Below are 57,671 nucleotides of genomic sequence, written 5' to 3' on the forward strand. Positions count from 1 at the left end.
TTTTGTTTTATAAATGTTTTGGGTTTAGCGCAGAAGATCATTTGGATGTGGATCTATTAATTTTTTTTAAGCCCGAAAAGTTCTTTAAACCCTGATGAGTCAGGGATGGAAGCGGCATCCTTTTGTTTTTTCCTTTAAAAAACAAAAGATACAGCGTACAGCCCGGCCCGGAGGGAGACGCTGTTATATTTACTATTCTGATTGTTAGTTGTTTGCGAATTTATATTTTTTGATTGTCGACATCATTTATGAATTGAATTACTCCATTCATGTAAGTCTTCTGATCATCCCACATGGCTAAATGACTTCCGTTGGGGCAGTGTAAATAGCGCCCTTTTTTAACTAATTTGCTTTGTTCTTCCATCGCTTTTGGATCCATGGTATCGTATTTGGCTCCAATCATAAGGGTTGGAACTGTGATTTCATGCAGTCGGTTTTTAATATTCCATTTAGCTAATCTTCCTCCTATTCCAAATTCACTAGGGCCCTGCATTAGAGTATATATTTCCATATTTGCATGTTTACTGGCACGATTGAAACCATCTGGCCATTCTTTTAATCGGCATACGTGTTCTTTGTAGAAATTAGGAATCAATAATTCCATATATCTTGGATTGTTGAAATCTTTTTTAGCTTCCAAAGTTCTTATTTCTGATAGAATTTCGGGTTTCATTTGCTTTGCTAGAACTTCATCGGCGTATTTTCCATATTCTGGTGCACTTGCCATCATATTTGAAATTAATAATCCTTTCAGGTTTTGCTGATATTTTAATGCATATTCCATTGCTAATATTCCTCCCCAAGAGTTTCCGAGTACATAAAAATTATCGTGATCTACATTAATGGCTTTTCTAACTTGTTCTACTTCGTCTACAAATCTCTCGATAGTCCATAAACTGCTATCTTTTGGCTGGTCGCTGTAATAAGAGCCTAATTGGTCGTATTCATAAAATTCGAATCCTTCACGTTGAAAAAAAGTTTCAAAGCATTCCATATATTCATGCGTCATTGCTGGTCCTCCATGTAATAGGAGTATTTTTATTTTTGGATTGTTTCCAAATCGTTTTGTCCAAACTTTAAATTCTCCTGCGGCTGTTTTTATAGGTATCATTTTTACCCCTGCGGCTTCAGGATTGCTTTGATCGTACGTAAAATAATTCGAAAGATTATTTGTGTTTTCCTTTTTGCAAGATGTGATAAATAGGAGAATTGTAAAAGCTAGAATATAACGCATATGGTTAGAATTTAATGGTTTAGGCTAAGTTACAAATTAAAGATTACGCATTTTAAAAGCTTTAAAAATTTCTTAAATAGATTTGAAGCCAAATTTTCTTGTAGTAAATTAGTAATACTATACTTAAAATAATCAAATTATGAAAGCGAAGATATTTTTAGCCATAGCATTGTTAATCTTGACAATCTCCGCCAGTGCACAGAAGAAAATTGAAGTGACCGAACTGCCAAAACCAGCGCAGGAATTTTTAAAGAAACATTTTAGCGATACTGCGGTAGTAAGTGCTAAAAAAGACGCAGAACACGGAGAAAAAGGTTTTGAAGTAAAGTTAAAAGACGGTACAGAAGTCGAGTTCTGGAAAGACGGATCTTACCGTGAAGTTGACGGTGGTGACAATCCAATCCCAACAGCTTTTATTCCAGATAATATTAAAGCTTACGTTGCCAAAAATCATCCAAATGAAAAAATAACACATATTGATTATGGACACAAGGATCTGGATGTTGATTTGACCAATAAAATTGATTTAGAATTTACCAAAGACGGTAAAATTTTAAAAGACAAAAAGAATGATGTCAAAAAATAGATGAATTTAGAATATAGTTATTTTTAAAGCCAGTTTTTTCGAAAGAACATCTTGAGAGAAAATAGTTTATATTTACATTTCTATTTTTTATTTCATGGAAGAAAATAAACATGTAACGATTTATGATATTGCTGAGCGTTTAAATTTGGCGACATCAACTATTTCACGAGCTTTAAAAGATCATCATACTATAAGTGACAAGACGATTAAAAAAGTAAAAAAAACTGCCGAAGAAATGGGATTTGTTCCCAATACTTTAGCCGCAGGTTTGCGTGGCAACAAAACCAGAACGATTGGTGTTTTAATTCCTACTGTTACACAGCCCTTTTTGTCATCCTTAATTAGCGGAATCGAAATTACGGCTCAAAAATCTGATTATACCGTTATTATTATGCAATCGCATGATTCTTATGAAGAAGAGGTAAATATGGCTAAATCTTTATACAGCAATCGAGTGAGTGGTGTAATTTGTTCGTTGGCAATGGAAACTCGAGATACGGCGCATTTTCATCAGTTTTCGAACAACAATATTCCGTTGGTTTTTGTCGATAGGGTTCCTAAAGATTATAATACTTTCAGGGTTGTTATTGACAATTATACAGCAGGTTATAAGGCAACGAAACATCTAATTGAACAAGGTTGTATTCGAATAGCTCATTTAACAGCAGGATCAGAATTAGGGAATCTTTACAATGAAAGGAAAAGAGGTTATATTGAGGCTTTAAAAGATCACAATATAGAAGTAGAAGAAGAATTGATTATTAGTTTAAATTCTGTTACCTACGAAGATGGAGTAAAAGCAAGCAATGCGTTATTCGATTTAAATCCAATTCCAGACGGATTATTCGCTCCTGGAGATATTCTTGCTGTAAGTGCAGTACAGACTGCTAAAAAGCGTGGAATTAAAGTGCCTGAAGAATTTAAAGTAATTGGGTTTAACAATGATCCTATTTCGCAGATTATAGATCCTAATTTATCTACAATTACACATCCCGCCGAAAAAATGGGAAAGGCGGCGGCAGATATTATTATCAAAAACCTGAAATCATCTAAAAATGATGATGCTAAAGAAATTACATTTTTAAACACCGAAGTATTAGCAAGAGAATCATCTCAAAAATAAAGTCAAAATAGGATTTTTAGATATAGAATCCAACCCCGTTAAAGCAGGATAGTTTTTATAATTATCCTGCTTTTATTTGTTGTAGAAATTATTTTTTCAAAAAAAAGAGCGCTAAAATTTTTTTCTTAAATAACAATCCTATATTTTTACGCAACCGATTGCAATTGTTGTTTTGTTTGGAATAATGTATTTTTTAAATTAAAACTTTGCTAAATACTTTTAAAAGGAAATAAAATAGTGATGCTGTAAAAATGAGATTGTAAAGAATAAATTATAACCATGACTTCATTTAGATTTGTTTTCTTGTTTCTTCTAATTTCTTTTTCGGCTTCGGCACAAAAGGATTATAAATTGTGGCTTCAATATAATTCAGTTGCTAATTCTGCAATAGCTTCGGAATACAAAAACAATCTTAAAGGAATTGTCATTTTGGGAAATTCTGAAACTCTTAAAATCGCTGAGAAAGAACTCAAAACAGGATTTTTAGATATGCTCGGAAATATTCCTGAAACCAAACAAGATATAAAAGAAGAAAACAATCTTATTGTTGGTTCAGAATCGAATTTGAATACTGAAATCCAAAATGAATTGCGATCTGATTTTGATAAAATCAATACTGAAGGTTTTATCATTAAATCCATTTCTTTTAAAAATAAAAAACAAATTATTATTGCAGGAAAAAACGATGTTGCTGTTTTATACGGAGTTTTTAATTTTCTGAGAATATTGCAAACCAATAAATCAGTTAAAAATTTAAATATTGTCGATTCTCCGAAAACCAATATTAGAATCCTGAATCATTGGGACAATTTAGATCGAACAGTAGAACGTGGTTACGCCGGGTTTTCTCTTTGGAACTGGCAAAAACTTCCTGATTTTATTGATCAACGCTATATTGATTATGCTAGAGCAAATGCTTCAATTGGAATTAACGGAACAGTTTTGACCAACGTAAATGCAAACGCTTTAATTCTGACGCCACAATACTTAGAAAAAGTAGAAGCATTAGCTAATGTTTTTAGACCTTACGGAATAAAAGTCTATTTAACAGCAAGATTTTCGGCACCAATCGAAATTGGAAATTTAAAAACCGCCGATCCAAAAGATCCAGAAGTGATTAATTGGTGGAGAAATAAATCGGCTGAAATTTATAAACGAATCCCTGATTTTGGTGGATTTTTGGTAAAAGCCAATTCAGAAGGTCAGCCAGGTCCGCAAAATTATGGAAGAGACCACGTTGACGGAGCGAATATGCTTGCTGATGCTGTTGCGCCTTTTGGCGGAGTAATTATGTGGAGAGCGTTTGTATATTCAGAACACGATGCAAACGATCGTGCGAAACAGGCTTACGCCGAATTTCAGCCGTATGATGGAAAATTCAGAAAAAATGTAATCGTTCAGGTCAAAAACGGAGCAATCGATTTTCAGCCAAGAGAACCGTTTCATCCGTTATTTGGAGCGATGCCGAAAACGCCATTAATGATGGAGTTTCAAATCACGCAGGAATATTTAGGTTTCAGTACACATTTGGTTTTTCTGCCTAAATTATTTCAAGAAGTTTTGGAATCCGATACCTATCAAAAAGGAAAAGGTTCAACCGTTGCTAAAGTAGTTGATGGTACTTTATATCAAAATAAACTAACCGGAATTGCCGGCGTTGCGAATATCGGTAACGACTTAAATTGGACAGGACATCCTTTTGCGCAAGCCAATTGGTACGGTTTCGGAAGACTGGCTTGGAATCCGTATTTAGACTCTGAAACGATTGCTGATGAATGGTTGAGAAGTACTTTTTCAAATGATGAAAATTTCATTAAACCTGTAAAAAGTATGATGATCGAATCGCGTGAAGCCGTTGTTAATTATATGACTCCACTTGGTTTGCATCATATTATGGATACGGGACATCATTATGGGCCAGGACCTTGGGTTTCGAATTTATCAAGACCAGAATGGAATCCCAATTATTATCATAAAGCAGATAAAAACGGAATTGGTTTTGACAGATCAAAATCGGGAACGAATGCTGTTTCGCAATATGCACCAGAAGTCGCCAATATTTTTGATAATTTAGAAACTTGCCCTGAAAAAGATCTTTTATGGTTCCATCATGTTTCGTGGGATTATAAACTAAAAAATAGACAAACTCTTTGGAATGGACTTTCGCTTAAATATCAGGAAGGTGTAGATCAAGTAAAAGAAATGCAGAACGTCTGGAATCGTGCAGGAAAATATGTTGATAATGAACGTTTCAACGAAGTAAAAATGTTATTAGAAATTCAGTACAAAGAAGCAAAATGGTGGCGAGATGCTTGTTTGCTATATTTTCAACAGTTTTCGGGTAAAGAACTTCCAAACGGAGTTGAAAAACCAACACAGACATTAGAGTATTTCAAATCATTAAAATTCCCTTTTGCACCGGGAAATGGATAAATAAAAAATAGAATAAACACATAGAAACATAGATTTATATTTAACTCAAAAAAGATTAAAGAAAGAAACTAGTTTCTCACACATAGTTATGTGTATTAATGCAAGTGAAACGCCTTTGTAGACAAAGAAAAACTATGTTTCTATGTGTTTAAAAATAGCATTAAAAATATTTTAATAAATTATGAGCAAGAAAACGGCAATTGTAACCGGAGGAAATTCGGGTTTAGGATTTGCAACAGCAAAAAAACTTTGTGATAACGGTATTACAACTTATATCATTGGAAGATCAAAAGAAAAAACAGAAGATGCCTGCAGAGAAATTGGAGAAAACGCCATTCCGGTAATCTTCGATTTAAACGATTTGAAGGGAATTCCTGCGATGATTGAAAGTATTACAAAAAATAGTCCGATTGATATTTTGGTTAACAACGCTGGAGTCAATATGAAAAAAGAATTTGCAGATGTGACCGATGAAGAATTTTTATCAATCATTCACACCAATCTTTTGAGTGTTTTTGCTGTAAGCCGAGAAGTAGTAAAAAACATGAAAGAACATGGAGGTGGAAGTATTATCAATATAAGTTCGATGGCATCGCAATACGGAATCCCAAAAGTAATTGCGTATTCATCTAGCAAAGGCGCAATTGAAGCCATGACACGTGCTATGGCTGTTGAGTTGGCTCAGTTTGGTATTCGTGTGAACTGTATTGCTCCGGGATTTATCAAAACAAAAATGTCATCAACAGCTTTGGATAACGATCCTGAAAGAAAAAATAAGGTGTTAGGAAGAACGCCAATGGGTTATTTGGGGGAACCATCAGACATTGCAGACGCCGTTTATTATTTCGCTTTAAGCGAATCAAAATATACAACAGGAACTGTTTTACCAGTTGATGGCGGAAACAGTATTGGGTTTTAATTTAAAGTTTCTAAGGTTCAGAGGTTCAAAGGCTCAAAGGTTTTTTGAAGCCACAGATTAAAGGATTAAATAGCTTAAAATCAGCTCAATCTGCAAAATCTGCGGGAAACAAAACTTTGCGACTCTGCGACTTTGCGAGATTAAAAAAAGTCAATATGATAAAAATGCAGCAAACCATGAGATGGTTCGGACCAACCGACAATGTCAAACTAATTGACATTCGACAAGCTGGCGCAACAGGAATTGTAACCGCATTACATCAAATTCCGGTTGGTGATGTCTGGACGATTGAAGCGATAAAAGAAAGACAGGAAATCATTCGCAATTTCGGATTGGAATGGACCGTGGTTGAAAGTCTTCCCGTTCATGAAGAAATCAAAAGAGCTTCAGGGAATTATCTGCAATACATTGAAAAATATAAAATTAGTTTACAAAATCTGGCAGAATGCGGAATCAAAATTATAACCTATAATTTCATGCCGATTCTGGATTGGGTGAGAACCCATCATAGTTTTATTAACGAAGACGGAAGTAAATCTCTTTTATACAATCAGGACGCTTTTACCTATTTTGATGTTTTTCTTTTGAAAAGACCAAATTCTGAAAATGATTATTCAGAGAGCGAAAAAGAAAAAGCTTTGCGGTTTGGAAATCAATTGCCTGAAGATGAAAAAGCACTTTTGTTTAAAAATGTTTTGCTAGGACTTCCGGGAAGTACAATCCATTTTACGGCAGAACAGATTTTATCGCTTTTAGAAAATTACGCTGAAATTGACAATCAAAAACTAAGAGAAAATCTGATTTATTTTTTATCAGAAGTAACTCCGATTGCAGAGAAAAACGGACAAAAATTAGCGATTCATCCCGATGATCCGCCGTTTTCGGTTTTAGGACTTCCAAGAATTGTATCTACTGAAGCCGATTTGAAAGCAATTTTCAACGCCGTTACATCAAAAGCAAACGGATTGTGTTATTGTACAGGTTCTTTAAGCGCTGATCCGAAAAACAATCTGGAAAAAATAATAGACGATTTTGGAGACAGAATTCACTTTTTACACCTGAGAAATACCATTCGCGAAAGCGAAACCATTTTTAGGGAATCAGAACACTTAAATGGTGATGTTAAAATGGAAGTCATCGTTGAGAAATTATTGTTATTAATGAACAAAACCAAAATAAGTCTCCCAATGCGTCCCGATCATGGTTTTCTTCATAAAGTTGATGAAGCTACAGAAACGTATCCAGGTTATTCTTTAACAGGAAGATTAAAAGGTTTGGCTGAGTTAAGAGGTTTAGAAATAGGAATAGCTTATAAATTGAATTTGTAATAGTATTGAAATAATACGTCTTGTTTGTCATTCCGAGGAACGAGGAATCTTCGTAAGAGGCTCTACAAAGCTTGGCGATATTCTGTGCGGAGTTACTTGTGGAGATTCCTCGTTCCTCGGAATGACAAAACTATACGAAAAAGCTGAGGAGTGAAAAAATTATGATTCTATGTGTTTAAAAATGAAAATATCGCATCTGATTTTATTGTTTTTCCTAATCGGATTAAGCACAAATTTGTATGCCATAAATCCAGAAAAATATTTAGTCAATTGGGCCTCTAATGAAAATTTTCCTTTGGTTTCAAAAGGAAAAACAGCTTCAATTTTTGTAGACGATAAAGATTATGGAGGAGTTTTAAAAGTAACAGGACATTTAGAAAATGATCTTTTTAAAGTTTCAGATTTGCATCTGAAAAGAATAAAAAAGATTTCTGAAGCAGAAGATTTTGTCCTTATTATTGGAACACTTGGAAAAAGTAAAATTATCGATCAATTAGCCAAAGAAGGAAAAATAGATGGCAATCAACTTCAAGGGAAATGGGAAAAATTTACCACACAAATTGTCGAAAATCCGTTTAAAGGAATTAAAAAAGCATTGGTAATTGCAGGTTCCGATAAACGGGGAACTATTTATGGAATCTACGATTTGTCGAATCAAATTGGCGTTTCGCCTTGGTATTATTGGGCAGATGTTCCAGTCAAAAAACAATCGGAACTGCATGTTCTGCCGGGAATTCAATCGCAAGGAGAACCAAAAGTAAAATACAGAGGAATTTTTATAAACGACGAAGCCCCAGCTTTGTCGGGTTGGGCATTTGAGAAATTTGGCGGATTTAATTCGAAATTCTATGATAAAGTTTTTGAATTGATTCTGCGAATGAAAGGCAACTATTTATGGCCGGCAATGTGGGGCAGAATGTTTTATGTCGAAGATCCGCAAAATGCTGTTTTGGCCGATGAATACGGAATTGTCATGGGAACTTCGCATCATGAACCGTTAACGAGAGCACACGCCGAATGGGGAAAAGCAAACGGGAAATGGGATTTTAACACCAATTCTGAAGCTCTGATTCAATTTTGGAAAGACGGAATTAAACGAATGGGAAATAAAGAAACTATCGTTACAATCGGAATGCGTGGCGACGGCGATGAACCCATGACGGAAGGAACTGCAATTGAGTTATTAGAAAATATCGTAAAAACCCAAAGAAATATAATTGCAGAAGTTACGAAAAAACCTGTCGAAGAAACTCCGCAAATGTGGGCGCTTTATAAAGAAGTTCAGGATTATTACGACAAAGGAATGACCGTTCCCGATGATGTTACGCTTTTGCTTTGTGATGACAATTGGGGAAATATCCGCAAACTGCCAGAATTAGAGGCAAAACCAAGAAAAGGCGGTTACGGAATTTATTATCATTATGATTACGTAGGCGGGCCACGAAATTACAAATGGATTAATACTAATCAGATTGAACGTGTTTGGGAACAAATGGATTTGGCGTATCAATATGGAGTCGATAAAATCTGGATTGTAAATGTAGGCGATATCAAACCAATGGAATTTCCAATGGAATTTTTCTTAGATATGGCGTGGAATCCTGAAAAGTTTAATCCTGGAAATTTAGAGCAATATTATTTAAATTGGGCAAAAGAGAATTTTGATAATCAGTTTTCAGGAGAAATTGCTGAAATTTTGAAATTATATACAAAATATAATTCACGAAGAAAACCAGAACTTTTGGATGCCAAAACATACAGTATTACCAATTATAATGAAGGAGATAGAGTTGTAGCAGATTACCAAAAATTGGTTGAGAAAGCCAATTCAATAAATGAAAAATTAAAACCAGAATATAAAGATGCCTTTTATCAGCTAGTTTTATTTCCTGTTTTGGCAAGCGCTAATTTAAATGAAATGTATGTTGCAACGGCTAAAAATCATTTGTATGCAGAACAAGGAAATGTCATGGCAAATACTTATGCTGAAAAAGTAAAAGAGTTATTTAAAAAAGATGCTGAGCTCACAAATTACTATCACACTCAATTAGCAAATGGTAAGTGGAATCATATGATGTCGCAAACACATATTGGTTATGATAATTGGCAACAGCCTGAAAAAAATGTGATTCCGAAAACAAAAACAATCGAAATTTCAAACAAAATTCAAGAGGGAGTTTCTATAGAAAATTTTCCAAAGGCTAGAACTTCCATTAATAAAAATAGAGATTTAGATCATGTTAGAGGTTTTGTTGGGGACAACGGATGTATTTCAATAGAAAGTAAAAATTATTCTAAAGCAATCAATTCAGATACAGTAAAATGGACTATAATTCCAAATCTTGGTAAAACAGATTCAGGAATAACAATAAAACCTTCTAATATCAAATCAATTGAAATTTCAGAAAGATCGCCAAGATTAGAATACAACGTTCATTTTTTCAGTAAAGGAAAGATAAAAGTAAATGCCTATTTTTCACCAACAATCAATTTTAAAATCGGTGACGGCTTAAAATACGGAATTGGCTTTAATGATGAAAAATCACAAATAATGAACCTCAACAACGATTCTTCAGAAAAAGCTTGGGCAGAATCGGTTGCAAATACTATTAAAATTATAACCTCAACGCATGAAATTGAAAAAGCAGGAAATCATGTTTTGAAAATTTATGCGATTGATCCGGCTTTGGTACTTCAGAAAATTGTAATTGAAACGGAAGAAGGAAAAGTTTTGGAGTCGTATTTGGGGCCGCCAGAGAGTTTTAGGAAGGAATGATTTCATAACGTAACACATTCTGTCTGTCATTTCGACGTAAGGAGAAATCTTCGCGAGAAACTCTACAAAGTTGATCCAGCATACGGAGCTACTTACGAAGATTTGCTTTGCCTGTTCGCTATCACTCAAGTCTCCTTACGTCGAAATGACAAGATTGAAGGGAAGCGTTACGGATTTAGACCTGATAAGTTTTTAAAACCTGTCAGGTCTACGTTGAGAAGCAAAAAATGATTAACTATTTAAACCAAAAGATATGAAATTTATTAAACCTTGCTTAATTGCCGTCACGACTTTGCTGGCTGTGAGCTGTACGTCGCAAAAAGAAACCGCTTCATTAAAAGACGCTTACAAAGATGATTTTTACATCGGAACTGCTTTGAGCGCTGACCAAATCTTAGAAAAAGATAAAAAAGAAGATTCGCTGATTCGAAAAGAATTTAATGCAATTACAGCAGAAAATATCATGAAATCGATGTACATGCATCCGCAAAAAGACAAATATGATTTTGCTTTATCGGATAAATTTGTAGCGTATGGAGAGAAAAACAAAATGTTTGTTCATGGTCATACTTTGATTTGGCACAGCCAATTGGCGCCTTGGATGGAAAAGATTGCCGACAGTACAGAAATGAAGACCTTTATGAAAGATCATATCACGACAATAGTTTCAAAATATAAGGGAAGAATCAATTCGTGGGACGTTGTTAACGAAGCGTTGAACGAGGATGGAACGTTAAGACAATCTGTTTTTTTGAAAACACTAGGGGAAAAATATCTGGTCGATGCTTTCAAACTGGCTGAAAAAGCCGATCCAAAAGCCGAGTTATATTACAACGATTATAATATAGAAGAACCAGTAAAAAGAGCCGGAGCTATTGCTTTAATCAAAAAAATAAAAGCAGAAGGCGGAAAAGTTGACGGAGTTGGAATTCAAGGGCATTGGAGATTAAATAGTCCGTCATTAGAAGAAATTGAGAAAAGTATTTTAGAGTATTCAGCATTAGGAGTTAAAGTAGCTTTTACAGAATTGGATATTACTGTTTTACCAAATCCGTGGGATTTGAAAGGAGCAGAGATCAGTCAGAAATTTGAGGGAAGCGAGAAAATGAATCCATATCCAAAAGCATTGCCAGATTCTATCCAAAACAAACTTGCAGAACGTTACGAATCAATTTTTAAACTATTTTTAAAACATAAAGATAAAATCAGCCGTATTACTTTTTGGGGTGTTCATGATGGGCAATCTTGGCTGAACGACTGGCCGATAAAAGGAAGAACTAATTATCCTTTACCATTTGATGCCACTTTAAGACATAAAAAAGCTTACGAAAGTATTTTAAAGCTGAAAGAAACTAAAGAATAAATACTAAAAAAGCTTCAGCTTTAAGAAAATAACCAACAATCGGTTGTGAAATGAAAAATAACTTAAATAAAGTAAACTAAATTTGCATAATATGTTTTTTTGTCTAATTTTACACAACCGATTGTTTTAAATAAAAATAGCACAATCTTGTCATTTCGAGGAACGAGAAATCACACTAGAATCTCCGCACAGAATGTCGCCAATCTTTGCCGAATCCCGCGTGTGATTTCTTCTTCGTCGAAATGACAAAAAAGACAACTAACTAATCAAAAAAATGACCACAAACCCACGAATGACTGACATTTCACAAAAACTATCCATCAAAGAAAAAATTGGATACAGCTTAGGAGACTTAGCTGCTAATTTAGTTTTTCAGACTTTGATGACATATCTGGCGTATTTCTACACCGATATTTACGGATTATCACCAACTGATTCTTCGATCATCATGCTGATTGTTGGATTAATTGCCGCTTTTATTTTTAACCCGATCATTGGAGTTTTAGCAGATAGAACCAGTACAAAATGGGGAAAATTCAGACCTTGGATTTTAATAACTGCAATTCCGCTTGGAGTAGTGGCTTTATTAGCGTTTTCAACTCCCGATTTTTCGTATAAAGGAAAAGTAATTTACGCTGTTGTAACCTATAGTTTATTGTTGCTTTTTTACGCAGGAAACAATCTGCCATATTCTGCTTTAAGCGGCGTTATTACAGGCGATATGAAAGAACGAAATAGCATGTCGTCCTATCGTTTTGTGGCGGTGATGTTTGCCCAGTTTTTTGTTCAGGTTTTTATGCTTGGCATTATCAAAAGTGCTGGAAACGGAGATAAAGCCATCGGAATCGAAAAAGTAATGACTGCATTGGCGATTATTGGAACCATCATGCTTTTAATTACTTTTCTAACGACCAAAGAAAGAATTATTCCGAAACCAGAGCAAAAGTCAAGTGTAAAAGAAGATTTAAGCGATTTAATCAAAAACAGGCCTTGGGTTATTATGCTTTCGCTAACAACTTTAGTTTTTGTGACTTTGGCGATGAAAGGTGGTTCGTATGTGTATTATTTTGAAAATTACGTTGATAAGCAACAATTGGCCATTTTTATTCAGCCTATTTTGGATACTTTATCAAATATCGGATTGAATCATTTTGGCAATGACCCAGTTTCAGCAGGTTTCGGATTGTTTAATGCTGGCGGAATTATCTTTATGATTGTCGGAATTACATTATCGAAAAATCTTGCTGACAAATACGGTAAAAGAAATGTTTTTGGCTTGTTTTTATTCATTTCAACTTTGTTCATTATCGCTTTCTATTTCTATCCGCCAACATCAATAAGGTTGATATTTTTCTCCCAAATCCTGCATGGATTTTTCTACGGAATCACAATCCCAATTCTTTGGGCAATGATTGCCGATGTTGCCGATTATTCAGAATGGTTGAATAATCGCCGCGCAACGGCCATTATTTTTTCGGCAATGATGGTAGGTTTAAAAGCAGGATTAAGTATTGGAGGAGCTTTAACAACTTTATTTTTAGGTTATTTCAACTATGTTCCAAATGCTCCAGAACAATCCCAAACAGCCATAAACGGAATCAAATTATTAGTAAGTGTTTTTCCTGCAATCCCTTTTTTAATTGGAGCTGGATTGCTGTTTTTCTATAAAATAAACAAAGAAATGGAAGTGCAGATTGAAACAGAACTAAAAGAAAGAAGAACTTAATTATTTAAACAAAATAGTACTATGCCTGAAGATAGCATTGAACACATTAATTTTGAGGAAATTAATGACCTGGCGATTTCAAAGCCTTTAGTATCACACATGTACACGGCCGATCCTTCGGCGCATGTATTCAACGGAAAAATTTACATTTACCCATCTCACGATATTGATGCCGGAATTCCGTTTAACGATAATGGTGATCATTTCGGGATGGAAGATTATCATGTTTTTTCGATGGAAGACATTTCATCAGAAGTTGTTGATAATGGTGTTGCGTTGCATGTAGATGATGTGGCCTGGGCCGAAAAGCAAATGTGGGCACCAGATGCAGCGTATAAAAATGGAAAGTATTACTTGTATTTTCCTGCCAAACGTGCCAATGGAATTTTCCAAATTGGTGTTGCCATAGCAGATTCGCCTGTTGGACCTTTTGTTCCTGAAAAAGATGCCATAAAAGGAAGTTACAGCATTGATCCAGCAGTTTTTGAGGACGAGGACGGTAAACATTATATTTATTTTGGCGGAATTTGGGGCGGTCAGCTTCAGAAATACCGCAACAATATATACAATGAAAACAACGAAGAACCTTCAGCAAATGAAAAAGCTTTAGGAGGAGTCGTGGCTTTATTAAGAGACGATATGCTTGAATTTGCGGAAGAACCAAAAGAGATTAAAATTTTGGATGAAAACGGAAATGAAATTCTGGCAGGCGATAATGACCGTCGTTTTTTTGAAGCTTCATGGGTTCACAAATACAAGGAAAAATATTATTTCTCTTATTCAACAGGCGACACGCATTTTATCTGTTATGCGATTGGGGATAACCCTTATGGGCCGTTTACGTATCAGGGAAGAATTTTAAATCCTGTTGTTGGTTGGACATCGCATCATTCGATTTGTGAGGTAGAAGGCGAGTGGTATTTGTTTTATCACGATTCGAGTTTGTCAAAAGGAGTAACACATCTTCGAAGTATGAAAGTAACCAAAATCGATTATCTCGAAGACGGTTCCATTATTACGATCGATCCTTACGGAATAAGAAGATTATTAGATTAAGAAATGAAAAGAAGAAAAACAGGTTTAAAAATTGTTGCAGCAGTCATTTTGATGAGTGCTTTTTCTTCGTGTAAAAAAATTTCGCAAAAATCACAATCGGTTGTGTATTCCGATTATGCTTCTTTTGACTGGTTTGATTACCGAGGAAATGACGATGCGTATCAAAATCTAACAAAATCTGATGCCGATTATTTAAATCCTGTTTTGGCTGGTTTTTATCCAGATCCTACTATTTGCAGGGTTGAGAATAAGTTTTATCTCGTCAATTCTTCTTTTTGCTATTTCCCAGGATTACCTATTTTTGAAAGTACCGATTTGATAAATTGGAAACAAATAGGAAATATTATAAACCGTGCTGAACAAGCCGATTTTGGCAATTCTCGTTTGTCAGGCGGAATGTACGCACCGACGATTCGCTATAACAAAGGAACATTTTATTTGATTTGTACCAATGTAAGCGGAGTCGGTAACTTTATTGTTACAGCTAAAAATCCAGCTGGACCTTGGTCAAATCCAATTGCGTTTCCTGATGTAAACGGAATCGATCCAGATCTCTTTTTTGATGAAGATGGAAAAGTTTATATTACGCATAACGGGCCTCCGCCTAATAATGTTTCGCTTCATGATGGCCATCGCGCCATTTATATGCTGAAATATGATTTGGAAAAACAAAAAACCACAACAAGTCCCAAATTGGTTATTAACGGCGGAACCGATATGTCTAAAAAGCCCGTTTGGATCGAAGGCCCACATGTGATTAAAAAGCCCGGATTTTATTATATGATTTGCGCTCAAGGAGGAACAGGTTTCAATCATTCCGAAGTAGTTTTTAGAAGTAAAAACATTTATGGACCTTATGAAAGTTATGCTAATAATCCCATTTTAACGCAATCGCATTTAGATCCGAATCGTAAAAATTTGGTTTCAACAACGGGTCACGCGGATTTTGTGGAATTGCCAAACGGCGATTGGTGGTCAGTATTTTTAGGTTGCCGACCTTATGAAGGCGATTTATACAATACAGGAAGGGAAACTTTTATGATGCCTGTAGAATGGAAAAACGACTGGCCAGAAATTATAGGAGGAAATGAACCAATTCCGATGATTCATAAACGACCAAATCTTCCACTTTCTAAAGAAAAAACAGAACCATTAAATGGAAATTTTATTTCAAAAGACGATTTTGATTCGAATAAATTAGATTTTAAATGGAGTTTTATCAGAACGCCAAAAGAAAAATGGTACGAACTGATTAATGGAAAATTGCTGATAAAACCAAGACCAGAATCAATTCACACCGAAACGAATTTTTCTTTTATCGGAAGAAGACAACAGCATTTAAAATTTGAAGCCTCTATAAAGTTTGAATTTAATCCGAAGGTTAATTTACAGACGGCTGGTTTAACGGCTTTTCAAAACGAAAAACATTATTTTTTAATTGGAAAACGTCTGAACGCCGATCATAAATTGGAAGTTTTTGTTGAAAGAACTGCGGATAAAATTAATAACGGAAAATCGGAAATTATTGCAAAGAAAGAACTTTTGGATTCTGATAAGCCATTGTTTGTGAAGATTGAAGGAAATGGAAGATTCTATAGTTTTTATTATAAATCGACAGAAAAACAAGATTGGATTTTATTGATAAAAGATGTTGATGGCTCGATTTTGAGTACAAAAGAAGCAGGAGGTTTTGTGGGGACATATTTAGGAATGTATGCGTCGAGTGAGCATTTTGAGAGATAGTTTTCGCAACGTTTAGTCATTGTGAGGAACGAAACAATCTCACGCGGAATTCGCAAAAGTTATAACCGCAATATTTGTCATTTCGACGGAGGAGAAATCTCCACGAGTAGCTCGACAAAGATTGACGATATGCTTTTGCGGAGTTTCTAGTGTGATTTCTCCTTCGTCGAAATGACAAGATTGTCTCTTGAAACCGTTTTGCGTGAGGGATAGAAGTGGAAAGCCCGGAGCCTGACGAAGGAAGTGCGAGGACTTGCAACGGATAGCCCGACCCGCCTTTTTCGGCGGGGCACGCCCAAATTATTAGAATAAAAGAGCTTTAAAAAAATAACATAATTCATGTAAAAAATAATTTTTTATAAAAGTTTTTTAGCTACTTTAGCATAACAGAACGGAACAGAACGGTATGCTAAAAGAAGAAGAAAAATTTGAGTTTATAATGAATCACGAAAGTGACATTCCGAAGTACCAACAGTTAGTTGACGGAATCACAAATTCGATTGCGGAGAATATTTTGCAAAAGGGAGATTTGCTTCCGTCTGTGAATGTGATCTGCAAAACGTATCAGCTTTCGAGAGATACGGTTTTTAAGGCGTATTCGATTTTAAAAGAGCAGAAAGTAATTGATTCTGTACCTAACAAAGGCTATTATGTAGCTGGAGAAACCAGAAAAGTGCTTTTAGTTTTAGATACGTTTAAGGCTTATAAAGAGGTTTTGTATCATTCGTTTGTGAATAATTTACCGGATAATGTGATTACCGATGTGCAGTTTCATCATTATAATATTGATGTTTTTAAAACGATCATCAATAACGGAATCGGGAAGTATTACAAATACGTGGTGATGAATTTTGATCACAAAGAAATTGCTCCGGCTTTGTCGGCAATTTCGAAAGATAAATTGCTTTTGATTGACTGGAATATTCACACTGATAAAACGAATAATTATGTTTTTCAGGATTTCGGGAAAGCGTTTTATGAGTCTTTGACAGAAGCGACTGATTTGTTTAAAAAGTATAAAAAGATACAATTTGTGTATCCGGATTTTACAAATCACCCAAAAGAAACGGTTGAGTTTTTTAAGAAATTCTGTGCTGATTTCAACTTTGAATTTGAAATTATTACAGATCCTAAAAAGTTTAATATAGAAAAAGGAATGGCTTATATCAGTGTAAGCGACAGGATTTTGGGACACTTTTTAGAACAATGCAAAGAGAAAGATTTTGAACCGGGAAAAGACGTTGGATTTTTATCGTACAACGAAACCCCGATGAAGAAATTTATATACAAAGGAATTTCGGTTGTATCAACTGATTTTAAAGAAATAGGAACCAAAGCAGCGGCATTTATTACGCATGACGAAGATACTCAGTGTTATGTGCCGACAAAATTAATAATAAGAGAATCATTGTAAGTATGTATTATATTGGATATGATATTGGAAGTTCTTCTGTCAAGGCAGCCTTGGTAGAAGCAGAAACGGGTAAAAAAGTGATCGTTTTGAATGAACCGCAAAACGAAATGGAAATCCTTTCGATTCACCCAGACTGGGCAGAACAAGATCCTGAAATATGGTGGCAGCACATTTGTACGGCGACTAAAAGAGCCATTCGTGAATCAAATATCGATGCCTCGAAAATTCAGGGAATTGGTATTTCGTACCAAATGCATGGATTGGTAATTGTTGACAAAGATAACGCTCCGTTACGAAATTCAATTATCTGGTGCGACAGCCGTGCGGTTGAAATTGGAAATACCGCTTTCGCCGAAATTGGAGAAGAAAAATGCATGTCGCATTTATTGAATTCGCCAGGAAATTTTACCGCTTCTAAACTGAAATGGGTTAAAGAAAATGAACCTGCGATTTACAATAAAATCTCAAAATATATGCTTCCGGGAGATTATATCGCTTTGAAATTGACAGGCGAAGTAACGACAACTAAAAATGGTTTGTCTGAAGGAATGCTTTGGGATTATAAAGAAAATAAAGTAGCCGACTGGCTTTTAGAATATTACGGAATTGATACCGCATTGACTCCAAAAATTGTAGAAAATTTTACGAATCAAGGAGTTGTTACTGAAAAAGCTGCTGCAGAATCAGGTCTTCCTGCCGGAATTCCAATTGCGTATAGAGCGGGAGATCAGCCGAATAATGCTTTGTCATTAAATGTGCTTCGTCCGGGAGAAGTTGCAGCAACAGGTGGTACGTCGGGCGTTTTTTATGCTGTGACAGAAACAAATTCAGGAAAAAGTACTCGTGTAAACAACTTCGTTCATGTGAATTATGGGGAATCAAATCCGAGAGTTGGGAAATTGCTGAATATAAACGGAGCAGGAATCCAATACCGATGGATGCGAAACAATATCGGAAATGAATCCTATGAAGAAATGAATGAAAAAGCATCTCAGATAAATGTAGGTTCGCAAGGATTGGTTGTCATTCCGTTTGGAAATGGCGCTGAAAGAATGTTCAATAATAAAAATATTGGATCTCATATTTTAAACCTGAATTTTAATATTCATACCAACGCGCATTTATTCAGAGCATCTTTGGAAGCCATTGCATTTTCTTTTGTGTACGGAATGGAATGCTTGAAAGATGATAATGCAACGATTAATGTAATTAGAGCTGGAAATGATAATTTATTCCGTTCTGAAATTTTCTCTAATACAGTTGCCACATTAATTGGTCACGAAATAGAAATTTACAATACAACAGGAGCGGTAGGAGCAGCAAGAGCAGTTGGCTTGACAGATGGTGACTTTGAAAAATTTGGTTCAGGAATTACAACGAACGATCATGTAATGACCTTTTTGCCTCTAAAAAACAAAGAGGAATACGAAACGGCATATAAAAAATGGAAACAAGAATTAGAATTAATAATAACAACTAAATAAAAAAATCAAATGATAGTTTTAGGAGATAAAGAATACTACAAAGGTATTGGCCAAATTAAATTTGAAGGAAAAGAATCAGACAATCCGTTGGCATTTAAATATTACAATCCAGACCAGATTGTAGCTGGAAAAACAATGCGTGAGCACTTTAAGTTTGCTATTGCTTACTGGCATACTTTCTGCGGACAAGGAAGCGATCCATTCGGGCCAGGAACACAGCAATTTGCTTGGGATGCTTCATCAGATCCATATCAGGCAGCGAAAGATAAGGCAGATGCTGCTTTTGAATTCATCAGTAAAATGGGATTTGATTATTTCTGTTTCCACGATTATGATTTGATTGCTGAAGGACCAACTTTCGTAGAATCAGAAAAACGTTTGGCATTCATTACAGAATACTTAAAAGAGAAAAAAGCAGCATCTGGAATTAAATTGCTTTGGGGAACTTCAAACTGTTTCTCAAATCCAAGATTCATGAACGGAGCGGCTACAAATCCTGATTTTAATGTAGTAGCAAGAGCGGGTGGTCAAGTAAAATTAGCGCTTGATGCAACAATTGCTTTAGGTGGAGAAAACTACGTTTTCTGGGGTGGTAGAGAAGGTTATATGTCTTTACTAAACACAGATATGGGAAGAGAATTAGACCATATGGCACAATTCTTAGCAATGTCTAGAGACTATGCAAGATCTCAAGGTTTTAAAGGAACTTTCTTCATCGAGCCAAAACCAATGGAGCCATCTAAACACCAATACGATTTTGACTCAGCAACTGCAATTGGATTCTTGAAAAATTATGGTTTAGATAAAGATTTCAAAATCAATATCGAGGTAAACCACGCTACATTGGCACAGCATACTTTCCAACATGAATTAGAAGTAGCGGCAAAAGCAGGAATGTTAGGAAGTATCGACGCAAACAGAGGAGATTACCAAAATGGATGGGATACAGACCAGTTCCCAAATAACATTCAAGAAACTACTGAAGCGATGTTGGTTTTCTTAAAAGCGGGCGGATTACAAGGCGGTGGAGTTAACTTTGATGCTAAAATCAGAAGAAACTCTACAGATTTAGAAGATGTTTTCTTAGCGCACATTGGCGGAGCTGATACTTTTGCAAGAGCTTTACTGACAGCAGATAAAATCATCACTTCTTCTCCTTACGAAAAATTAAGAACGGAAAGATACAGCTCATTCGATTCTGGAAAAGGAAAAGATTTTGCAGATGGAAAATTAAACCTTAAAGATCTTTATACTATCGCTCACGAAAATGGAGAATTAAATCTTCAAAGCGGTAAACAAGAATTGTTTGAAAATATCATCAATCAATATATTTAATAATTTATTTAAACACATAGAAACATAGGTTTGAGTCTTATTAATTAAGGTTGTTTTAAAAAATCTAGATTTTAACACATAGTCTATGTTTGTTAAAACAAGTGAAACGCCTTTATAGACAAAGAAAACTATGTTTCTATGTGTTTAAAATTTATTAGTGAAAAATTATCTAAAAAATAAAACTACAATATGATAGCCGTATAAAGTAAAAATTATTCAGCAGTTATTTTTATAATTTTTTTAGATGTTAATAGAGAAAATGTGTATTAAGATTATGGCTTTTTTGCATTGAGATTTAAGAAAAACAGATTGAAGGTTTAGTTACTGTTTTTTGAAAATTGAAACGAATAAAAAGTCAGTTTGATAAAATAATAAGTGAGTTTTTTTTATTGAAGGTTTTTTGAAGAGCAGAATCAATCAAAATGCACATTTTTTACGCACTAGAATGTAGACGCACTAAAGTGCGCCTCTATTAATTTATTTACACAAAGAAATACTTACAGTTTTGTCATTTCGACGAAGGAGAAATCTCCACGAGAAGCTCCACAAAGATTGGACTCTCTATACGGAGTTACTTGCGGGGATTTCTCCTTCGTCGAAATGACAAATTATACGGTTATACTTCGTGATAAACCGTATTGAAACTCGATTATAACCAACCACAAACCAAAAAACTTATGAAATTTTTTATTGACACTGCCAATCTTCAGGACATTGAAGAAGCGCAGGCTTTAGGCGTTCTAGACGGCGTTACCACCAATCCGTCTTTAATGGCAAAAGAAGGCATTACAGGAAAAGAAAATATCCTGAAACACTATTTAGATATTTGTAATATCGTTGACGGCGATGTTTCGGCTGAGGTAATTTCGACTGAATTTGATGGAATGATCAAAGAAGGAGAAGAATTGGCGGCTTTGCATCCTCAGATCGTAGTGAAACTGCCAATGATTGGTGATGGTATAAAAGCCTGTAGATACTTTTCTTCAAAAGGAATCAAAACCAATGTAACTCTAGTGTTTTCTGCTGGTCAGGCTTTGCTTGCGGCTAAAGCTGGAGCGACATACGTTTCTCCATTTTTAGGACGTTTAGATGATGTTTCGACAGATGGAATGCATCTTATAGAAGAAATTAGAGAAATCTACGATAATTACAATTATCAAACGCAGATTCTATCAGCTTCAGTAAGACATACAATGCATATTGTAAATTGTGCTAAAGTAGGATCAGACGTTATGACAGGTCCACTTTCTGCGATTAAAGGATTATTGAAACATCCGTTAACAGATATTGGTTTAAAGCAATTTGTTGAAGATGCAAAAAAAATGAATCTGTAATATAATAGAATCCATTTTTTACTTTTTTTTGGGCTCCCCTCCAGCTATTCTGAGGGGAGTTTTTTATACAATAAAAGCAACCGATTGTTACTGTTTTATTTTTTGTAAGAAATGTATTGTTTAGAGGTTAATTGTTTGATGTGCAGTTTGTAATGTCTTTTAAGTCTTGTTTTATAAGGGATTGTTAAGGATTTAGTTTAGTTTGATTTTCAATAGAATATTGCGAAGCTTTAGTCGGTTTAAAAAAAATATAGAAATTTAACATTTTATACTTTTTTTAAGATTTAGAGCTAAACAATTTATTATCTCTAACGTTTTCGTTGTGATTAAGCCTGTTTTTGATGATTGTTTATTTATTTTTGATTATTTGTGTTTAAAACGTTTTTTTTTAATGGTATTTTTTTTAAATTGAGAAAAAAAATTAACGCAACCGATTGTGTGTTGTTGTTTTTTGCATATATTTGTTTTGACTATAAGCTGTTATTTGTCTGATTTTAAAAAAGGGAAAATGATAGTAAGTCTGTTAAAAAAAGAAAAACTAACTAAACCATACTATTAACTTATTAAACCAATTATTTATGACTAACTTTTTAATTACTAAAAGCAGATCAAAATACTTTAAGAATTTGGGATTCTTGATCCTGATACTGGTATTTTCTGCTGCAGTAAATGCGCAAATTACTGTATCAGGTACTGTATCTGATAGTAATGGACCAATACCAGGTGTTAATATTATTGTGAAAGGAACAAAGACAAGCACCGTTTCTAATTTTGATGGAACGTACACACTTCAATCTGTTCCTGCAAATAGTATTTTGGTCTTTAGCTTCATAGGATATAAAACACATGAAGTTTCGGTAAATAATAAAACTAAAATTGATGCTTTACTGGAAGAGAACTTAAATGATTTGAAAGAAGTTGTAGTTGTTGGATATGGAACTGTAAAAAGAGCAGATTTAACAGGAGCAGTTTCTACAGTCAGCAGTACAGCAATAACTCAATCTGTTGCAACAACAATCGATCAGGTTTTACAAGGACGTGCTGCTGGGGTGCAAATTCAACAGAATAGTGGTACGCCGGGAGGAAGTTCTTCGGTACGTATTCGTGGGATAAGTTCTATTACAGGTTCAAATGAACCTATTTATGTAATCGATGGTGTAATAATTGATGGAAACACAGGCTCTTTAAATTCAAATCCGCTTGCAGGAATCAACCCAAATGATATTGCTTCGATTGATATTTTGAAAGATGCCTCGGCAACAGCAATTTATGGTTCAAGAGCTGCAAATGGTGTTATTATGGTGACTACCAAAACGGGTAGAAAAGGAGATTTGACTTTAAACTTTGACAGTTACGTAGGATGGCAGCAAATGCCAAAAGAGTTACAAGTATTAAATCTTAGAGAATATGGTACTCTTAAAAATACTCGTGCTGATTTAGGAATCGTTCAAAGAGATCCTTATTTTATTCGCCCTGATTTATTAGGAGAAGGAACAAACTGGCAGGACGAATTATTTCAAACAGCTTTAATTCAAAATTATAATTTATCAGCTTCTGGCGGTTCTGATAACACTACTTATGCATTAGGGATGTCATATTTTGACCAGGAAGGGACTATAATTGGTTCTTCTTTTGATCGTATGACTCTTCGTGGAGTAATTGATTCTCAGGTAAAGAAATGGATGAAAGTTGGAGTGAATATGAATGTTTACAAAACTAATCAGGTTACAACAGTAAACGATGATTCAGTAATTCTAACTGCGCTGAAACAAACTCCAAATGTTGCTGCACGTAATGCCGATGGTACTTTTGATGGCCCAGATACGACAGAATTTGTTCAAACAAATCCATTAGGAATTGCTTTGTTGAAAGATAATCATGCTAAAAACTATGGAATTAGAGGAAATGCTTATGCTGAAATCAGTTTTACAAAAGATTTAAAATTCAAAACTCAATATTCGCTGGATTATGGTTTTGGAAATAACTACACTTTCAATCCATCTTATACTTTTGGTGCATTGTCTAATGAAGTGAGAGAAGGAAGCAGAACAAAATCGACAAGTGAAAACTGGATTTGGAATAATTTATTGACTTATAATAAAGTACTTGGAAAACACAGTATTAATTCTATGTTAGGTCAAGAATTACAGGAACAAAAATGGGAAAATCTTTATGGATATCGTTCTGGATATTTAACAAACGGAGCTACAGATTTAAATGCAGGTGACCCAACAACAGCAAGAAACTCAAACGCAAGTTCTACAAGATCACTTAGTTCTTATTTTGCAAGAGCTGCGTATTCATTTGATGATAGATACTTTTTAACAGGAACTATTAGAAGAGATGGATCTTCGCAATTTGCGGAAGATAACAAATGGGATTGGTTTCCGGCAGCAGGTTTAGCATGGAAAATATCAAGTGAAGGATTTTTAAAAGAGAATCAGACGATTAACAATTTGAAATTACGAGCAGGATGGGGAGTTACAGGTAATTCAACTGTACCAAATAATGCTTACACATCTGTATATGGCACATCTGCAACAAATTGGGGAAGTGGTCAAATTGCAACAAATACAGCTAATCCAGATTTAAAATGGGAAAAAACAAATCAAACTAATATTGGTTTAGATCTTGGACTTTTCAATAATAGAATCGAAGTTACAGCCGATGTTTATTACAAGAAGACAGATGATTTATTATTAAGATTATCACTTCCAGCTTATGTTGGTACAACAGGGCAGGGATCTACAGCGCCTCCTTATGCTAATATTGGATCATTAGAAAATAAAGGTATTGAGTTTACAATAAACACAATAAATATGCAGCGAGAAGATTTTCTTTGGAAATCAAATTTTAATATCTCGATGAATAGATTTAAAGTCTTGAAATTGAATTCAGAATCTGGAGTTTACGATCAGACTTTACAACAAGGTTCTGATGTAACAGTGGTTACTCGCAGCGCCGTAGGACAGACATTGGGTCAATTTTACGGATATAAAGTTATTGGGCGTTTTGAAAAAGCAACTGATTTTTATTATAAAGATGCAAGCGGAACAGTAAAACCAACAGCGCTCCCAGAAGGAATGCAGATTGGAGAAAACGGAGTTTGGATCGGTGATTATATGTTTGAAGATGTAAACAAAGACGGAGTGATCAATGAGAAAGACGCGGGTTACATTGGAAATCCTAATCCAGATTTTACTTTCGGATTTACCAACAGCTTTTCTTTCAAAGGATTTGATGTGAGTATAATGTTTACAGGATCTTACGGAAACGATGTTTTAAATTATCAAAGACGCTGGTTAGAAAATCCTCGTGAGAATACCAACTTATTGAAAACAGCTTTAGGATATGCACAATTAGAATTAATTGATCCAACTGGGCCAAACGATTATCGCAATGTACAAATTGTAGGCGGAGATCCATATATGCCAAGAATTGGAGCTTCATCAGCATCTTCGGCCTCTAATTATCGTTTGAGCAACAGATTTGTAGAAGACGGATCTTATGTTAGACTTAAAAATATTTCATTAGGCTATAATCTGCCTAAGAGTTTATATTCTAAATATGGAATTTCAAATATCAAAGTATATTCAAATATGCAGAATGTTTTGACTTTTACAAAGTATAAAGGATATGATCCAGAAGTTGGTGCAATAAATCAAAACCAACTTTTAAATGGCATTGATAACGGACGTTATCCTTCGCCGGTAACAACTACTCTTGGAATAAATGTTAATTTCTAAAAACTGCACAATGAAAACAAAGAAAATATTTTATACGGCTTTAATTATTGCATTGCCATTTGTTTGGACGAGTTGCAGCGACATTTTAGACGTTGAACCAAATGATGTAATTACTAAAGAGAATTTTTATAAAACGGAGTCTGATTTTCAGGCTGCAACAGGACCTTTATACAACAAAGTATGGTTCGATTTTAATGACAAATTTTATTATGGTTTAGGCGATGGACGTGCTGCAAATATGTATGCTCCTTTTTCAGATTACGTTTATCCATTTACAGATTTAACAGAAACTGGATTAACAGGGCCGTTGGTTTCAGCTTGGGCTTCGTTGTACAATGTAGTTCAACAATCTAATAATGTGATTATCGGAATTTCTGGAAGTCCGCTTAGCGATGCTGTCAAAAATAAATATATTGCCGAAGCTCGTTTTATGAGAGGAACAGCATACTGGTATTTGGCTTCGTTATGGGGAGACGTAATTATTTCAACAGATCCGAGAGAATTGGTAAAAAATCCAATCGTAAACAAAAATCCAATGAAAGATGTTTATGAGTTTTCTATGCGTGATTTAGAATTTGCGGCTAAATATCTTCCAGAAACTGCAGGTCAGGCAGGGCGTTTAACAAAATACAGCGCATTCGGAATGCTGTCTCGTGTTTACTTGTCATTTTCAGGAGTTAGTGATAATCCAAACAGTGGAACCCGCAATCAAACATATCTTGATTTAGCAAAAAAAGCAGCCGAAAAAGTGATTAGTTCTGGGCCATATAGTTTGATGACAAATTATGAAGATTTATTCATGATTGATAATAACAACAATACAGAATCCATGTTTGCTTTACAATGGGTGCCAAACGGTGATTATGGAGTAAACAATACACAGCAGGCTTATTTTGCATTAGGTTCTGATATTACTGGCGACGATGCAGCTTGGGGATATTGGACAAGAGCTTCTTATAATGTTTTGCAAGAATATGAGTCAAAAGATCTTCGCCGTAAAGCAACTTTTATGGGGAATAAAGATCATTATGCCGAAATCAACAAAGCAAATGGAGGTTACACGGTTGATCACGGAAATGATTTCCTTACCATAAAAAAAGGAGTTGTAGGTTCTACAAAAGACAATTCTAAAATCACCCGTATGAATTCGGCCTTAAATACTTATATGCTGCGTTTGGCAGAAGTTTATTTAAACTATGCCGAGGCTGCCTTAGGAAATAATGCAACAACGGCAGATGCAACGGCACTTATGGAAGTAAACAAATTACGTACACGTGCTGGTTTAGATCCAAAAACGACATTGACTTATGCCGATATTATTCATGAAAGACGAGTTGAATTGTGTATGGAAGGACAATATTGGTACGATTTAGTTCGCAGAGCTTACTACAAACAACAAGAAGTAATCAATTATGTTACAGCACAAAATAGAGGAACAATAACTCCAATTTTGTATGACACAGCAACTAATAAAGTTACAGTTGACGCTTCAAAAAGTACTAGTCCAAGAGCTATTGGTGTAATTGATGCAACAATATTCACGCTTCCTTATCCAGAATCTGAGTTAGTTCAGAATCCGTTATTGAGAGAAAATCCTGTTCCGTATCAGTTTACAGAAGAGAAAATTAAAGACTTATTCTAGTATTCAGAAATAAAAAATTAAAGCAATAGTAATATGAAATATATTTTAAATAAAAAGTATTGGGCGCCCATCGCACTTCTTACAATGATGGTTTTCGGCATGCTGTTTACCTCTTGTGATAACAACGATTCACAAGGCGGTGCGATCACAATTTCAAGAGTATTTTTAGAAGATGTCAATTCAACAGTGCCGGATAGAGAAGTTAGTTTTGCTCGTTTAGGCCAGTTGCTGCGTATTGAAGGTTCAGGATTTGAGGGGCTTAAGAAAGTATACATCAACGGATATTCTACCTATTTTAATGTAGTTTTTGTATCTAGCAATTCGATGCTTGTAAGCGTTTCGGCCGATACACCAATTTTAGAAGCAGATCCATCTGTGAGAAATACAATTCGTTTTGCAAATGATTCTAACGAAACCACTTTTAAATTTGAAATTCGCTCTGGAAAACCTGCTATAACTAATATTTCTAACACAATGCCAAATGCAGGAGAAACTATAACAGTTATAGGTACTGGATTAACCGAAGTAAGTAAAGTAGTTTTTCCTGGAAATGTTGAGGTAACAACAGGAATTACATCAACAGAAGATGGCGAATTATTTACAGTTAAAGTACCAAGCGGAATTTCAGATTTGGGAGGATCATTATTTGTTCAAACTTCAAATGGAGGTGTATATTCTCCAGCATATTTTAATTGTAAAAGAGGTGTTATTTTAGATTTTGACGGAAGAGGACAGCACAGTTTTTGGGGTACGCCTCCTGCCACAGGAATGATTTTGGGCACTGATATAGAATCGGCTTCGATAGGTGCAGGAAATCTTTCGCAAGGAAAATACGTACCGCATCGCCCGTCTCGTCTTGCTTCTATTGCTCCAGCAACAGGCAGAGCAACAGAAACATGGACAGCAGGAACTGGTGTTGATAACTGGAGAGCACAGTTAACTCCTTTTATTCCAGCCAGTACACCACTTGATAAAGTTGCATTTCAATTTGATATTTATGTACCAGATGCTTGGAAAGATTCAGGTTACTTGAAAATATGTACAGTCAATAATTTTAATGCAGGAACATGGTCTGGCGGAGTTTACAATTATATTCCTTGGCTTATTGATGGAAAATCAGTTGCTTTCCAAACTGCAGGATGGACAACGATTACTATTCCATTAAATAAATTTTATCAATGGTCTAAAGAACCTTTTACTTTCGAAGCTGTTTTAGCTTATCGAGAAGCCGCAACGTATCAAAACTTTGGAATTTGGTTCGAAAATGCAGATGTAAAAATGAAAGATGTTTTAGGAAATACCAGCGAAGTAGAATTTCCTTCAAAAGCAACTTCGGTAAAAGTATATACCGATAATTGGAGAATTGTACCATTAGACACACCAGTTTACAATGATTTTAACTAACAAAACTGCAAAATGAAATATAAATATATCTTACCAATAATTGCTTCATCATTAATGATTTTGTCATCATGCGATGATAATTTGATGGAGTGGGGAAAAGACCCAGAACATGGAGAAGTAACAGGAGCTGAACTTCCGTTAGCTTTAGTAGAAAAAATCAGCCGTTACGAACCTTTAAAAAACTATTCGGATTTTTCATTAGGAAACGGAATCGGAATAAGTTTGTACATGAGTGATGCCAATTATAGAAAGATTGTAAATGAAAATTTTGATGAGGTAACACCGGGTTACGAAATGAAACACGGCGCAATGGTAAATGCAAAAGGTGAAATTAATTTTACCAATGTAGATGCTTTTATCGCGGCAACAAAAAGTGCTGGACTAAAAGTTTTTGGACATACTTTAGTTTGGCATTCCAATCAAAATGCAAGTTATTTAAACGGTATTATTGCTCCAACCGTAATTCCGGGTTCAAGCGGAACTAATATTCTTGATGTTGCCGGTTTAAAAAACGGAACGTTTACAAACTGGTTAAGAAATAACCCAGGAAAAGGAATTTCTATTGCAGCAAATTCTGGTTTAGCAACAGGTTCACAAGCTATTAAAATGGAAGCAAGTGCAACCTCTTCGGCAGCACATCATTTACAATTAATATCTCCAAATATACCTATTGTGACAGGACATAACTACGAGATTTCATTTTATATAAAATCTGATGTTGCGGGTAAAGGACGTGTTGCATTTAATACCTCTTTAACCAATCAGTGGCCATATAAAGATTGGTTTGCAACGGGAGGAACTTGGACAGAGGCTTTTGCAACGACTTCTTCTTGGCAGCAAGTTAAAATTAAAGTAGCTCCTGGAGATTTTAAAGCAGGAAGTACCACATTCCAGTTTAATTTAGATTTAGGATATTTGCCAAATGTAACTTATTTAGTAGACGTAAACACTATTGCAGTTGTTGATCTTGATGCTTCTACTGGACCTGTTAATCTAGTTTCTAATGGAACTTTCAATTCAGGAATAACAGGATGGAGTAGAGCCAATGGAGCAGCCGATGCTTTAAGTGCAGGAACAGGAGCTTCAAATGTTTATGAGGGAAGCGGGTCAATGAAAGTAGTAAACGCGACATCGGATGCTGCAAACCAATGGAAAACCCAAATTCAAACTACTTTTACTTCTGCATTAGTAGCTGGAAAAAATTATACAATTTCTTATATGATTCGTTCGGAAGCAGCGGGTTCTGTAAGATGTTCAACGACACCATCATCAGTAGCAAATTATCAGCCAGATGAGTTAACTAGTACTACTTGGAAACAATTAGAATGGAAATTTATTGCAAAAGGAGGTGAGACTGGTTTTGGTTTTGATTTAGGAAGAGCTGCAGGAACTTATTATATCGATAATGTTTTAGTAACTGATGGATCGTCTTCGGGAACTGGACCAACAGCTCCAATAACAATTGACAAAACAGATGCCGAGAAAACCAAAATTATTGGCGATGCCATGACTAACTGGATTTCTAAAATGATGACGCATTATAAAACAGGAGTTTTTTCTTGGGATGTAGTAAATGAACCAATGAAAGAAGACGGAACTTTAAGAAATGGAACCGAAGGTGATACAGCGACAGATTATTTCTCATGGGTAAAATATCTAGGAAAAGATTATGCCGTTTCAGCATTCAAACTAGCACGTCAATATGGAAATGCAACCGATAAACTTTTCATAAATGATTACAATTTAGAATCGAGATTAGATAAATGTGACGGATTAATCGAATACGTAAAATATATTGAAAGCAAAGGAGCAACTGTTGACGGAATTGGAACGCAGATGCACATTGGTTTAACGACAGATAAAGATAAAATTGTTCAGATGTTTCAAAAATTAGCGGCTTCAGGAAAATTAATTAAAATTTCTGAGTTAGACGTAAGATTAGGAACTGCAACACCAACTGTAGTACAACAGGCTTCGCAAGCAGAAATGTATCAATATGTTATTGATATGTACAAAAAACACATTCCAGCAGCACAGCAATATGGAATCACGATTTGGGGAGTTTCTGATAATTCAAAAGAACATGAATATTGGCTTCCAAATGAATCTCCAAACCTTTGGGATGCTAATTATGTTCGTAAACATGCATACAAAGGCACTGCAGATGGTCTTGCAGGAAAAGATGTAAGTTTAGGATTTTCGGGTGAGTTAGTAAAACCGTAGTTTTTTTAAGTTGAGTATACGCGTAGTTTTGTCATTTCGAGGAACGAGAAATCTCTGCAAGAAACTCCTCAATCAGAATCAAAGCTGCTTTGTCAAAGTTTTAAGCTTTGACAAAGCTGCTTTGTTTTATTTTTAATATTAAAATAAAAAGTATGTTTCATATTTTAAAAAAAAAGTTCCTTCTGATAACTTTATTTATAATACATTTTGGATTTTGCCAAAATATACCCAGTCTTGAGAAAAAAGGAAATAAAACACAATTAATTGTAAACCAAAAACCATTCTTAATACGTGGAGGTGAATTAGGAAATTCCTCCGCAACAAGTATGGAAAGCATGGAAACTATTTGGTCGAAATTGGTTGACATGAATCTTAATACAGTCTTAACACCTGTTTATTGGGAACTTATCGAACAAGAAGAAGGTAAATTTGATTTTTCGTTAATTGATGATTTAATTCTTAGAGCACGAAAAGAGAATTTGAAACTCGTATTTTTATGGTTTGGATCTTGGAAAAACAGTATGTCAAGCCACGCTCCGGCTTGGGTAAAATTGAATCAGAAAAAATACCCAAGAGTGAAAGACGATCAAAATCGCAGTCATGAAATTTTAACGCCTTTTAGTGAAAACAATCTTCAAGCTGATTTAAATGCGTTCAAAAAATTGATGACGCACATTAAAGAATTGGATCAAAAGGAGCAAACTGTAATTATGATTCAAGTCGAAAATGAAATCGGAATGCTGCCAACCGCAAGAGATTATCATCCGTTAGCAAATGAAGCTTTTAAAAAAGAAGTTCCAAAAGAATTACTGCAATATCTTCAAAAAAATAAAGAAAAACTCGTTCCAGAGTTTTTAGAAATTTGGAAAAAAAACGGATTCAAAACTTCAGGGAATTGGGAAACGGTTTTTGGAAAAGGACTTCATACAGATGAAATTTTTATGGCTTGGTATTTTTCAAAATTTACCAATCAAATTGCAAAAGCAGGCAAAGACATTTATCCAATTCCGATGTTTGTTAATGCAGCTTTAAATGCACCCGAAAAAAAATCAGGTCAATATCCGAGTGCTGGACCGCTTCCGCATCTTATGGATGTTTGGAAAGCTGCGGGAAATTCGATTGACTTTTTGGCGCCCGATTTTTATAACCCATCTTTTAAACAATGGAATGATTTATTTACCCGTCAAGGTGATCCGTTATTTATTCCCGAACATCGTTTTGATGAAACGGCGCCTTTTAAAGGTTTATATGCAATTGGACATTATGAAGCAATTGGTTTTTCGCCATTTTCTATAGAATCTGTTGCCGATGCCAAAAAGGAACCTCTTGGAAAAATTTATGATTTGATAAAGCAGTTAACTCCAACTATTGAAACCAATAAAGGGCAAGGAAGAATTGACGGTGTTTTGTTAGACAAAGAAAATAATATACAGATTATTAAATTGGGAGATTATGAATTTACATTCAAACACGATTATACTCTAAATTGGTCTGATGGAGCAAAAGCTGAAGTTTGGCCAATGTCAAGTGCTATTATTATAGAAATTGCTAAGAACGAATTTTACATTGCGGGTTCAGGAATTGTTGTAACTTTTAAACCTTTAAAAGAAAATTTAAATGCAGGAATTTTAAAAACAGATCAAGGAAAATTTGAAGATGAAAAATGGAAAACCATAAGACATTTTAATGGAGATCAAACCCATCAAGGAAGACATTTAAGGATTTCTGTTGGCGATTTCGAAATCCAAAAAATAAAATTATATAGTTATGAATAGTTTTTTTTAGCCACGAATTTCTCGAATTGCCACTAATTTTTATTTTTTTAATTAAAAAATCCGTGTCATTGCAATATTATAGACAAAGTATGGATTAGTGTAATTTGCGAAATTCGTGGCAGACAAAAACACAGGAAGCTCTAAGAGAAAAACTTTAATAATAGATTAAAAGGTTTAGAAGGATTTTTTAATAATCTGTGTTAATCTTTTATCCCGATAGCTATCGGGAGTGGCAAAAAAAATAGATATCAAATGAAAAGCAAATTAACATTTTTAGCTATCCTTTTAAGCTTTGCAATTAATGCACAGATAAAACTTCCGCGATTGATAAGTGACGGAATGATTTTACAGAGGGATACAAAAGTCAACATTTGGGGCTGGGCATCGCCAAATGAAAAAATCGAACTCGAATTTAATCGTAAAGCTTACAAAACGACAACAGCTCAAGACGGAAAATGGTCGATAGAGCTTCCGTCACAAAAAGCAGGCGGTCCGTTCGAAATGACTTTAAAAGGTTCTAATACAATTGTGCTAAAAAATATTCTCTTTGGTGATGTCTGGCTTTGTTCGGGACAATCGAACATGGAACTTCCGATGGAAAGAATTAAAGATAAATACAAAGACGAAATTGCCAAATCTCAAAACTCAAACATCAGACAGTTTTTAGTTCCTGATGAATATTACTTCGAAAAAGAAAGAACCGATTTTTCTTCTGGTTCTTGGGTTGAAGCAAATCCAACAAGTGTTTTACAATTTACAGGAGTCGGCTATTTTTTTGCCAATGAAATCTACGAAAAATACAAAATTCCGATTGGCTTAATCAACAGTTCTTTGGGAGGTTCGCCTGCAGAATCTTGGATCAGTGAAGAAGGGATAAAAAAGTTCCCAGATTATTATGCAGAATATTTAAAATTTAAAGACGGAAAACTAGAAAAACAAATTGATGAAAGCGACCGAAAAGTAAGTTCAGATTGGTATAAATTATTAAATCAAACCGATCTTGGATTAAAGAATAAATGGGCAAATTCAGTCGATATTTCCGATTGGAAAACAATGAGTATTCCAGGTTATTGGGCCGATGGAGAACTAGGAAATATAAATGGTTCTGTTTGGTTTAAAAGAGAATTTACTTTAGACAAAATAAAGGAAAATCGAGCTAAATTAATTTTAGGACGAATTGTCGATGCGGATTCTGTTTTTGTAAACGGAAATTTTGTTGGAACAACGTCGTATCAATACCCGCCGAGAATTTATTCTTTTAATAGTACTATTTTAAAGGAAGGAAAAAATGAAATTACCATTCGTGTAATTAATAATTCTGGCAGAGGAGGTTTTGTAACCGATAAACCATATGAATTAACTATTGGCGATAAAACAATAGATTTAAAAGGGAATTGGAGCTATAAGTTAGGTTCAAAAATGCTTCCGCTGCCAGGGCAAACTTTTGTGAGATGGAAACCAGTCGGACTTTACAATGCCATGATTGCTCCATTGAAAAATTATCCTGTAAAAGGCGTTTTATGGTATCAGGGCGAAGCAAATACAAAAAAGCCATCCGAATATTTTTCGTTAATGGAAACTTTAATAAATAATTGGAGAACACTTTTTGATCAGGAAAAATTACCTTTTCTTTTGGTGCAGTTGCCCAATTTTATGGAACCAAAATCAGTGCCTTCAGAAAGTAATTGGGCTGCTTTGAGACAACAGCAGTTGAATACCTTGAAAGTTCCAAATACAGGATTGGCAGTTGCCATAGACTTAGGAGAATGGAATGATATTCATCCTTTAAATAAGTACGATGTTGGAAAAAGATTGTCACTTCAGGCTAGAAAATTGGTTTATAGTGAAAAAACTTTAGCCGCTTCAGGACCGCTTTACAAATCGATAATAAAAGAAGGAAACAAACTAATTTTAAGTTTTTCTAATGTTGGAACTGGATTGGTAATCAAAAATGGAGATGAATTGAAAGAGTTTGCGATAGCAGGAACTGATGGAAAGTTTGTTTGGGCAAAAGCTGAAATTAAAGGAGATAAAGTTATAGTTAGCAATGATTACGTCGCAGATCCAGTAAAAGTAAGATATGCTTGGGCAGATAATCCTACAGAAGCTAATTTGTTTAATAACGAAGGATTTCCGGCTTCGCCTTTTGAAGCGGGCTTGGATGATGAATGAATTTGTTGAGATTGGGATAGACAAAAAAGATTAGATTGTCTTCTTGTGCTGTCTAAAATAAATAAGAATATAAAAAGAAAAAACCGATTAGTTTCCTAATCGGTTTTCTTTTGCGGAGAAAGAGGGATTCGAACCCCCGGACCTGTTACAGTCAACAGTTTTCAAGACTGCCGCATTCGACCGCTCTGCCATTTCTCCAGTATGTTGCTCTCGTTTTCTGATTGCGAGTGCAAAGATAAGGTGTTTTTTGAATTGTGAAAATTTTTTTGGAACTATTTCTAAAAAAAAATATACTATATAAAAAGAAAACCCTTAACAAAGTTAAGGGTTTTCTTTTTCAGCGGAGAAAGAGGGATTCGAACCCCCGGACCTGTTACAGTCAACAGTTTTCAAGACTGCCGCATTCGACCGCTCTGCCATTTCTCCAGTATGTCGCTCTCATTATCTGATTGCGAGTGCAAATATAGTACGCTTTTCCGATTATAAAAACTTTTTTAGCGGTTTTTTTAAGTTATTTTTCAAGTGTCTAATTATCAGTATTTCCGAAAGTGAGGTTTTTGAAAAAATTACTCTAAGGCGTCTAAAATTGGTACTGGTTTTTTGTTTTCATCCACTGCAACAAACGAAAAAGTTCCTGAAACTACTGTTTCGCGAAGTTCTGAATACATTTGTTCCATAAAAATATCAACATGAATTTTACAGCTTGTTCTTCCAACGCTGACAACATTTGCTACTAATTCGATTAAAGTACCAGCTGGAATTGCTTTTTTAAAATCAATTTGACCAGTTGAAATCGTTACAACTTTCTTTCGGCTGAATCGCGTAGCGCAAATAAAAGCAACTTCGTCCATAAGATGAAGTGCTGTACCACCAAACAAAGTGTCGTAATGATTCGTTGTAATAGGAAAAACCGCTTTAAAAATATGAGTTTCCGATTTTGAAATTCTTTCTTCTAATGTCCCCATAAATTAATATGTTACGTATTCAGTAATTTCAAGACCATATCCAATCATTCCAACGCGTTTTGTTTGTTCTGTGTTAGAAACTAATCTAATTTTTGAAATATCAATATCATGGAGTATTTGAGCACCAATTCCGTAATCTTTACTATCAATGATTACTTTTGGAGCTTTCAAAGTTCCCTGTGATTGTAATACCTTAAGTTCAGAAATTCTGTTTAGTAAATTTACAGCCGTCATATCTTGGTTAATAAAGATTACAGCGCCTTTTCCATTTTCATTAATCACTTTAAACATATCGTCTAACTGCTGTTCAGCGTTGTTGGTTAATGTGCCTAATAAGTCGTTATTTACTTGTGAAGAGTGAATTCTCGTTAAGATTGGCTCACCAAGATTCCATGTTCCTTTAGTTAACGCAATATGAATTTGTTTATTTGTAGTTTGTTCGTATGCTCTTAAACGGAAAGTTCCAAAACGAGTTTCGATATCAAAATCTTCTTTTTTTATGATTAAGCTGTCGTGCTGCATTCTGTAGGCAACTAAATCTTCTATCGAAACTAATTTCAAATTGAATTTTTTAGCCACTTCAAAAAGTTCTGGTAAACGTGACATTGTTCCGTCTTCGTTTAAAATTTCGCAGATTACACCAGCAGGTTTAAAACCGGCTAGTCTTGCAAAATCAATAGCGGCTTCTGTATGGCCAGTTCTTCTTAAAACACCGCCTTGTTTAGCTATTAAAGGAAAAATGTGACCAGGACGCGCTAAATCATGAGGTTTTGTATTTGGATCAACTAATGATTGAACGGTTTTAGATCTATCTGCTGCCGAAATACCTGTTGTTACTCCATTGCCTTTCAAATCAATAGAAACAGTAAAAGCAGTTTCCATATGATCTGTATTGTTTGTAACCATTGCACGTAAATCAAGTTCCTTGCAACGGCTTTCTGTAAGAGGTGTACAGATTAATCCGCGTCCGTGAGTAGCCATGAAATTGATCATTTCCGGTGTTACTTTATCAGCAGCAGCCAAAAAATCACCTTCGTTTTCGCGATCTTCATCATCGACTACAATGATTACCTTACCTTGACGAATATCTTCTATGGCTTCTTCAATGGTATTCAGTTGAATTTTTGTTGACATAATTATTGTTTATTTTGAGCTGGTGAAAACCGCTCAGCAATTTTTTGAAATAGTTGTGAAATAGGAGTTGTTATCGCATCAAAATTAATTAATCCGTTGTCATTTGTAGCACGATAAGTAAGTAATACAGCTAATGGGAGTAATATAAACGAAGACATCCATGATCCCATAAAAGGAGACATTCCGCCTTCTTGCGATAATCTTTTTCCAAAAGTATTGATGAAGTGAAAAGAAATGAAAATTAAAACTGCAAAAACAATTGGTAATCCAAGTCCTCCTTTTCGGATAATAGCTCCTAATGGTGCACCAATAAAAAACATTAAAAAACAAGCAAAAGCAATTACGAATTTTTCATATAATGCTGTTAAGTGTTTGTTGATTTCGCGCTGTTTGTCTTTCAGATCTTTTTGAGTCGATTCAATTGAATATATGTTACTGGAAACATTACTGCTGGCCATTTTTAAAATGTCAGACTTTTGTTTGTTTGTGTATAAAGACAAAAGGTCGTTTGGTAAAGCTTTTTTCTTTTTGGCTTTATCTGTATTGATTGGAGCTATTGATTTTCTAATTCCAACACGCTGATTGATGTTTTCAGAAAATGAAATGATTTCGGTGTCTAGATTTTTGCTTAATGAGTCTAATGTATAGCGCAGTTCATTTACATTTAGCATTGCATTTGTTCCAGCAATGCTTTCTTTACTATCATCAACTTTATTTAATTCGGATAAATCAATGTTGATAATGTGTTTTTTAAAAGCCGCTTTTATAAATGGAAGCTTGGCACGATCCTCGTATTTTTTTGGAGTAACATCTTGATAGTAATAACCATTATTCAAAACCAGTTTTAAAATACTGGAATTTTCATTACTAATTAATTCTCCGTCTTTGGCTTTGATAACAGTTTTGTTTTCTCCAACGTTATTCGATTTTTCATGAATAGTAACGCCGGTTAGTATGTTTCCGTTTTCGCCAGATTTTTTATTTACTTTGATATTGTAAGTTCCAACATCGTTAAATTGTCCTTCGGCAATTGCCATCGCAGGTTTTGCCTGAGCAATATTTTTTCGGAAATTAACAAATTTATATTCAGCATAAGGAATAACGTTGTTGGCAAACCAAAAGGCTACAATACTCAAAACGAATATAAAAACAATCAGGACTCTCATAGCTCTTTGAAGCGATATTCCAGATGATTTCATCGCTGCAAATTCATAGTTTTCGGCCAAATTTCCGAAACTCATAATCGAAGCTAATAAAACTGATAAAGGTAAAACCAGCGGAATAATACGCGGCATTGAGAAAAGCAGGAATTTGATAACTAATATAAAGTCAAGATCCTTACCTGCAAGTTCTGCAATAAAAAGCCATACGGTTTGTAATATGAATATAAAAAAAAGGATTACGAATACCGTAGTAAACGTAATCAGAAATGTTTTTAGTAAGTATTTGTCTAAAATTTTCAACCTTGTAATTAATCTAATTTATTGATGTAGTATTTCGGGTATTTACTCGCTACAAAGGTAAATTGATTTTTTGATAAAGGCTGATTGGTTTTAAAAGAATTAACGGTTAAAGTAGTTTTTGTTCCGTTTTTTCCAGTTTCAATTAAGTTGTAAATGTGTTTTGTTTGAACATCAATGCCTAAAAGAATCTCTTTTCTTTGGTCCTTTGTGTTTGTAGGAGCAAGTTTGATATACTGGATTTTTCTTCCTTTAACATTTTGTACAATATCCATATTGTATTTGTAGCCAGAATTGAAAAAAGTCAACATTTTTGAAGGTGTGATCGCGTTGTCATCCTTTTCATTTACTTTAGAAATAGTAACTTCTTCGTCTTCAGGATTAATAGTATATGTTTTTTGTCCGTCAAATATTTTAGTTACACCCATAAAATTCAATACATATTGATTTCCTTTCATGGTTACATTTCCTTTACTGTCTTGATTAATATTTTCTTTTGCATTATTCAAAGAATATTTAAAATCGATTACAATATTGTTGTAGCTTTTTATTTTAGAAGTCACTTCGTTCAATAAATCTTTGGCTTTTTTATCCTGAGCTTGAATAGAAGTGAAGCTCAAAAGCAATAAAATCGCCATTTGAAAACACTTTTTAGTCGCGTTAGTGATAGAATTGTTCTTGATTTCCTGAATTTTTGTTCTCATGATTGGATTAATTTTGTTCATTGTTAAAAAATTGATCAAGAGCACTTAGATCAGAGATGTTCACGCTTCTCGCTTTACTGCCTTCAAAAGGCCCAACAATTCCAGCTGCTTCCAGCTGATCGATCAAACGACCGGCTCTGTTGTATCCTAATTTTAATTTTCGTTGCAGTAATGAAGCAGAACCTTGCTGTGCATTGACAATAATCTCTGCAGCTTCTCTAAATAAGGTATCTCTTTCGGAAATATCCATATCAAGATTAATGCCAGTTTCCTCTCCAACAAACTCTGGAAGTAAATAAGCTGTTGAATAGGCTTTTTGCGAACCAATAAAATCAGTTATTTTTTCCACTTCTGGAGTGTCGATAAAGGCACATTGAACACGAATTACATCATTCCCGTTTGAGTATAGCAAATCTCCACGTCCAATTAATTGATCAGCACCTTGCGTATCCAAGATAGTTCTAGAGTCAATTTTTGATGTTACTCTAAAAGCAATTCTCGCAGGGAAATTGGCTTTAATTAAACCTGTAATTACGTTTACAGACGGTCTTTGTGTTGCAATAATTAAGTGAATACCAATGGCACGCGCTAATTGAGCAAGACGGGCAATTGGAATTTCGACTTCTTTTCCTGCAGTCATAATTAAATCGGCGAACTCATCGACTACCAAAACAATGTAAGGTAAAAAACGATGTCCCGCTTCTGGATTTAATTTTCTTGATTTGAATTTTTCATTGTATTCTTTGATGTTACGAACCATTGCATCCTTTAATAAAGAATAACGATTGTCCATCTCAACACAAAGAGAATTTAAAGTATTTACAACTTTTGCATTATCTGTAATAATAGCATCTTCCGTATCTGGAAGTTTGGCTAAATAATGTCTTTCAATTTTATTGAAAAGCGTAAGTTCTACTTTTTTCGGGTCAACCAGCACAAATTTTACTTCGGCTGGATGTTTTTTGTATAAAAGCGAAGTTAAAACAGCATTTAATCCAACAGATTTTCCTTGTCCAGTAGCACCTGCCATTAATAAGTGAGGCATTTTGGCTAAATCGACAACAAAAGTTTCATTCGAAATGGTTTTTCCTAAAGCAATCGGCAGTTCCATTTCAGCTTCTTGAAATTTGGCTGAACCAATTACGCTTTTCATTGAAACCATAGTAGGATTCTTGTTAGGAACCTCAATACCAATAGTTCCTTTTCCTGGAATTGGAGCAATAATACGAATTCCTAATGCCGATAATGATAATGCAATATCGTCTTCTAAACTTTTAATTTTTGAAATTCTGATTCCGGCTTCCGGAACAATTTCATATAAAGTTACTGATGGACCAACGGTTGCTTTAATTTGCGCAATTTCAATTTTGTAGTTACGAAGTGTATCTACAATCTTGTTTTTATTTTCTTCTAATTCTTCTTGATTAATAGTGATTCCGCCTGTCGAATATTCTTTTAATAAATCGATGGTTGGGAATTTATAATTTGATAAATCTAAAGTTGGGTCAAACAATCCAAAATCAGCAACTAATCTTGAAGCTAGATTTTCTTCAATAATATCTTCTTCCTCGGCTTTTTCAATAACAAATTCTTCAGTATGAACTGGAGCAGTTATACTTACTGGATTAATATCCATCTGAACTGGTTTTACAACTGGATTTAAATCAATTTCTGATGAATGTGAAATAGTTGGTTTTAAGGCTTCTTTGTTGATTTCGAATTTAGAATCATCTGTTTTTAGGTGAATATTATCCAATTCAGGATCTTCTTCAATCGCAAATTCTTCTAGATTATAAGCGCTTTCTGGTTGTGGTGCAGGTTTTATAGCATTTAATTCAGATTTAAACTCTTTTTTAGTAGAGTCAAAGTAAGATTGAATTTTTTCTGGCGAGAGTTTAATTTTAAAAATTAAATAAACAATCAATCCAAAAAGTAATGTTAATAAAGTTCCTGTTTTGCCAATATAGTCTTGAAGGAAAAGATTTAATTCATAACCAATTGTTCCGCCAAGTTCTGGTGCCGAAGTTGCAAAAAATCCAAATAGAATTGAGATGATTATAACCGCAAATAAATCCCAAAACCAAGTGTTTTTTAGTTTTTTGGTGGAAAGTTCTAATGCTAAAAATAAACCAGTTAGGAAAAATAAACGTACAAATATAAAAGAGGCGATTCCGAAACCTTTATAAACAATCAAGTCAGCAAGAAATGCCCCGAATTTTCCGAGCCAGTTTTCTACAACTTCGCCGCGGTCTCCAAGCTGGCTGACCGCACTTTGGTCTGCTTGCCATTGTCCGTTAACATAAAAAGAAATAAATGCAACTAATAGTGCAATTGAAAAGAGCACCAAAAGACAGCCCACAACAAATTTTTGCTGTTTGGAAAATTTCCACGACCTAATTGTCTCTGTTTTTGATTCGTTTTTTTTGTCTGCAGTTTCCTTTTTGGTTGTTTTTGCCATTCTTGCTTTCCTTGCCTATGTAAATTTTGGAATATAAATAATTAAGCCTATTGCTATTGCAGTCATTGCGGCAAAAAACACCGCTCCAGCAGCAATATCTTTAATAAAACCGATTCGTTTGCTGTAATCAGGATGAATAAAATCGGCAATTTTTTCAACAGCCGTATTCAATCCTTCAACACTTAAAACTAAACCAATGGCTAAGGTTTGACAAAGCCATTCGGTTTGTGAAATATGAAAATAGAATCCAGCAATAGTCATTATAATTCCCAATGAGAATTGAACCATAATGCTGTGTTCTGTTTTTATAAGTTTTACAGCTCCGTTAAAAGCATATGTCATACTTTTTAATCGGCCGGTAACAAAGGTATTATCTTTTTGAAACTCCATTTATAGGAAAATATTATAGTGCAGCAAGAGCTGCTTCGTAATTTGGTTCATCTGCAATTTCTGCAACTTGCTCTGTATGTGTAATTGTACCGTCAGCATCTACAACAATAATTGCTCTTGAATGTAAACCTGCCAAAGGTCCGTCAACGATCTCTAAGCCGTTTGCTTTACCAAAACTTCCTTCTTTAAAATCAGATAAATTAACTACATTTTCTAAACCTTCTGCACCACAAAAACGTTTTTGAGCGAAAGGTAAATCTCTAGAAATACATAAAACTTTTGTGTTTTCTAAATCGCTTGCACTTTGGTTAAATTTTCTAACAGATGCTGCGCAAGTTCCTGTGTCAACACTTGGGAAAATGTTTAAAACTAATTTCTTACCAGCGAAATCACTTAATGAAGCAACTGATAAATCGTTTTGAACTAATTTGAAGTCAGCAAGTTTAGAACCAACTGCTGGTAACTCACCTGATGTATGAACTGGATTACCTCCTAATGTTATTGAAGCCATGATTTTTGTTTAAAATTAATGAGGCTCAAAAGTAAGGATTAATATTTGAATCTAAAAGTATTTATTATTCGTTTAAGGATAGATTAAGGTTGGTTTTTGGATAGCCGCGAATTCACGAATTTATCTCATAATTTTAGATTTATTACGCTTGTCAGGCTGAGCGGAGTCGAAGCCTAAGTAAGTAGCTCCACCATTTAAATTGATAACCTTTGTCGATTTGCTTTGCGTGGGCTTCGACTCCGCTCAGCCTGACAATGAGTACTTGTAAACTTTGACTGAAAACTACAAAAAAAAAAGCGTCTCTTATTCAGAAACGCTTTCTCGGTCATGTTTTTTTGTTTTTTCTCTGAAAAAAAGGACAATATTACTTGTCAATCGAGCCCAAAACGCGTTTCATGAATGCGTTTAAAGCTTCTTTTTTATCAGTTCCTTGCGAAACCATTTTGTGCACTTCAAGAGCACCATACATATTTGAAATCAATTCGCCAATTACGTCTAATTCTTCATCTTTTAAAGAAGGAATTTCGGTCATAGCTTCTAGAACTTCGATAGTTTCAATGATATAATCCTGATCGTTTTCTTCTATAAATTGCGTTAAGTGCTTTATTACTGGTAATTTCATAATTTAGACTTCTTAGATTTTTAGACATTCTTAGACTTCTTAGACTTTACTTTAAAATTTTTAAAACATCTAAGATGTCTAAAAATCTAAGCCAGTCTAACGATCTAAATTTAAGCAATTGCGTTTACAAGATCGATTAAAACTTCTTGTTTGTTGGTTTGAGTTTCTCCAACTAATTGTCCGTTTACAAAAGTTGCAAATGTTGGCAAGTTGCTAACGTTAGCAAGCTTTCTTGATTCAGGAGAATTTTCTGCATCAACCAAAACAAAAGTGATAGCTTCATTTTCTGTGGCTAATTTTTTGAATTTTGGTTTCATAATACGGCAGTTTCCACACCATGATGCTGAATATTGTACTACTACTTTTTCGTTTTTAGCAACTAAATCTGCTAACGTATCTTCGTTTAAGTCGATTAACATTTCTTTATTTTTTAAGGTGCTAAGTCGCTGAGGTACTAAGGTTCTAAGTTTTTTTTAGCCCTTAGTCCATAAAATGACTTAACGTTAAAATTATTTTTTTGAGATCTAAAGTCATCAAGGTTCTAAGATTCTAAGTGTTAATCTTAGAACCTGATAACTATATTGTAGAATTTTATTCAAGATTTAGAAGTTCAGTAAAAAAAGACTTAGCGTCTTAGTATCTTAGAACCTCAGAATCTTAAAAAGAATTAATTAGCGCTTAAGTATTCAGCAGTACTTAATCTATCTGCAGACATAGCTTCTTTACCAGCTTCCCAGTTTGCAGGACAAACTTCACCTTTAGTTTGGATGTGAGTGTAAGCATCAACCATTCTTAAGTATTCGTTTACGTTACGTCCTAATGGCATATCGTTTACACTTTCGTGGAAGATTTTTCCAGTTTCGTCAATTAAGTAAGTAGCTCTATAAGTTACGTTTGAACCTTCGATGATAACTGAATCAGTATCTTCGCTGTAGCTTGTAGATTCGATATCAAGAATACCTAAAATGTTAGCTAAGTTACGGTTTGTATCTGCTAAGATTGGGTAAGTAACACCTTCGATTCCACCATTGTTTTTTGGAGTATTTAACCAAGCAAAGTGAACTTCGTTAGTGTCGCAAGAAGCACCAATTACGATAGTATTTCTTTTTTCGAATTCTGGTAATGCAGCTTGAAAGGCGTGTAATTCAGTTGGACATACAAAAGTAAAATCTTTTGGGTACCAAAATAAAAGTACTTTTTTATTGTTGTTTACTGCTTCTTCAAAAATGTTGATTTTTAAATTGTCACCCATTTCTGAGATAGCATCTACTGCAATACTTGGGAATTTTTTTCCTACTAAAGACATAATATTCGTTTTACGTTAAAAATTTATTTGATGCAAAAGTAGGACATAACTACAGGTTCTTACAATAAGTTGTGATTATAAAAATTTATAAGTTGATAAGTTTTGATTATGTTATGTTGTAAATTATTGAATATCAATATTTACAGGAAGAGTCCCGCTGGTGATAAAATTTTCTAAAAATTGAATTCCTGCCGTTTTTTGGAATTCTTCAAAATCTTGGTACGCCTGAAATAATCCTGAAGCCTTTTTAAGATTCGGAATTATAGGTAAAACGTATGGATTTCCAAAAACATAGACGATACATTTTTTTGTTTCAAGCAAATCAGAAAGCAATTTTAAAACTTCATTGTCGATTTCGAAATTGTTCATTGGTTTTGCTTTTGGAACAAATAATGAAAGGATTATGGTTTCGAAATTTTCTAATTCTTTTTTAATTGTCGTACTATCTGAATCCTCCAGATTTTCAAAAGCAAATTCAGGTGAAGGTAATTTTGTACTTAAGGTTTTGAAGAAGCTGTTTTCGGTATTTTTATATAAACTTAGTTTGGCTAGTTTATTGTTCTTTTGAGAGGCAAAAGCTAATTCTGTGCTTGAATTGTCAATGATTTTTGTAATTACATTTTGAGCAATTTCTAGATTTAGAGCTGCTGTTTTTTCGAAGTTTAATTCGCCCGAAGCAGTAGTATTTCCAGAAAGAATTCCCGCTTTTTCTTTAGCTTTTATAATTCTATTAAAGCTTTCTTCAATACGTTCTGGCGAAGCATTTTTTAAGATTTCCTGAATTCCTTCAGGTACATTTTCGGCGAAACATAAAACATCATTTCCAGCATTAAAAGCTTCCCATTCTAAATGTCCTTTGGTTTCGTATAGCTTAGAAACGCTGTGCATATTTAAAGCGTCAGAAATAACCAAACCATCATAACCTAATTTATCACGCAATAAATCCTGAATAACTGCTTTTGATAAAGTTGCCGATGTGTCTTTTCCATCATTTAAACTCGGAACGGCCAAATGACCAATCATAATCGAATCGACATTATTTTCGATTCCTTTTATGAAAGGATACAATTCGTTTTCCATCAATTCTTCAAGAGTTTCCTTTAAAACCGGTAACCCTAAATGTGAATCAACATTAGTATTTCCGTGTCCAGGAAAGTGTTTCAGGCAGCCTAAAACGCCAACTTCAGACATTCCTTTTAAATATTCAATCGAAAAATCGGCTACTTTTTCTTTGTTTTCACCAAAAGATCGATATCCAATAACCGGATTATTTGGGTTATTATTAATGTCTGCCAAAGGCGATAAATTGTACTGAATTCCGGCTGCTTTTAAATCTAAACCAATTTGTTTTCCAACTTCGTAAACTAAATTCGATTTGCTTTCAGGCAAAGCACCTAGCGTAATTGCATATGGATATTGCGGCGTTTTTTCGATGCGCATTGCCAATCCCCATTCAGCATCAATACTAATTAAGAGGGGAGTAGAAGCTGCTTTTTGATAACGAGCAATCAGTACTTTAATTTTCTCATAGCTGTCATCGTTAAAAACAACTTTCTTCTTGCTTTCGTAGTTCGTTGCAGCGCTTGCACGACTGTGAAAAAAAGTTAGTCCGCCAATATTATGTTCTTTTATAAGGCGTTCTGTTTCCTGAATATTTTCTTCGGTATCGTTAATAAAAACGGCAGGAAAAAAGAACTGTCCAATTTTTTGTTTTAATGCTTCGGTTGTGATTTTCATTTTTATAAAGTCTTTTTCATACATACACTATTATCGACCTTTTCGTAAGGCGGATAATTTGGAATGATGGTATAGTTTAATTTTTGATATAGATTTATGGCTTCTGGCTGGTTTTTGCCCGTTTCCAGAATAGTGTGTTTGTATTTTACTTCGGCTGCCCAAATTTCTAATTCGGCCAATACTTTTGAGGCTATTCCTTTTTTTCGATAGTCAGGATGAACATACATTCGTTTAATTTCGACCGTATCTGATTCTTTTTCTCTAAAAGCACCACATCCAACCGCTTTATCATTTTCATAAAAAACGACAACATGTTTTATTTTATCGGTTTTGTTAAATTGATTGTAAAATGCATGATCATCGCCGTCTCTAATGGCTAAATCTTGATCTAATAAAACAACCAGATTTTTAAAATCGATATTGTCAGAATTTGTGCGTTTTATGGTAATCATGATTTCTGAAATAGTGTAAAATCGCTTTTATTTTAGTTTTGCTTTCTTTTGTTTTGTCAATTGCTTTTTCGTTTCAATTGCTTTTTCCAGTCGGTTTTTAAAACGGAAAAGTTTTGGCAAACCTTCGATTCTGTCTTCGATTGTAATCGCTTCATAAACAATAATAGCTTTTTCTAAAACTCGAATTTCATTGTCTAGATCGAGCTGATTTTTGTAAATAGCGGCAAGGCGATCATAAGAATGATTTCCTTTAAAACCTTCTTCTATGTTTTCTTCGTATAACGCAATTGCTTTTTCAATTTCTCCAGCTTTTTCAAATTCAATTGCTTTCAGGTTTCTTTCGGCCTGTTTAGTTTCATTGATTTCCATGGGCGTTATATGGTATAGCGTTTATTCTATTTTTTTACCGAAATCTTTCGGGAAATCTAAAAATCTAGAAAGTATTAAACCTGGAATTGTAGCTAATAATACCCAGATAAAGAAATTCTCGTAACCTAGATATTTTTGTATAAACCCGCTTAACATTCCCGGAAGCATCATTCCTAAAGCCATAAAACCAGTTGCAAGAGCGTAATGTGCTGTTTTCGATTCTCCTTCGGCAACATGTATTAAATACATCATAAACCCTGTAAAACCAAAACCATATCCAAACTGCTCAAGAACAACCGTTATACAGGTATAGAGATTTAGAGGAGAGTTAATTTCGAAAAAATAGAGATTTAAATGCAGATGAAAAATTTCTTCAGGTTGAAAATGCGCTAATCCAATAAAACCTATAATAGGTAAATGCATGGCAAGAAACATAGGAAGCATCCATTTTGTAAGTCCATGTTTAGAGATTGCAATTCCGCCTAAAATTCCTCCAACGGTTAAAGCAAAAATACCCAAAGTTCCATAGATTATTCCAACTGCTTCTGTATCTAATCCCATTCCGCCTAATTCTTTTCCGTCAAGTAAAAATGGGCTTAACATTTTTAAAAGCTGAGATTCTCCAAGTCTGAAAACAAGGATAAAAGCCAAAATTAAACCAATTTGTTTTTTTTGAAAGAAGCTGATAAATACCGTTGCAAAGCTTTGGTGCTGCTGTGCTTTTTTATCCTTTTCGGATGCGTTTATTTCATTTTTTGGCGTGAAGATAAAGTTGTAAGCAGTTATAAATGTCATTAATAAACCAACAGCAATCATGGTATAGGACCAAGCTTTGGTATTGTCGCTATATTTATGTTCTAGATAACCTGCAAAAAGTACAATTAATCCATTTCCTGCTAACATCGAAAGTCTGTAAAAAGTACTTCTGATTCCGAGGAAAAAAGATTGCTGTTCTTTTGGTAAAACCAATAAATAAAAGCCATCGCTGGCAATATCATTTGAAGCCGATGCAAAAGCAGCGACCCAAAAAATAGCCAGTGTCATTATAAAGAAGCCATTGAGCGGAATTGTAAATCCTACGAGTAAAAATGCAATTGAAATTAATAACTGCATCGATAAAAACCATTTTCTTTTGGTTCCGGTTAAATCAATAAAAGGGCTCCATAAAGGTTTAATTACCCACGGAAGATATAATAAACTGGTGTAAACACCAATGTCTTCATTTGAAATTCCTAAGTTTTTGTACATAATTACCGAAACAGAGATAATTACGGCGTATGGTAATCCAGAGGCAAAGTTAAGAAGCGGGATCCAAAACCAAGGAGAGTGATTATCTGTTTTCATTAGGTTGGGCAGGTAAATAGATTTTAAAATTCTTTTTTAAGTCAACAGCGGTTGGAGTGCTTTCATTGGCGTAATAGTCAATAAAGGTAACTGCGCAGGCTTTATATGGTCTGATTTTTTCAGCAGGAATTGAAAATGAAATAACACCATCTTTTTCAATCACTCTTATTTTGTCGATTATTTTCGTTGCATCGTTAATATCAACTTTTGAAATATGATCGCCTCCATAAATTACAATGTAACGCACATTTGTATTAAGCGGATTTTTTAAGCTGAATGAATATTTTGTACTGTCTTTTACAAATTCAGTAACAACAGGCGTATCAATTATAATGTGTTTTAAATTAGGAACAGCCGCAGGAATTGCAGGATATTTATATTGATTTTCTTCTAAAATTCGGGCAACATCAAAGTTTTTATTCATAAACCATTTTGAGCTGAAATAAGCGCTGCCTGATACATTTTTGAAAGTTCTTGCAAAGTCGACTTGCGTTGGAATTTCATTGGCAAAATTCCAGCTTTTATCGCCGTCACCTCTAATTTTATAAGAAGCGTGTCCAATATAAATAGCAGTATTATTGGAGTTCTCTGACCACCATTTTACCAATTTTGAGTACGAAGCTCTTGGATTATTCATGCTCCAATATAATTGTGGTAAAATATAATCGATCCACTTTTGATCCATCCATAAAAGAGGATCAGCATATAAATCGTCATAGTTTGATGTTGATTGTGTTTCAGAACCTCTTGGATCTTGTGTTTTATTTCTCCAAACCCCAAATGGGCTAATTCCGAATTGAACCCACGGCTTGCTTTCTTTTATTGTAGTCGAAATGGTATGTACAAAATTGCTCACATTTGCACGACGCCAGTCAGAACGGCTTAAGCCTGAACCATATTTTTTGAAGGAAGCGTTATCATTAAAAACTTTTCCAGGAATTGTATACGGGTAAAAATAATCATCAAAATGAATGGCATCAATATCGTATTTATCAACTACTTCTTTAACCACTTTGGTTAAATGTTCTTGAACTTCAGGTAAAGCTGGATCATAATACCATTTTCCGCCATATTCAATCATCCATTCTGGATGTTTGAAAAGATCATGATTTGGACTCAATTGCTGCTTATTTAAATCGAAAGTGGCACGATATGGATTCAGCCATGCGTGAAATTCAAAGCCTCTGCTATGTGCTTCTTCAATCATCCAAGCCAAAGTATCATAATATGGATTTGGTGCCTGACCTTCTTTTCCTGTCAAAAATCTTGACCAAGGTGCTAGTTCTGTTGGGTAAATAGCATCACCTACACTTCTAATTTGAACAATTACAGCATTGTAATTTAGTTTTTTATAGGTGTTTAAAATTTCTAAATAGTCAGCTTTTTCTTTTTCAACATTATCAATTGATGTTTTAGGCCAGTCGATGTTTACCACGGTGGCGATCCAAACACCTCTAAATTCATTTTTAGGATGCATTACTTTTTCTTGTGAAAAGGATTTCCATCCGAAGAAAAATAAAAATAGTATTGAGAACAGTAAGTGCTGGTTTTTATGCATTTCAATCTTTTTTAACAGAAACCAAAAATAGTTTTTTTAATGGATTATAATAAATAATTCAGAAATTATAATTTCAACGTTATTTGTGCGGATTTCTTACAATTGGTTTTTGTTTTTTATGACAGTTTTTACCGATTTTGAGTTTTTGGCAATTACTGTTTGATATTACTAGTTTTTATGATAATAAATTAAATGTATTTAGAAGATAAAAATCGAGGCGTAACTAAACGCCTCGATTTTAATAGATCTTATATTGCAGGATCTGGAGGTGTATTCGTATTGTTGTTTCTTTCAGAATCTGGATACGGATACCAATTACGGTTTCTTTCTGCACCAGGAGTTCCTGCACCTGGACGCTCGAATCTTCGGCTGTCTTCTAGTTTTAAACTTGACATGTACATTTCGATACAGCGATTTCTATAAATCTCAGTTAAAATAGCAGGTTTAGTCAGTGCTCCAGCGTATGGCGGCAGATTTGCTCCAATTCCGTAAGTATCTCCTGCAGCGGTTTTAGTCAAAACTTTGTTTAATTCTATAACGGCTTGAGGCAGATTGTCTTTTCTAGCATAAGCTTCTGCTGTAATTAGCGTCATTTCGCCTGGTAAATAAACAGGAATTGGTTTAAGATTAGTATCAAAAAAACCAGTTGCAACTGTAGGATTTGAACCCGGTTTAATGTAGAAATTTAACCTTCCGTCAGAACTAGAAGGGGCTAAAGCTGCAGGCAGACCTAAGGTTAAATCAACAGGCTGAAATACATTGTTTGTAGTTATAGAGATATAAGCAATTGGATTTGGACTAATTTGGTCGAAAGCAAATACTGATTTTACAGCAAGATCAACTTTGGCAGCATATGCGATAGCATTATCATAATCTCCTGCCATTAAATAAGTTCTTGCTAGAAGAGCATAGACTGTGTTTTTGTAATTAACAGTGCTTACTAAACCAGTAACTCCAGTTGCTTTGTCTAAAATAGGTTCTGTAGCTTTTAGAATTTTTATAGCTTCAGCTAAAACATCGGCTCTCGTATCAAAAGTGGCATTTTTTCCTGTTTTTAGAGGAACACTTTGAAAATACTGAACCATTGTAGTTATTGCCATTGCTTTGAAAATAGTAGCGTGAACGAGAACGCTCGCTTTTTCAGTTTCGGCAGTTAAAACATCAATATGATCAATAACTTTTTGCGATTCTGATTTAATAACAAGGCATTGCGACCATAGATTATTTACTACGTTATTTTTAGTAGAAAGTACTTCGCCGCCCACAGAAAGTTCACCTTCGTCAACATTTCCTGCATTTAGCAGTCGGAGTTCTTTTGTTGTAAATCCGTTTCCAGTAATAGTATTGTAAACAGGGCTGGTTCTGTCAATAGTCCAAAGTTGCTGCAATCCGTTTGCAGCACCAATAATTCCTTCTCTAGAACCAAAAACTAAATCCTGAGAGGGTTTGGTTGGATCCAAATACTCTTCGTTGCAGCTTATTAAAAGTGTTGCAAAGGCTACTATAGGGATGAATATTTTTTTCATAATATTTTTATTTGATTAAAATTGAACTTTTACTGCCAATGAGTATGAACTAGGAATTGGCACTGTTCCAAAATTGTATTTCGCCACCGAAGATTGTCCGCCAGAATTTGTTTCTGGATCGAAACTCGTAAAATTATCCCATGAAATTAGGTTTCTTCCGCTTGCAGTAATCACTAAATCATCAAAGAAACTATTTAATTTTCCAAAAGAATAGTTTAAAGATACCTCTCTTAATTTTAGGTAGCTTCCGTCTACAACTCTAAACTCTTCGATGTTGTAAACAGACCAAATGTATCCGCGAGGTAATTCTCCGTTAAGTTCTTTAGCAACTAATGTTCCAGAACCTACACCTTGTCTTGTTCTGTAATCTGCATCAAAAACATCTACGCCTTGTACGCCATCAAATAATACAGATAAACCAAATTTTTTGTAATTCAGATTTGTTCCGAAAGAAATAATATAATCTGGATTTGGGTTTCCAATTTGTTTGTTTAAAATTGTTCCTGTAGGCTGTCCAGAAGCATCTCTTTGCGGAGCTCCAGTATTTACGTCTCCTTTTTCAGTTTGCGGATAACCAGTTGGCGTAAGTAATAAGCTGCCGTCAGCATTTCTAGCAAAGTACGTACCATAGAAAATACCAATTGGCTGGTTCATTTCAACAAAAACAGGTGCTCCAGCTAAATTGCTGTCTAGTTTAAAACGCTGCTGCGGTAGGCCGGTTACTTTATTTCGGTTGCTGCTGTAGTTTACAAAAACATCAAGATGCAGGTTTTCTTTTTTGATAAGATCATATTTAAGGTTTACTTCAAAACCTTTATTGTTCATTTGACCAATGTTCTTAATTGTATTTGTAGCACCTTCAGAAGCTGCTAATTGAACTGGCAGTAACAAATCATCAATATCAGCATTATAATAACTGAATGATAAATTCAAACGATCTTTTATAAAACCAAAATCACCACCTATTTCATAAGTAACACTTTGTTCTGGTTTTAAATCAAGATTTCCTTGTTTGAAACCTTCAATAGTAAAAGTACTATTTCCTAAAAGCGTTCCTGTAGAGTAATTTGTAAAACGAGCATATGGTTTAATAGCAGTTAAACTTCCTGATTTTCCCCATGAACCTCTAAGTCTCGCTGAACTTACAACATCATGAATACCTTCCATGAATTTTTCGTCAGAAAGGACATAACTTAAACTTGCTTTTGGATAAAACTGAGATCTATTGTCTTTAGAAAAAATAGTCGAAGCATCTTGTCTTCCTGCCAAAGTAATGTATAATTTGTCTTTATAACCAATAGTTTCCTGAAGGTAAAAACCCCATAAATTGTATTTTGACTGACTTGAACTTGGTGAACCAGGAATCAAGGTATTGAAAGCATTTATAGTTTCAATAAATGGTTTTAAGTTACGTCCTTCAACAGCAGCAAAATTATCACGATACGTTTGTACGTTGTAACCTCCGTAAGTTGTTGCTTTCCATTTGTCGTTTATATTCCAAAGGTATCTTAAGTTCAAGTCATTATTAAATTGAACCACTCTGTTAGTCGCTTCAGAAACATAACCGTCATTATAATAAGCAGGATTAACTACATATGGATATCTCGGAATAAATACGTTTCCTCTTTGGTTATAATTGTCGACACCAAAAATCATATCAGCATTGAAATTTTTAAAAGGAACATAATTTAATTGTAAGTCCGAAATAATACGATCTGTATTTTGTTTGATTTTAAAAGTTTCTATAATAGAAAGCGGATTAACTCTATTAGGGTCAACTGCTAATAAGTTGCCGTTAGCATCTCTTTTATTAATATCATAAGTATTATTGGTAATATTTATAGCATTAATTGGGCTCCAGAAAACGTTTCCATCTGGTTTTTCGTTTGAAGCAGAATTAATATAATTTAAACCAACAGTCGCAGATAATTTTGAATTAAAGTCATGTTTTAATCTTACTTTTGCACCTGCTCTTTTAAAATCGGTGTTTTTTATAATTCCTTCGTTTACTAAATAACCAAGCGATGCAAAGTATTTTGTTTTTTCATCTCCGCCTTGTAATGAGAAATAAGTATCTGTTCCAACACCAGTTGTAAAAATGTCATCTTGATAATCGTAACGTTGTACATCTATAGTTCTAGTTTCAAGATCTCTTCCTAATACATTTACAGTAGTTGGACTTTTAGGATTTCCTTGAATAGGGAATAATGCAGGTGAAGCATTTACAAACTGTTTGTTTGAAGTATTCAGATCAAGTTTTTTTCGAATTGAATTAGAAGTTACACTAGTAGAAAAAGTATATCTTGTTTCGCCGGCAACACCTTTTTTGGTTGTAATTAAAACCACACCATTAGCTGCTCTCGATCCGTAAATTGCAGCGGCAGCGCCACCGTTCAATACTTCGATACTTTGAATGTCGTTAGGGTTAATATCAGACGATCTGTTTTGACCAATCTGCATATTAGAATTTCCAGTTGTTACATTTAAGTTCGTTACGTTTGTTGTTGCATTGTTTAAAACAACTCCATCAATAACATACAACGGATCTGAAGAACCTAAAATAGACGATGTTCCTCTAAGTTTAATACTAAAACCTCCAGCAGGATCACCTGAGTTTTGAGAAACCTGAGCCCCTGCAATTTTACCTTGTAACGCAGTCGAAAGTCCGCCTGGCTGTGCTTTTATCAAGTCTTCGCCTTTTAAACTTGTAACGGCGTTTCCTAACTCTTTACGAGTAGCGCGTACAGTAGATCCAAGTACCACAACTTCAGAAAGAGTGTTGGTTTCTTCCGCCAGTCTTAGATTAATTACACTAGTGCCGCTGGAAATTTTGACCTTTTTAGTACCAAAGCCAACAAAACTAAAAATCAATGTTTCGTTTTCATTTGCAGAAATGCTGAATTTTCCGTCTAAATCGGTTACGGTGCTTTTGGAAGTTCCTTCTATTAAGACAGAAACTCCTGGCAGCGAAAGTCCGTCAGATTCACTTTTAATTGTACCACTTACGGTTTTTGTCTGAGCAAATATGGGCTGCGCAAACAAAATGGTTCCAAATAAAATAAATAATAGTTTTTTCATATTACAGTATTTGATTAGTTATAGAATCTAAAATTAGAAATTTTTTTTAATAAATGCGATTTTTTGCATCTTATTTAATTTATTATATACAAAATGCATAATAATGCATTTTATTTTTTTGTTTAATCGTTATTTCTGATTTGTAAGCGTGTTTGGTAAATTATCACTCTTAAAACGTGCATAATAATGCAATATATTTTATATTTGTAAAAAAAATCAGATGCTTAAAAGAGAAAGACATCAATTTATCATGGATAAATTTAAGAATGTCGAAAAAATCAATACTATTGATCTCGCTTTAGAATTAAATATCTCTGAAGATACAATACGCAGAGATTTTAATGAATTGCATAATAAAGGCTTGATTAATAAAGTTTATGGAGGCGCTTTTCTAGTAAAAGACAAGCCAAGCAGTGTGTTTGATATTGCTATTGTTAATGAAGATAAAAAAAACATAGTAGGTCAAAAAGCCTTGTCGTTTTTAGTTGACGGACAAGTAATTATAATGACTGGAGGAACTACTAACTTATCTTTTTGTAAACTTATTCCAAAAGATTTATCAGCTACTATATATACGTATAGTCTGCCCATAGCCATGCAGTTATCTCAGCATCCTAATATAGAACTGATTTTTATTGGAGGGAAATTGCAAAAAAATGCAATGGTAACCGTAGGAATAGACGTAGTGCAAGTACTGTCAAAAATTAAAGCCGACGTTTGTTTTTTGGGCGTGAGCAGTCTCGACGTAAATCAGGGACTTACCGAAATGGGGTATGAAGTTTCGATTATTAAAAAAGAAATGATTAAAGCCTCTGCCAAAGTTATTGTCTTGGCAACTTCAGACAAGATCAATGGCAAAATGCCTCATAAAGTCTGCGATCTAAACCAAATTGATGCTATTGTAACAGAATTAAGTCCTAATAGCTCTAAAATTAAAAATTTTGCCGATGCCGGCGCCCGTTTGTTTTAAAGAGTTATGCGCTTTTTAAAAATCTAATTGCTGTAAGAATCTACAAATTATAGAATGCAGTCTTAAAGTTTCTATACCTATTGCTTGAATAAATTTAAGATTTATTTTATTACCTAAAAATGAATTAGAAGCATATAAATCATCTCTTGATGATGAATATAAAACGTTATTTTGAAAAAAGATAAACTCGGATAAATTTTCAAGCAGTTTGTCATTTCGAGGAACGAGAAATCACACTAGAAACTCCACAAAGAAGATCGCCAATCTTTCTCGATTTACGAGTGTGATTTCTCGTTCCTCGAAATGACAAGATTGGGGATTTTTGTTGCGTACGCTCAGTATGACAATCGAGTTAAAACCCAAAAATCCAATTTCAAAAACAATAGCAAAGAAAACCTCAGAACCTTTGTTACTATGCCTCTTTGAACCTTAAAAAAATACCTATTTTTGTAATTCAAAAAGAAAGCAATAATGTCGATAAATAAAGAGTTACAAGAACTAGCAGCATCATTAGAAGGTACACTTTTATATGATGATCTTTATAAAACACTATATTCTACAGATGCTTCGGTGTATAGGATTCGTCCTAACGCGGTGGCTTTGCCTAAAACTACGGCAGATATAAGTAAGCTAATTCAATTTGCGGCACAGCATAATATTTCGGTTACACCAAGAACTGCGGGAACTTCTTTGGCAGGACAGGCAGTAGGAGATGGAATTGTGGTTGATGTATCGAAACATTTTACTAAAATTTTAGGTTATGATGCTGAGAAAAAAACGGTTACTGTTCAGCCTGGAGTGATTCGTGATGAGTTGAATTTATTTTTGAAACCATACGGTGTTTTCTTTGCGCCAATTACATCAACTTCAAATCGAGCGATGATTGGCGGTATGGTTGGAAATAATTCATCAGGAACAACTTCGATTCGTTATGGTGTTACGCGTGACAAGATTGCTGAAGTAAAAGCAATTTTAAGCGATGGATCTGAAGTGACTTTTGGCGAATTGACTTCGGCAGAATTTATGGAGAAAACCAAAGGCAATTCTCTAGAAAATAAAATTTACAAAAGTGTTTACGACGAACTTTCGGTAAAAGAAAATCAGGAAGAAATTATAAAAGAGTTTCCAAAACCTGAAATTCACAGACGAAATACAGGTTACGCAGTTGATATTCTTTTAAAATCAGAAATATTTGGAGGAACTGAACCTACAATAAACTTAGGGAAACTACTTTGCGGAAGCGAAGGAACTCTGGCTTTTACAACCGAAATTACGTTAAAAGTTGACGATTTACCACCTGCACATAATATTATGGTTGTGGGGCATTATCATACCATTCAGGAATCGCTGGAATCTGTTGTGGTGGCCATGAAGCATCATTTGTACACTTGCGAAATGATCGACGACACGATTTTAGATTGTACGAAAACGAATCGCGAACATATTAAAAATAGATTCTTTTTAGTTGGCGAACCAAAAGCAATTATGCTTTTTGAAGTGGCATCGCACACGCTTGAAGATGCTGAAAATCAAGCAAACGCTTTAATTGCCGATTTAGAAAAACACAATTTTGGATACGCACTTGTAAAAATTTATGGTGCCGATATTGATAAAGCCAACGAACTTAGAAAAGCAGGATTAGGATTGTTAGGAAGTATTGTTGGCGACAATAAAGCTGCCGATTCTATAGAAGATACAGCTGTAGAATTAAGCGATTTGCCCGCTTATATAGCTGAGTTTTCGGCAATGATGTTAAGTCACGGGCAGGAAGCGATTTATTATGCGCATGCTGGTGCGGGAGAATTGCACTTGCGTCCCGTTTTGAATTTAAAGAAAACATCTGATCTAAAATTATTCAGAACCATTGCGACCGATGTGGCGCATTTGGTAAAAAAATACAGAGGTTCATTAAGCGGAGAACACGGTGACGGAATTGTGCGTGGAGAGTTTATTCCGTTTATGATTGGCGATAAAAATTACGAATTGCTGAAAAGAATCAAATTAGCCTTTGATCCGAATTCCGTTTTTAATATCGGAAAGATTGTCAACGCTTTGAAAATGGATGAAAACCATCGGGTAATTTCGGGCAGAGTAGAACCAGATATTAAAACGTTTCAGGATTTTTCAGACAGTTTAGGAATTTTGCGTGCTGCCGAAAAATGCAACGGTTCTGGCGATTGCCGAAAAATGCCATCGGCAGGAGGAGCAATGTGTCCGAGTTATCGTGCGACCCGAAATGAAAAAGAAACCACTCGTGCGAGAGCAAATGCT

Annotated in this window: 40 protein-coding genes and 2 tRNA genes (1 of these 42 running past the window's edge); 22 read left to right on the top strand and 20 right to left on the bottom strand. The window is 34.5% G+C overall.

All coding sequences use genetic code 11. From position 1 onward, the window contains the following. Positions 1-220: 220 nt before the first annotated feature. The gene (locus B0A75_RS12195) at positions 221-1,234 is read right to left on the bottom strand and encodes a proline iminopeptidase-family hydrolase (protein WP_089054553.1); all 1,014 of its coding nucleotides are present in this window, start codon (positions 1,232-1,234) and stop codon (positions 221-223) included. 139 nt (positions 1,235-1,373) lie between these two features. Here B0A75_RS12195 and B0A75_RS12200 point away from each other — a divergent pair, with 139 nt between their 5' ends. The 20 genes from B0A75_RS12200 to B0A75_RS12295 all read left to right on the top strand — a co-directional run bounded on the left by B0A75_RS12200 (position 1,374) and on the right by B0A75_RS12295 (position 34,816). Beyond that, positions 1,374-1,820: a PepSY-like domain-containing protein gene (locus B0A75_RS12200; RefSeq protein WP_089054554.1), complete on the top strand. Its 447-nt coding sequence runs from the start codon at positions 1,374-1,376 to the stop codon at positions 1,818-1,820. Positions 1,821-1,914: 94 nt separating this feature from the next. Then, positions 1,915-2,943 carry a LacI family DNA-binding transcriptional regulator gene (locus B0A75_RS12205; RefSeq protein WP_089054555.1) on the top strand — a complete coding sequence of 343 codons (1,029 nt, stop codon included), beginning with the start codon at positions 1,915-1,917 and terminating at the stop codon, positions 2,941-2,943. Between the two features lie 279 nt (positions 2,944-3,222). Beyond that, a complete protein-coding gene (locus B0A75_RS12210) occupies positions 3,223-5,376 on the top strand; it encodes an alpha-glucuronidase family glycosyl hydrolase (RefSeq protein WP_089054556.1) in 2,154 nt (717 codons plus the stop codon). Positions 5,377-5,557: 181 nt separating this feature from the next. Further along, positions 5,558-6,295, top strand: a complete 738-nt coding sequence (locus B0A75_RS12215) for an SDR family NAD(P)-dependent oxidoreductase (protein WP_089054557.1) — start codon at positions 5,558-5,560, stop codon at positions 6,293-6,295. A 164-nt stretch (positions 6,296-6,459) separates the two neighbouring features. Next, positions 6,460-7,623 (top strand): mannonate dehydratase, encoded by a 1,164-nt coding sequence (gene uxuA, locus B0A75_RS12220; protein ID WP_089054641.1) that lies wholly within the window; start codon positions 6,460-6,462, stop codon positions 7,621-7,623. A 181-nt stretch (positions 7,624-7,804) separates the two neighbouring features. Then, complete coding sequence (locus B0A75_RS12225; protein WP_089054558.1) at positions 7,805-10,399, top strand: glycosyl hydrolase 115 family protein; 2,595 nt, start codon at positions 7,805-7,807, stop codon at positions 10,397-10,399. A gap of 253 nt (positions 10,400-10,652) precedes the next feature. Further along, entirely contained in the window at positions 10,653-11,762 is a 1,110-nt protein-coding gene (locus B0A75_RS12230) for an endo-1,4-beta-xylanase (RefSeq protein ID WP_089054559.1), read from the top strand. Positions 11,763-12,054: 292 nt separating this feature from the next. Further along, a complete protein-coding gene (locus B0A75_RS12235) occupies positions 12,055-13,488 on the top strand; it encodes an MFS transporter (RefSeq protein ID WP_089054642.1) in 1,434 nt (477 codons plus the stop codon). A gap of 21 nt (positions 13,489-13,509) precedes the next feature. After that, positions 13,510-14,544, top strand: coding sequence for a glycoside hydrolase family 43 protein (locus B0A75_RS12240; RefSeq protein ID WP_089054560.1), 1,035 nt, complete (start codon positions 13,510-13,512; stop codon positions 14,542-14,544). 3 nt (positions 14,545-14,547) lie between these two features. Next, on the top strand, positions 14,548-16,287 hold the full coding sequence (locus B0A75_RS12245) for a glycoside hydrolase family 43 protein (RefSeq protein ID WP_089054561.1): 1,740 nt from the start codon (positions 14,548-14,550) through the stop codon (positions 16,285-16,287). Positions 16,288-16,693: 406 nt separating this feature from the next. Continuing rightward, a complete protein-coding gene (locus B0A75_RS12250) occupies positions 16,694-17,701 on the top strand; it encodes a GntR family transcriptional regulator (protein ID WP_089054562.1) in 1,008 nt (335 codons plus the stop codon). Positions 17,702-17,703: 2 nt separating this feature from the next. Then, positions 17,704-19,185, top strand: a complete 1,482-nt coding sequence (locus tag B0A75_RS12255; RefSeq protein ID WP_089054563.1) for a xylulokinase — start codon at positions 17,704-17,706, stop codon at positions 19,183-19,185. A gap of 9 nt (positions 19,186-19,194) precedes the next feature. Further along, positions 19,195-20,520, top strand: a complete 1,326-nt coding sequence (gene xylA / locus B0A75_RS12260) for a xylose isomerase (RefSeq protein ID WP_089054564.1) — start codon at positions 19,195-19,197, stop codon at positions 20,518-20,520. Positions 20,521-21,197: 677 nt separating this feature from the next. Further along, positions 21,198-21,854: a fructose-6-phosphate aldolase gene (gene fsa / locus B0A75_RS12265; protein ID WP_089054565.1), complete on the top strand. Its 657-nt coding sequence runs from the start codon at positions 21,198-21,200 to the stop codon at positions 21,852-21,854. 578 nt (positions 21,855-22,432) lie between these two features. Beyond that, entirely contained in the window at positions 22,433-25,600 is a 3,168-nt protein-coding gene (locus B0A75_RS12270; protein ID WP_089054566.1) for a SusC/RagA family TonB-linked outer membrane protein, read from the top strand. A 10-nt stretch (positions 25,601-25,610) separates the two neighbouring features. Further along, a complete protein-coding gene (locus B0A75_RS12275; protein ID WP_089054643.1) occupies positions 25,611-27,242 on the top strand; it encodes a RagB/SusD family nutrient uptake outer membrane protein in 1,632 nt (543 codons plus the stop codon). A gap of 33 nt (positions 27,243-27,275) precedes the next feature. Continuing rightward, positions 27,276-28,646 carry a glycan-binding surface protein gene (locus B0A75_RS12280; RefSeq protein ID WP_089054567.1) on the top strand — a complete coding sequence of 457 codons (1,371 nt, stop codon included), beginning with the start codon at positions 27,276-27,278 and terminating at the stop codon, positions 28,644-28,646. A gap of 12 nt (positions 28,647-28,658) precedes the next feature. After that, positions 28,659-30,869: an endo-1,4-beta-xylanase gene (locus tag B0A75_RS12285; RefSeq protein WP_089054568.1), complete on the top strand. Its 2,211-nt coding sequence runs from the start codon at positions 28,659-28,661 to the stop codon at positions 30,867-30,869. A 152-nt stretch (positions 30,870-31,021) separates the two neighbouring features. Next, positions 31,022-32,644, top strand: coding sequence for a GH35 family beta-galactosidase (locus B0A75_RS12290; RefSeq protein ID WP_089054569.1), 1,623 nt, complete (start codon positions 31,022-31,024; stop codon positions 32,642-32,644). Positions 32,645-32,896: 252 nt separating this feature from the next. Further along, positions 32,897-34,816, top strand: a complete 1,920-nt coding sequence (locus tag B0A75_RS12295) for a sialate O-acetylesterase (RefSeq protein WP_089054570.1) — start codon at positions 32,897-32,899, stop codon at positions 34,814-34,816. Positions 34,817-34,929: 113 nt separating this feature from the next. Here B0A75_RS12295 and B0A75_RS12300 read toward each other — a convergent pair. From B0A75_RS12300 to B0A75_RS12390, 19 genes are all read right to left on the bottom strand, one after another. Then, positions 34,930-35,014 (bottom strand) — tRNA-Ser (locus tag B0A75_RS12300). Positions 35,015-35,157: 143 nt separating this feature from the next. Beyond that, a tRNA-Ser gene (locus B0A75_RS12305) sits at positions 35,158-35,242 on the bottom strand. Positions 35,243-35,382: 140 nt separating this feature from the next. Beyond that, positions 35,383-35,781 carry an acyl-CoA thioesterase gene (locus B0A75_RS12310; protein WP_089054571.1) on the bottom strand — a complete coding sequence of 133 codons (399 nt, stop codon included), beginning with the start codon at positions 35,779-35,781 and terminating at the stop codon, positions 35,383-35,385. Between the two features lie 3 nt (positions 35,782-35,784). Continuing rightward, on the bottom strand, positions 35,785-36,915 hold the full coding sequence (gene ribB, locus B0A75_RS12315; protein WP_164973687.1) for a 3,4-dihydroxy-2-butanone-4-phosphate synthase: 1,131 nt from the start codon (positions 36,913-36,915) through the stop codon (positions 35,785-35,787). A 2-nt stretch (positions 36,916-36,917) separates the two neighbouring features. After that, positions 36,918-38,378 (bottom strand): LptF/LptG family permease, encoded by a 1,461-nt coding sequence (locus B0A75_RS12320; RefSeq protein ID WP_089054573.1) that lies wholly within the window; start codon positions 38,376-38,378, stop codon positions 36,918-36,920. Between the two features lie 8 nt (positions 38,379-38,386). Further along, entirely contained in the window at positions 38,387-39,079 is a 693-nt protein-coding gene (locus tag B0A75_RS12325) for a LolA family protein (protein WP_089054644.1), read from the bottom strand. Positions 39,080-39,086: 7 nt separating this feature from the next. After that, a complete protein-coding gene (locus B0A75_RS12330) occupies positions 39,087-41,537 on the bottom strand; it encodes a DNA translocase FtsK (RefSeq protein WP_089054574.1) in 2,451 nt (816 codons plus the stop codon). Positions 41,538-41,552: 15 nt separating this feature from the next. Beyond that, positions 41,553-41,927, bottom strand: a complete 375-nt coding sequence (locus tag B0A75_RS12335) for a diacylglycerol kinase (protein WP_089054575.1) — start codon at positions 41,925-41,927, stop codon at positions 41,553-41,555. Between the two features lie 13 nt (positions 41,928-41,940). Beyond that, positions 41,941-42,438, bottom strand: a complete 498-nt coding sequence (gene tpx, locus B0A75_RS12340; RefSeq protein WP_089054576.1) for a thiol peroxidase — start codon at positions 42,436-42,438, stop codon at positions 41,941-41,943. Positions 42,439-42,802: 364 nt separating this feature from the next. Beyond that, on the bottom strand, positions 42,803-43,060 hold the full coding sequence (locus B0A75_RS12345) for a DUF6952 family protein (protein ID WP_089054577.1): 258 nt from the start codon (positions 43,058-43,060) through the stop codon (positions 42,803-42,805). A 110-nt stretch (positions 43,061-43,170) separates the two neighbouring features. Beyond that, positions 43,171-43,479: a thioredoxin family protein gene (locus B0A75_RS12350; protein WP_007805605.1), complete on the bottom strand. Its 309-nt coding sequence runs from the start codon at positions 43,477-43,479 to the stop codon at positions 43,171-43,173. 248 nt (positions 43,480-43,727) lie between these two features. After that, on the bottom strand, positions 43,728-44,366 hold the full coding sequence (locus B0A75_RS12355; RefSeq protein WP_089054578.1) for a peroxiredoxin: 639 nt from the start codon (positions 44,364-44,366) through the stop codon (positions 43,728-43,730). Between the two features lie 123 nt (positions 44,367-44,489). Then, the gene (locus B0A75_RS12360) at positions 44,490-46,103 is read right to left on the bottom strand and encodes a glycoside hydrolase family 3 protein (RefSeq protein WP_089054645.1); all 1,614 of its coding nucleotides are present in this window, start codon (positions 46,101-46,103) and stop codon (positions 44,490-44,492) included. A gap of 2 nt (positions 46,104-46,105) precedes the next feature. After that, the gene (locus B0A75_RS12365) at positions 46,106-46,555 is read right to left on the bottom strand and encodes a GNAT family N-acetyltransferase (protein ID WP_089054579.1); all 450 of its coding nucleotides are present in this window, start codon (positions 46,553-46,555) and stop codon (positions 46,106-46,108) included. Between the two features lie 27 nt (positions 46,556-46,582). Beyond that, on the bottom strand, positions 46,583-46,924 hold the full coding sequence (locus B0A75_RS12370) for a hypothetical protein (RefSeq protein ID WP_089054580.1): 342 nt from the start codon (positions 46,922-46,924) through the stop codon (positions 46,583-46,585). A 21-nt stretch (positions 46,925-46,945) separates the two neighbouring features. Then, a complete protein-coding gene (locus tag B0A75_RS12375) occupies positions 46,946-48,268 on the bottom strand; it encodes an MFS transporter (RefSeq protein WP_089054581.1) in 1,323 nt (440 codons plus the stop codon). Next, positions 48,255-49,826, bottom strand: coding sequence for a glycoside hydrolase family 10 protein (locus tag B0A75_RS12380; RefSeq protein WP_089054582.1), 1,572 nt, complete (start codon positions 49,824-49,826; stop codon positions 48,255-48,257). Before B0A75_RS12380 ends, B0A75_RS12375 begins: the two co-directional genes overlap by 14 nt. 248 nt (positions 49,827-50,074) lie before the next feature. Further along, complete coding sequence (locus B0A75_RS12385; RefSeq protein WP_089054583.1) at positions 50,075-51,352, bottom strand: RagB/SusD family nutrient uptake outer membrane protein; 1,278 nt, start codon at positions 51,350-51,352, stop codon at positions 50,075-50,077. A 15-nt stretch (positions 51,353-51,367) separates the two neighbouring features. Continuing rightward, positions 51,368-54,430, bottom strand: coding sequence for a SusC/RagA family TonB-linked outer membrane protein (locus B0A75_RS12390; RefSeq protein ID WP_089054584.1), 3,063 nt, complete (start codon positions 54,428-54,430; stop codon positions 51,368-51,370). A gap of 220 nt (positions 54,431-54,650) precedes the next feature. Here B0A75_RS12390 and B0A75_RS12395 point away from each other — a divergent pair, with 220 nt between their 5' ends. Both B0A75_RS12395 and B0A75_RS12400 read left to right on the top strand, forming a co-directional pair. After that, positions 54,651-55,400 carry a DeoR/GlpR family DNA-binding transcription regulator gene (locus B0A75_RS12395; protein ID WP_089054585.1) on the top strand — a complete coding sequence of 250 codons (750 nt, stop codon included), beginning with the start codon at positions 54,651-54,653 and terminating at the stop codon, positions 55,398-55,400. Between the two features lie 471 nt (positions 55,401-55,871). Next, positions 55,872-57,671, top strand: partial view of an FAD-binding and (Fe-S)-binding domain-containing protein gene (locus B0A75_RS12400; protein WP_089054586.1) — the 5' portion only. Its footprint extends 1,107 nt past the window's final position; 1,800 of the gene's 2,907 nt are visible here — the first part of the coding sequence; it begins with the start codon at positions 55,872-55,874; its stop codon lies beyond the right edge, outside the window.

It is taken from the genome of Flavobacterium oncorhynchi, from assembly GCF_002217355.1.
In the GTDB taxonomy this organism is placed as follows: Bacteria; Bacteroidota; Bacteroidia; order Flavobacteriales; family Flavobacteriaceae; genus Flavobacterium; species Flavobacterium oncorhynchi.

What these genes read in the sequence shown, in the direction of transcription:
- B0A75_RS12195 (WP_089054553.1), bottom strand. Translation starts at nt 1,234, where the DNA reads ATGCGTTATATTCTAGCTTTTACAATTCTCCTATTTATCACATCTTGC.
- B0A75_RS12200 (WP_089054554.1), top strand. Translation starts at nt 1,374, where the DNA reads ATGAAAGCGAAGATATTTTTAGCCATAGCATTGTTAATCTTGACAATC.
- B0A75_RS12205 (WP_089054555.1), top strand. Translation starts at nt 1,915, where the DNA reads ATGGAAGAAAATAAACATGTAACGATTTATGATATTGCTGAGCGTTTA.
- B0A75_RS12210 (WP_089054556.1), top strand. Translation starts at nt 3,223, where the DNA reads ATGACTTCATTTAGATTTGTTTTCTTGTTTCTTCTAATTTCTTTTTCG.
- B0A75_RS12215 (WP_089054557.1), top strand. Translation starts at nt 5,558, where the DNA reads ATGAGCAAGAAAACGGCAATTGTAACCGGAGGAAATTCGGGTTTAGGA.
- uxuA (WP_089054641.1), top strand. Translation starts at nt 6,460, where the DNA reads ATGCAGCAAACCATGAGATGGTTCGGACCAACCGACAATGTCAAACTA.
- B0A75_RS12225 (WP_089054558.1), top strand. Translation starts at nt 7,805, where the DNA reads ATGAAAATATCGCATCTGATTTTATTGTTTTTCCTAATCGGATTAAGC.
- B0A75_RS12230 (WP_089054559.1), top strand. Translation starts at nt 10,653, where the DNA reads ATGAAATTTATTAAACCTTGCTTAATTGCCGTCACGACTTTGCTGGCT.
- B0A75_RS12235 (WP_089054642.1), top strand. Translation starts at nt 12,055, where the DNA reads ATGACTGACATTTCACAAAAACTATCCATCAAAGAAAAAATTGGATAC.
- B0A75_RS12240 (WP_089054560.1), top strand. Translation starts at nt 13,510, where the DNA reads ATGCCTGAAGATAGCATTGAACACATTAATTTTGAGGAAATTAATGAC.
- B0A75_RS12245 (WP_089054561.1), top strand. Translation starts at nt 14,548, where the DNA reads ATGAAAAGAAGAAAAACAGGTTTAAAAATTGTTGCAGCAGTCATTTTG.
- B0A75_RS12250 (WP_089054562.1), top strand. Translation starts at nt 16,694, where the DNA reads ATGCTAAAAGAAGAAGAAAAATTTGAGTTTATAATGAATCACGAAAGT.
- B0A75_RS12255 (WP_089054563.1), top strand. Translation starts at nt 17,704, where the DNA reads ATGTATTATATTGGATATGATATTGGAAGTTCTTCTGTCAAGGCAGCC.
- xylA (WP_089054564.1), top strand. Translation starts at nt 19,195, where the DNA reads ATGATAGTTTTAGGAGATAAAGAATACTACAAAGGTATTGGCCAAATT.
- fsa (WP_089054565.1), top strand. Translation starts at nt 21,198, where the DNA reads ATGAAATTTTTTATTGACACTGCCAATCTTCAGGACATTGAAGAAGCG.
- B0A75_RS12270 (WP_089054566.1), top strand. Translation starts at nt 22,433, where the DNA reads ATGACTAACTTTTTAATTACTAAAAGCAGATCAAAATACTTTAAGAAT.
- B0A75_RS12275 (WP_089054643.1), top strand. Translation starts at nt 25,611, where the DNA reads ATGAAAACAAAGAAAATATTTTATACGGCTTTAATTATTGCATTGCCA.
- B0A75_RS12280 (WP_089054567.1), top strand. Translation starts at nt 27,276, where the DNA reads ATGAAATATATTTTAAATAAAAAGTATTGGGCGCCCATCGCACTTCTT.
- B0A75_RS12285 (WP_089054568.1), top strand. Translation starts at nt 28,659, where the DNA reads ATGAAATATAAATATATCTTACCAATAATTGCTTCATCATTAATGATT.
- B0A75_RS12290 (WP_089054569.1), top strand. Translation starts at nt 31,022, where the DNA reads ATGTTTCATATTTTAAAAAAAAAGTTCCTTCTGATAACTTTATTTATA.
- B0A75_RS12295 (WP_089054570.1), top strand. Translation starts at nt 32,897, where the DNA reads ATGAAAAGCAAATTAACATTTTTAGCTATCCTTTTAAGCTTTGCAATT.
- B0A75_RS12310 (WP_089054571.1), bottom strand. Translation starts at nt 35,781, where the DNA reads ATGGGGACATTAGAAGAAAGAATTTCAAAATCGGAAACTCATATTTTT.
- ribB (WP_164973687.1), bottom strand. Translation starts at nt 36,915, where the DNA reads ATGTCAACAAAAATTCAACTGAATACCATTGAAGAAGCCATAGAAGAT.
- B0A75_RS12325 (WP_089054644.1), bottom strand. Translation starts at nt 39,079, where the DNA reads ATGAGAACAAAAATTCAGGAAATCAAGAACAATTCTATCACTAACGCG.
- B0A75_RS12330 (WP_089054574.1), bottom strand. Translation starts at nt 41,537, where the DNA reads ATGGCAAAAACAACCAAAAAGGAAACTGCAGACAAAAAAAACGAATCA.
- B0A75_RS12335 (WP_089054575.1), bottom strand. Translation starts at nt 41,927, where the DNA reads ATGGAGTTTCAAAAAGATAATACCTTTGTTACCGGCCGATTAAAAAGT.
- tpx (WP_089054576.1), bottom strand. Translation starts at nt 42,438, where the DNA reads ATGGCTTCAATAACATTAGGAGGTAATCCAGTTCATACATCAGGTGAG.
- B0A75_RS12345 (WP_089054577.1), bottom strand. Translation starts at nt 43,060, where the DNA reads ATGAAATTACCAGTAATAAAGCACTTAACGCAATTTATAGAAGAAAAC.
- B0A75_RS12350 (WP_007805605.1), bottom strand. Translation starts at nt 43,479, where the DNA reads ATGTTAATCGACTTAAACGAAGATACGTTAGCAGATTTAGTTGCTAAA.
- B0A75_RS12355 (WP_089054578.1), bottom strand. Translation starts at nt 44,366, where the DNA reads ATGTCTTTAGTAGGAAAAAAATTCCCAAGTATTGCAGTAGATGCTATC.
- B0A75_RS12360 (WP_089054645.1), bottom strand. Translation starts at nt 46,103, where the DNA reads ATGAAAATCACAACCGAAGCATTAAAACAAAAAATTGGACAGTTCTTT.
- B0A75_RS12365 (WP_089054579.1), bottom strand. Translation starts at nt 46,555, where the DNA reads ATGATTACCATAAAACGCACAAATTCTGACAATATCGATTTTAAAAAT.
- B0A75_RS12370 (WP_089054580.1), bottom strand. Translation starts at nt 46,924, where the DNA reads ATGGAAATCAATGAAACTAAACAGGCCGAAAGAAACCTGAAAGCAATT.
- B0A75_RS12375 (WP_089054581.1), bottom strand. Translation starts at nt 48,268, where the DNA reads ATGAAAACAGATAATCACTCTCCTTGGTTTTGGATCCCGCTTCTTAAC.
- B0A75_RS12380 (WP_089054582.1), bottom strand. Translation starts at nt 49,826, where the DNA reads ATGCATAAAAACCAGCACTTACTGTTCTCAATACTATTTTTATTTTTC.
- B0A75_RS12385 (WP_089054583.1), bottom strand. Translation starts at nt 51,352, where the DNA reads ATGAAAAAAATATTCATCCCTATAGTAGCCTTTGCAACACTTTTAATA.
- B0A75_RS12390 (WP_089054584.1), bottom strand. Translation starts at nt 54,430, where the DNA reads ATGAAAAAACTATTATTTATTTTATTTGGAACCATTTTGTTTGCGCAG.
- B0A75_RS12395 (WP_089054585.1), top strand. Translation starts at nt 54,651, where the DNA reads ATGCTTAAAAGAGAAAGACATCAATTTATCATGGATAAATTTAAGAAT.